52 protein-coding genes and 1 pseudogene (2 of these 53 cut by a window edge) are annotated in these 57,671 nt (G+C 57.9%); 19 read left to right on the top strand and 34 right to left on the bottom strand.

Going from position 1 to position 57,671, the window contains the following annotated elements:
- Positions 1 to 1,631: the 5' portion of a DEAD/DEAH box helicase gene (locus tag HB376_RS05545; protein ID WP_213762434.1), read on the bottom strand. Its footprint begins 736 nt before the window's first position; only the first 1,631 of its 2,367 coding nucleotides appear in the window; it begins with the start codon at positions 1,629 to 1,631; its stop codon lies beyond the left edge, outside the window.
- Positions 1,632 to 2,971: 1,340 nt separating this feature from the next.
- Here HB376_RS05545 and HB376_RS05540 point away from each other — a divergent pair.
- Positions 2,972 to 3,805 carry a DUF932 domain-containing protein gene (locus HB376_RS05540; protein ID WP_213762433.1) on the top strand — a complete coding sequence of 278 codons (834 nt, stop codon included), beginning with the start codon at positions 2,972 to 2,974 and terminating at the stop codon, positions 3,803 to 3,805.
- 135 nt (positions 3,806 to 3,940) lie between these two features.
- Complete coding sequence (locus HB376_RS05535) at positions 3,941 to 6,184, top strand: ParB/RepB/Spo0J family partition protein (protein WP_213762432.1); 2,244 nt, start codon at positions 3,941 to 3,943, stop codon at positions 6,182 to 6,184.
- A 47-nt stretch (positions 6,185 to 6,231) separates the two neighbouring features.
- On the opposite strand, the gene HB376_RS05530 is transcribed toward HB376_RS05535, so the two are convergent.
- The 3 genes from HB376_RS05530 to HB376_RS05520 are packed head-to-tail and all read right to left on the bottom strand — an operon-like array spanning position 6,232 to position 8,222.
- The gene (locus HB376_RS05530; RefSeq protein WP_213762431.1) at positions 6,232 to 6,966 is read right to left on the bottom strand and encodes a hypothetical protein; all 735 of its coding nucleotides are present in this window, start codon (positions 6,964 to 6,966) and stop codon (positions 6,232 to 6,234) included.
- Positions 6,956 to 7,663 (bottom strand): P-loop NTPase, encoded by a 708-nt coding sequence (locus HB376_RS05525; protein ID WP_213762641.1) that lies wholly within the window; start codon positions 7,661 to 7,663, stop codon positions 6,956 to 6,958. The genes HB376_RS05530 and HB376_RS05525 overlap by 11 nt, the downstream gene beginning before the upstream one ends.
- Before the next feature lie 10 nt (positions 7,664 to 7,673).
- Positions 7,674 to 8,222, bottom strand: a complete 549-nt coding sequence (locus tag HB376_RS05520) for a hypothetical protein (protein WP_346730445.1) — start codon at positions 8,220 to 8,222, stop codon at positions 7,674 to 7,676.
- 1,181 nt (positions 8,223 to 9,403) lie between these two features.
- Here HB376_RS05520 and HB376_RS05515 point away from each other — a divergent pair.
- Positions 9,404 to 10,633, top strand: a complete 1,230-nt coding sequence (locus HB376_RS05515) for a hypothetical protein (protein WP_213762430.1) — start codon at positions 9,404 to 9,406, stop codon at positions 10,631 to 10,633.
- Between the two features lie 840 nt (positions 10,634 to 11,473).
- Here the strand turns inward: HB376_RS05515 and HB376_RS05510 are convergent.
- Entirely contained in the window at positions 11,474 to 13,162 is a 1,689-nt protein-coding gene (locus HB376_RS05510) for a recombinase family protein (RefSeq protein ID WP_213762429.1), read from the bottom strand.
- Between the two features lie 143 nt (positions 13,163 to 13,305).
- Positions 13,306 to 13,635, bottom strand: a complete 330-nt coding sequence (locus tag HB376_RS05505) for a hypothetical protein (RefSeq protein ID WP_213762428.1) — start codon at positions 13,633 to 13,635, stop codon at positions 13,306 to 13,308.
- A gap of 104 nt (positions 13,636 to 13,739) precedes the next feature.
- Here HB376_RS05505 and HB376_RS05500 point away from each other — a divergent pair, with 104 nt between their 5' ends.
- The 4 genes from HB376_RS05500 (at position 13,740) to HB376_RS05485 (ending at position 19,256) form a co-directional block, all read left to right on the top strand.
- Positions 13,740 to 14,240, top strand: coding sequence for a reverse transcriptase domain-containing protein (locus HB376_RS05500; RefSeq protein ID WP_213762427.1), 501 nt, complete (start codon positions 13,740 to 13,742; stop codon positions 14,238 to 14,240).
- 229 nt (positions 14,241 to 14,469) lie between these two features.
- The gene (locus tag HB376_RS05495; RefSeq protein ID WP_213762426.1) at positions 14,470 to 15,255 is read left to right on the top strand and encodes a hypothetical protein; all 786 of its coding nucleotides are present in this window, start codon (positions 14,470 to 14,472) and stop codon (positions 15,253 to 15,255) included.
- Positions 15,255 to 18,569 (top strand): NERD domain-containing protein, encoded by a 3,315-nt coding sequence (locus HB376_RS05490; RefSeq protein WP_213762425.1) that lies wholly within the window; start codon positions 15,255 to 15,257, stop codon positions 18,567 to 18,569. The genes HB376_RS05495 and HB376_RS05490 overlap by 1 nt, the downstream gene beginning before the upstream one ends.
- 144 nt (positions 18,570 to 18,713) lie before the next feature.
- Entirely contained in the window at positions 18,714 to 19,256 is a 543-nt protein-coding gene (locus tag HB376_RS05485) for a hypothetical protein (protein ID WP_213762424.1), read from the top strand.
- A 42-nt stretch (positions 19,257 to 19,298) separates the two neighbouring features.
- Here HB376_RS05485 and HB376_RS05480 read toward each other — a convergent pair whose 3' ends face one another.
- Positions 19,299 to 19,619 (bottom strand): helix-turn-helix transcriptional regulator, encoded by a 321-nt coding sequence (locus HB376_RS05480; protein WP_213762423.1) that lies wholly within the window; start codon positions 19,617 to 19,619, stop codon positions 19,299 to 19,301.
- Between the two features lie 207 nt (positions 19,620 to 19,826).
- On the opposite strand from HB376_RS05480, the gene HB376_RS05475 reads away from it, so the two are divergent.
- Positions 19,827 to 20,324, top strand: a complete 498-nt coding sequence (locus HB376_RS05475; protein ID WP_213762422.1) for a hypothetical protein — start codon at positions 19,827 to 19,829, stop codon at positions 20,322 to 20,324.
- A gap of 203 nt (positions 20,325 to 20,527) precedes the next feature.
- Positions 20,528 to 20,956 carry a hypothetical protein gene (locus tag HB376_RS05470; protein WP_213762421.1) on the top strand — a complete coding sequence of 143 codons (429 nt, stop codon included), beginning with the start codon at positions 20,528 to 20,530 and terminating at the stop codon, positions 20,954 to 20,956.
- Positions 20,957 to 21,103: 147 nt separating this feature from the next.
- On the opposite strand, the gene HB376_RS05465 is transcribed toward HB376_RS05470, so the two are convergent.
- The 22 genes from HB376_RS05465 to HB376_RS05365 all read right to left on the bottom strand — a co-directional run bounded on the left by HB376_RS05465 (position 21,104) and on the right by HB376_RS05365 (position 41,677).
- On the bottom strand, positions 21,104 to 22,120 hold the full coding sequence (locus tag HB376_RS05465) for a relaxase/mobilization nuclease domain-containing protein (protein ID WP_213762420.1): 1,017 nt from the start codon (positions 22,118 to 22,120) through the stop codon (positions 21,104 to 21,106).
- Between the two features lies 1 nt (position 22,121).
- A complete protein-coding gene (locus HB376_RS05460) occupies positions 22,122 to 22,586 on the bottom strand; it encodes a plasmid stabilization protein (protein ID WP_255631172.1) in 465 nt (154 codons plus the stop codon).
- 87 nt (positions 22,587 to 22,673) lie between these two features.
- A complete protein-coding gene (locus HB376_RS05455; protein WP_213762419.1) occupies positions 22,674 to 24,185 on the bottom strand; it encodes an LPD7 domain-containing protein in 1,512 nt (503 codons plus the stop codon).
- Positions 24,186 to 24,243: 58 nt separating this feature from the next.
- Positions 24,244 to 26,100, bottom strand: a complete 1,857-nt coding sequence (locus HB376_RS05450; protein ID WP_213762418.1) for a PriCT-2 domain-containing protein — start codon at positions 26,098 to 26,100, stop codon at positions 24,244 to 24,246.
- Positions 26,097 to 27,833 carry a type IV secretory system conjugative DNA transfer family protein gene (locus tag HB376_RS05445; RefSeq protein ID WP_213762417.1) on the bottom strand — a complete coding sequence of 579 codons (1,737 nt, stop codon included), beginning with the start codon at positions 27,831 to 27,833 and terminating at the stop codon, positions 26,097 to 26,099. The genes HB376_RS05450 and HB376_RS05445 overlap by 4 nt, the downstream gene beginning before the upstream one ends.
- Positions 27,830 to 28,231: a hypothetical protein gene (locus HB376_RS05440; protein ID WP_213762416.1), complete on the bottom strand. Its 402-nt coding sequence runs from the start codon at positions 28,229 to 28,231 to the stop codon at positions 27,830 to 27,832. The genes HB376_RS05445 and HB376_RS05440 overlap by 4 nt, the downstream gene beginning before the upstream one ends.
- A gap of 7 nt (positions 28,232 to 28,238) precedes the next feature.
- Positions 28,239 to 29,357 carry a P-type DNA transfer ATPase VirB11 gene (gene virB11, locus HB376_RS05435; RefSeq protein ID WP_213762415.1) on the bottom strand — a complete coding sequence of 373 codons (1,119 nt, stop codon included), beginning with the start codon at positions 29,355 to 29,357 and terminating at the stop codon, positions 28,239 to 28,241.
- Positions 29,354 to 30,619, bottom strand: coding sequence for a type IV secretion system protein VirB10 (gene virB10, locus HB376_RS05430; RefSeq protein WP_213762414.1), 1,266 nt, complete (start codon positions 30,617 to 30,619; stop codon positions 29,354 to 29,356). The genes virB11 and virB10 overlap by 4 nt, the downstream gene beginning before the upstream one ends.
- Positions 30,612 to 31,424 carry a TrbG/VirB9 family P-type conjugative transfer protein gene (locus tag HB376_RS05425; protein ID WP_255631194.1) on the bottom strand — a complete coding sequence of 271 codons (813 nt, stop codon included), beginning with the start codon at positions 31,422 to 31,424 and terminating at the stop codon, positions 30,612 to 30,614. Before HB376_RS05425 ends, virB10 begins: the two co-directional genes overlap by 8 nt.
- 14 nt (positions 31,425 to 31,438) lie before the next feature.
- Complete coding sequence (locus tag HB376_RS05420) at positions 31,439 to 32,143, bottom strand: type IV secretion system protein (protein ID WP_213762412.1); 705 nt, start codon at positions 32,141 to 32,143, stop codon at positions 31,439 to 31,441.
- 198 nt (positions 32,144 to 32,341) lie between these two features.
- Positions 32,342 to 33,037 carry a P-type DNA transfer protein VirB5 gene (virB5, locus tag HB376_RS05415; RefSeq protein ID WP_213762411.1) on the bottom strand — a complete coding sequence of 232 codons (696 nt, stop codon included), beginning with the start codon at positions 33,035 to 33,037 and terminating at the stop codon, positions 32,342 to 32,344.
- Positions 33,038 to 33,055: 18 nt separating this feature from the next.
- Positions 33,056 to 34,216: a type IV secretion system protein gene (locus HB376_RS05410; RefSeq protein ID WP_213762410.1), complete on the bottom strand. Its 1,161-nt coding sequence runs from the start codon at positions 34,214 to 34,216 to the stop codon at positions 33,056 to 33,058.
- Positions 34,213 to 36,651 (bottom strand): VirB4 family type IV secretion/conjugal transfer ATPase, encoded by a 2,439-nt coding sequence (locus tag HB376_RS05405; RefSeq protein ID WP_213762409.1) that lies wholly within the window; start codon positions 36,649 to 36,651, stop codon positions 34,213 to 34,215. The genes HB376_RS05410 and HB376_RS05405 overlap by 4 nt, the downstream gene beginning before the upstream one ends.
- A 1-nt stretch (position 36,652) precedes the next feature.
- Positions 36,653 to 36,973, bottom strand: a complete 321-nt coding sequence (locus HB376_RS05400; protein ID WP_213762408.1) for a VirB3 family type IV secretion system protein — start codon at positions 36,971 to 36,973, stop codon at positions 36,653 to 36,655.
- Between the two features lie 28 nt (positions 36,974 to 37,001).
- Entirely contained in the window at positions 37,002 to 37,343 is a 342-nt protein-coding gene (locus HB376_RS05395; RefSeq protein WP_213762407.1) for a TrbC/VirB2 family protein, read from the bottom strand.
- 50 nt (positions 37,344 to 37,393) lie between these two features.
- Positions 37,394 to 38,047, bottom strand: coding sequence for a lytic transglycosylase domain-containing protein (locus tag HB376_RS05390; RefSeq protein WP_213762406.1), 654 nt, complete (start codon positions 38,045 to 38,047; stop codon positions 37,394 to 37,396).
- Entirely contained in the window at positions 38,047 to 38,622 is a 576-nt protein-coding gene (locus HB376_RS05385) for a hypothetical protein (RefSeq protein ID WP_213762405.1), read from the bottom strand. Before HB376_RS05385 ends, HB376_RS05390 begins: the two co-directional genes overlap by 1 nt.
- Positions 38,623 to 38,965: 343 nt before the next feature.
- Positions 38,966 to 39,250, bottom strand: a complete 285-nt coding sequence (locus HB376_RS05380) for a hypothetical protein (RefSeq protein ID WP_213762404.1) — start codon at positions 39,248 to 39,250, stop codon at positions 38,966 to 38,968.
- Positions 39,243 to 39,476, bottom strand: coding sequence for an AlpA family phage regulatory protein (locus HB376_RS05375; RefSeq protein ID WP_213762403.1), 234 nt, complete (start codon positions 39,474 to 39,476; stop codon positions 39,243 to 39,245). The genes HB376_RS05380 and HB376_RS05375 overlap by 8 nt, the downstream gene beginning before the upstream one ends.
- A 116-nt stretch (positions 39,477 to 39,592) precedes the next feature.
- On the bottom strand, positions 39,593 to 40,129 hold the full coding sequence (locus HB376_RS05370) for a hypothetical protein (RefSeq protein ID WP_213762402.1): 537 nt from the start codon (positions 40,127 to 40,129) through the stop codon (positions 39,593 to 39,595).
- 170 nt (positions 40,130 to 40,299) lie between these two features.
- A complete protein-coding gene (locus HB376_RS41675; RefSeq protein WP_346730444.1) occupies positions 40,300 to 40,527 on the bottom strand; it encodes a hypothetical protein in 228 nt (75 codons plus the stop codon).
- Positions 40,528 to 40,744: 217 nt separating this feature from the next.
- The gene (locus tag HB376_RS05365) at positions 40,745 to 41,677 is read right to left on the bottom strand and encodes an HTH-type transcriptional regulator ArgP (protein ID WP_213762401.1); all 933 of its coding nucleotides are present in this window, start codon (positions 41,675 to 41,677) and stop codon (positions 40,745 to 40,747) included.
- Positions 41,678 to 41,969: 292 nt separating this feature from the next.
- Here HB376_RS05365 and HB376_RS05360 point away from each other — a divergent pair, with 292 nt between their 5' ends.
- Positions 41,970 to 42,167 (top strand): hypothetical protein, encoded by a 198-nt coding sequence (locus HB376_RS05360; RefSeq protein ID WP_213762400.1) that lies wholly within the window; start codon positions 41,970 to 41,972, stop codon positions 42,165 to 42,167.
- Between the two features lie 169 nt (positions 42,168 to 42,336).
- Here HB376_RS05360 and HB376_RS05355 read toward each other — a convergent pair whose 3' ends face one another.
- From HB376_RS05355 to HB376_RS05340, 4 genes are all read right to left on the bottom strand, one after another.
- On the bottom strand, positions 42,337 to 43,455 hold the full coding sequence (locus tag HB376_RS05355; RefSeq protein WP_213762399.1) for an FAD-dependent oxidoreductase: 1,119 nt from the start codon (positions 43,453 to 43,455) through the stop codon (positions 42,337 to 42,339).
- A gap of 307 nt (positions 43,456 to 43,762) precedes the next feature.
- Complete coding sequence (locus tag HB376_RS05350; protein WP_213762398.1) at positions 43,763 to 44,635, bottom strand: N-formylglutamate amidohydrolase; 873 nt, start codon at positions 44,633 to 44,635, stop codon at positions 43,763 to 43,765.
- A gap of 207 nt (positions 44,636 to 44,842) precedes the next feature.
- Positions 44,843 to 46,282: an FAD/NAD(P)-binding oxidoreductase gene (locus HB376_RS05345; protein WP_213762397.1), complete on the bottom strand. Its 1,440-nt coding sequence runs from the start codon at positions 46,280 to 46,282 to the stop codon at positions 44,843 to 44,845.
- Positions 46,275 to 46,664 (bottom strand): (2Fe-2S)-binding protein, encoded by a 390-nt coding sequence (locus tag HB376_RS05340; protein ID WP_213762396.1) that lies wholly within the window; start codon positions 46,662 to 46,664, stop codon positions 46,275 to 46,277. The genes HB376_RS05345 and HB376_RS05340 overlap by 8 nt, the downstream gene beginning before the upstream one ends.
- 385 nt (positions 46,665 to 47,049) lie before the next feature.
- Between HB376_RS05340 and HB376_RS05335 the strand changes: the two genes are divergently transcribed.
- From HB376_RS05335 to HB376_RS05325, 3 genes and pseudogenes are all read left to right on the top strand, one after another.
- On the top strand, positions 47,050 to 47,325 hold the full coding sequence (locus HB376_RS05335) for a hypothetical protein (RefSeq protein WP_213762395.1): 276 nt from the start codon (positions 47,050 to 47,052) through the stop codon (positions 47,323 to 47,325).
- A 318-nt stretch (positions 47,326 to 47,643) separates the two neighbouring features.
- Positions 47,644 to 48,783, top strand: a complete 1,140-nt coding sequence (locus tag HB376_RS05330) for a porin (protein WP_213762394.1) — start codon at positions 47,644 to 47,646, stop codon at positions 48,781 to 48,783.
- Between the two features lie 286 nt (positions 48,784 to 49,069).
- Positions 49,070 to 49,729 (top strand): annotated as a pseudogene (locus tag HB376_RS05325) (class II aldolase/adducin family protein); the annotation flags it as partial.
- A 497-nt stretch (positions 49,730 to 50,226) separates the two neighbouring features.
- Here the strand turns inward: HB376_RS05325 and HB376_RS05320 are convergent.
- On the bottom strand, positions 50,227 to 51,138 hold the full coding sequence (locus HB376_RS05320) for a LysR family transcriptional regulator (RefSeq protein WP_213762393.1): 912 nt from the start codon (positions 51,136 to 51,138) through the stop codon (positions 50,227 to 50,229).
- A gap of 204 nt (positions 51,139 to 51,342) precedes the next feature.
- On the opposite strand from HB376_RS05320, the gene HB376_RS05315 reads away from it, so the two are divergent.
- The 6 genes from HB376_RS05315 to HB376_RS05290 all read left to right on the top strand — a co-directional run.
- Positions 51,343 to 52,428, top strand: a complete 1,086-nt coding sequence (locus HB376_RS05315) for an ABC transporter ATP-binding protein (RefSeq protein WP_213762392.1) — start codon at positions 51,343 to 51,345, stop codon at positions 52,426 to 52,428.
- A 9-nt stretch (positions 52,429 to 52,437) separates the two neighbouring features.
- Positions 52,438 to 53,277 carry an ABC transporter permease gene (locus HB376_RS05310; protein ID WP_213762391.1) on the top strand — a complete coding sequence of 280 codons (840 nt, stop codon included), beginning with the start codon at positions 52,438 to 52,440 and terminating at the stop codon, positions 53,275 to 53,277.
- 1 nt (position 53,278) lies between these two features.
- On the top strand, positions 53,279 to 54,073 hold the full coding sequence (locus HB376_RS05305) for an ABC transporter permease (RefSeq protein WP_213762390.1): 795 nt from the start codon (positions 53,279 to 53,281) through the stop codon (positions 54,071 to 54,073).
- A 31-nt stretch (positions 54,074 to 54,104) separates the two neighbouring features.
- Complete coding sequence (locus HB376_RS05300) at positions 54,105 to 55,169, top strand: extracellular solute-binding protein (protein ID WP_213762389.1); 1,065 nt, start codon at positions 54,105 to 54,107, stop codon at positions 55,167 to 55,169.
- Positions 55,170 to 55,406: 237 nt separating this feature from the next.
- A complete protein-coding gene (locus HB376_RS05295; RefSeq protein ID WP_255631171.1) occupies positions 55,407 to 57,485 on the top strand; it encodes a hydantoinase/oxoprolinase family protein in 2,079 nt (692 codons plus the stop codon).
- Positions 57,486 to 57,509: 24 nt separating this feature from the next.
- Positions 57,510 to 57,671, top strand: partial view of a hydantoinase B/oxoprolinase family protein gene (locus HB376_RS05290; protein ID WP_213762388.1) — the 5' end (the start) only. 1,479 nt of this gene lie beyond the right edge of the window; only the first 162 of its 1,641 coding nucleotides appear in the window; its start codon is at positions 57,510 to 57,512; its stop codon lies beyond the right edge, outside the window.

Here is a 57,671-nt window from a genome sequence, read left to right as displayed (position 1 = left end):
CCGTTGACGTAGCTCGCCAGAGAGTTGCCCGCTTTACTGGGCGCCGGATTCGATGCGATAAAGGCTTGTGCGGCTGTTCTCCATTGAGGAACATATCGCTGCGTGTCACGCTGAAGATACATCCCTGCTTCTATGCAATCGGAAGGATCGAGGCACAGCAGCACCAACCCTAAAAGTCGCTGGACGTTTTCAATATCGCGAAGGTCCTGCCCACGGGGGTTAAACACACCGAGACCCGCCCCTTCAAGATGCCGACGAAGCTGAGCGGGCAAACGTTCGACAAGCCCCCCTTGATTATCGTCCTTATACTCGCGCACGCTCGATGCGAGGAAAACAGCGTCCCCAATCGCTCCGCCCTCTGCGCTTGCCCGCAAGGTAACATCAGTGTTTGGGATTGGCCTTCCCGCTCCTTGAAACACGTCCAGTAGCAGTTGAGACAGGTCAGTCGCCAAGTCCGTCATCGAGTCCCGAAACATCCCAAGTACCGGAATTCCGCGACTCGGGTTAAACGGTGCAATGGCCGGCTTGCCCACCACGCGCGCCGCTGCGAAGCGCGCGTCATGCTGGGCGAATTCATTGAACAGTTGAACAATTTCGGGGGTTGAACGGTGATTAGTAATCAGGTAGACAAGATGGCTGGTTGAACCAGGGATCGCAGTTGAATATCTAGATTGGAAATTGGTAAAAAGTTCGACTGTAGCGCCCCGAAACCTGTACAGCGCCTGGTCGTCATCACCGACAACTGAGAAAGCGCACGCCGACTGCCGGACAAGTTCGTAATAAATCGCTTCCTGCAGCGGATTAGTATCCTGGTACTCGTCCACGAGGAGCGCGCGAATCGGCGTTAACTCTGGATATAAGGTACCGGCCGTCAACCCCGCAAGAATGCGCTCAGCACATAGCGAGAAGTCGAACATTTGCTGGCTTTGGAGATGCTGCCGATAGCTGGCAAGCAAACTGGCTTGAGTTTGCTGCGCCGTCGTGCTTGAACTGTAAGCCCCAATATTCACCAGATCCTGAATCAACCGATTGTTGACTGAAATCGATAAATCCCCCGCCTGCGCCTGGTTTCGAGGAGTTTGCTGCTCGAAGTTGTATTGCGCCAGATACGGGTCCAGCGTCGCTTGATGGCCCGCCCGGTAGATAGGAGCGAACACTTTCCTGCGATACACAAAGTTAGCAGCGAACTCTTCCAGCATAACCGGTGTCGGCGATCCGACTTGCCGGGTATTGCCCAACCATAACTGGCAAAAGCTGTCGAGCGTACCGGCCTGGATGGCGTTGATGTCCAGACCGGCAAGCCAACTCTCTTGCTCCGCGTTCCCGGAAAGCGTAGCAGCTTCGTGGAAGTGACTGACGAGTTTGAGACCCCAACCGATCAGCCGGCTGGACAACTCAGCAGCCGCTTTGCGTGTGAAAGTCGTGATAACTACTGAGTCCGGAGACATTCCATCCACCAGCACGTGCCGCAATGCCCGAAGAACCAGTACAGTGGTTTTACCGGAACCCGGCCCTGCAACGATCATCAGCGCAGGCATTTGAGGGTGGCGGACGCATTCGAGTTGAGGATCGTTTAATTGCCGGGACAAAACTGACCGGACAGCATGCAAAAATTCGTCAATGGTAATCACCTATTTGCCCCCCGAGCCATTGCTTGTGTTCGCATTTTCTGGCTGCTGGCAACCGCTCCACCGGAGTTTTCCGTGAAGGGAAACGGCTTCAGATTCGGTCTTAATGTCATAGCCATTCTTCTAATTTGTCATCTTACCGCTTGAACCGCCGGGCGCTCTCAGTCACCGACGGATAAACCTACCCGCAAGATAGTCGATACCTACGGTATCCCTGTTATCGGCACCATGATCGGAAAACTTGAAGGGTGTCCGGAGCAATGATGTCTCGACCCAACCGAAACCCGGAGAATTATATATCTGTGCGTGGGCCGAACAACTATGAACCTGATGTATCGCACAAAAATCGTGATCTCTCACGCTGGATGCGGCCTTGCATAATACATCTGCTTCCAGCCTGTTGTTATGCATCGCCATCGATTTGCTGCAGGCCGGACAGCTGGAATAAATCGTCCGCTGTGTTTCTAGCTCCTAACGGTTTTTCACATCGAGATTCGTAAGAAAAAGGCCTCAGGGACTACGGCGCATGCAGAGGGCGATGATACCCAAGGCAGAGATGCATATTTCATCGACAGGTGTACGCGATGATTGACTTATCGCCGATTAACGATTCCTTGCGCAAAGACACACACGGCGAGATCCGCCGTTGCTCGTCATCGTCTTAGCTTCGATCATCCGATCCAACTGTCCCCACCGTCTATCACGCGGCGCTGTGATCCGCCCTCCCTAACCATCGGTATATCTATTCCCCTGTTCAAGATTCGTCCGTTCAAAGGTCCTGAACAAGCGGAGTTGCCTCGGTAGCGGAGAGCATTGCGATCTAAGTTCCAGCCGCGGTGCCCCCTTAGAGCGCCTCCCCTGCGCTGCGCTACGGGGACCGGGCTTTCGTGCAAGGCATCGAGCCGCGTACCGCGTCTCGCCCCTGCGGGCATCAATCCCTGGCGCACCCCGAAATGCCCAGTCAGATGGGGCCACAAAGCGGCCCCATCTCCGCGCTCGCCGCGCGGCGTTTCATTCCGGTCGAACACGATCCGCTTCGCAACCACCAGCCTCCACCGTTCCCGCCCTAACCCGCGACCGTAGCCAACTCCGTGCGTCTGTCAAGGCGTTCGGGGCCGTGTCCTGCGCTGCGCTCCGTCCCGCACCAACCCCTCTCTTCTTTCCTTGACATCCACCCGGCGCCGGCTCCTTCAGTCGCACGGGCGCGAACTCAGGAGACTGGCGGCAGCAAAGCCAACCCCGGCTTCGACCAGGATGAAACCAACCCCTACGCGGCGGGCGGAATCTTGGAGCCCGGTCAGCGCAACACCGTTCAACCCTTTGTTTTCGATGTGGAGATTGCCATGCAACTCGCTTCCTCTTTCCGTTACGACGCCCCGATGCTCCGCGCCGATTCACCGCTGTCGGATGACCAGATCCGTCGCGTCGCCCCCTCCATCTTTGCCGATGGCAAGCATCAAAGCCGCTCGGAGCGCTACACCTATATCCCCACCATCGATATGCTACGTGGCCTGCGCAACGAAGGCTTCCAGCCCTTCATGGTCTGCCAGACCCGCGTGCGCGATCAGGACAAGCGCGAATTCACAAAACATCTGATCCGCATGCGCCCCGCGAGTGAGATAAACGGTGACGACGTCAACGAAATCATCCTCCTCAATTCGCACGACGGCTCCAGCAGTTTTCACCTGCTCGGTGGCGTCTACCGATTTGTTTGCCAGAACGGCATGGTTGCGGGCGAAACCATTGGCGAGGTGCGTGTGCCCCACAAAGGCAATATCGTGCAGAACGTCATCAACGGCGCGTTCGACGTGGTCGACGGGTTCGACCTGATCCGCGAACAGAAGGACGGCATGCGCGCCGTGACGCTCACCCGCGACGAACAGCACGCCCTCGCCCGCTCCGCTCTCGCGCTGCGCTATGACCCGACTGACACGGAAGCGCCCGCCCCGATCACCGAAAGCCAGTTGCTCGCCCCGCGCCGCTTCGAGGACCGCCGCGACGATCTCTGGACCGTTTTTAATCGCATACAGGAATCGCTCACGAAAGGCGGCCTGCACGGGCGCTCGCGCAACGGACGCGCCATGTTCACCCGTCCCGTCACCGGTATCGACCAGAACGTGAAACTGAACCGCGCGCTGTGGATGCTCGCGGACGCAATGCGCCAGATAAAGGCGTAAGCACGGCACGGGCGGCAGCGCATTGCCGCCCGGATTCCGGTTCTTACCATCAGGACTCCTATCCGGGTCAAGCCCTGACGGTATCCCGCAGCACCCTGACCCGGTACTTTCATTTTCCATTTTATGGAGTCAATCATGCAAGCCCATGAAGTCGAAACGACCGTTATTACGGCGGACCCTACCGAAACCGCGCCGGTACTCGAAACCACTGTTGGCAACGAGCAGCCAGTCGTGACCGTGCCCTATTCCAGCCTGCATCCCTCGCCGCTCAATGCCCGTACGAAACCGCTCACGGGTATTCCAGCCCTTGCGGTCAGTATCCGCGCAAAGGGCCTGCTGCAGAACCTCGTCATCCACGAGATGAAGGGCTCGCGCGGCATGCAGCGCAAATACGGAGTCTGTGCCGGGCAGCGCCGCGAGGCGGCACTCGACCTGCTGTTCGAACAGAAAGACATCACCGCCGACTATCCGGTCCCCGTGCGCATCGTCAGCGAAGGTGAAGCCCTCGCCATTTCGCTGATCGAAAACAGCGAACGCGAAGGGCTCGACCCGTTCGACGTGCTGCGCGCCTACCGGATGCTGGCCGAGGAAGGCCGTAGCATCGACTACATCGCCGCTCTTTTCTCGGCCGCGCCGATCACGATCAGACGACGTATGAAGCTCGCCAGCGCCTCCCCGAAACTGCTCGCCCTGCTGCGCGAGGACGCCATCACGCTCGACCAGTTGTCGGCGCTCGCACTGACCGATGATCACGAGACGCAGGAACGGCTCTGGTTCGACGCGAATGAGTGGCAGCGCCAGCCCAATTATCTGCGGCAAGCCATCACGCGCACCGAGATCGACGCGAGCCGCAGTCGTCTCGTGCACTTCGTCGGCCTCGACACCTACGAGGCAGCAGGCGGATACGTTCGTCGTGATCTCTTCAGCGATGACGAAAACGCCGGATACATTGCCGACGCGGAACTGCTGCAACGCCTCGCCGCCGCGAAGCTCGACGCGGCCGCCGAAGAAGTCCGCGCCGAAGGTTGGGGCTGGACCGAACAGCGTGTCGAGCGCGACGTGTTCGAACTGAACCGCTACGGCAGGTTGCAACCGGTGCAACGCCCCCTTAGCGATGAGGAACAGCAAGCATTGGATGCACTCACCGTGCAGCAGGACGAACTGGCCGAAAAGTTCGAAGCACTGTCGGAGGACGACGAGAACGCCTACGAGGAAGGCGAACGCCTCGAAGCCGAAATCGACAGGGTGAACGCTGCCCTCATCACACTTGAAAGCAGCATGTTGACGTGGGACCCGCTGCAGATGGCCGAAGCGGGCGCATTCGTGATGGTCAGCCCGCAGGGCGAACTGGTCATTGAAAGGGGTCTGGTGCGCCGCGAGAACAGCGCGGCACTGGATGCGGTAGGCGCGACCGTGACCGGCACGCCGGACGCTGAACGCGCATCCGGCAAGACAGAGGAACCCGAAGCGAAGGAGAAGCCGGTTCACAGCGCAAAGCTCTGCCAGCGCCTCACCGCGCACCGTACCGCCGCTGTTCACGTGGAACTGATCGCGCAGCCGACCGTCGCCCTCGCCGCCATCCTGCAACACCTGATTCCGGAAGTCTTTCAGGAGGGATATGGGACGCGTTTCGCACCACATGCGCTGAAACTGTCCTGCACGAGCAACCGCGACAGTCTGCTCGGCGCGGCGGACGATCTGCACGCAAGCACTGCGTGGAGTCTCATCGAGGCGCAGCGCGAGCGCTGGGGACGCGAACTCCCTGCGCGGCGCGCCGACCTGCTGCCGTGGCTGATCGAACAGGACCCCGGCACGACTCTGCTCGACCTGCTCGCCTTCTGCACCGGCGCGCTGCTTGACGGTATTGCGGGCGACGAAAAGCCTCACGCCATCAATGCGCTCGCGAGCGCACTGACCCTTGACATGACTCGGTACTGGACGCCCACGCGCGCCTCGTATTTCGATCACATCAGCAAGGCGCGCATCGCAGAGGTCGTCGCCAGCGCCGTGTCGCCGAAGATTGCCGCCGACCTCGGCAAGATGAAGAAGTCCGACGCGGCTGCCGCCGCTGAACTACATCTCATGAAAGCCGCATGGGTCCCGGAAATCCTCACCGATCGCCAAATCCCTGCCGCACCCTCATGGCATATCCACGACGCTGCAGACAACACGGATGCCGGGAGCGGCGCAGGCGAGACGCAGGGTGGCGAGGATGGTGATGCCGACGCCGAACCAGATGCAGACGAGGGCGGTGAATACGTCAACAACACGCCTCACGATACAGGCGCGTCCCCCGACACTCGCAGCGAACCGCCGCCGTGGCCTTTCCCCACTGCTGCCAGCGTAAGCACCGCAAAAGCTGACCGGCACGTCACGTAAACCCAACACCTTGCCCTGCTAACAGGGCAACACAGACGGCAGCCCCTTCAAGGCCTGCCGTCTGCCTGCCGCATTTGCACCGTGCGACAATCCGCACCCGCCAGATCACACTCCCTCCACCAGTCCGCCAGCCCGCCGGAAACCAGCAGCAGGCAGAGGACGGCACCGCCCGCCAGCAACAGGCGACGCATCGAGCGTACAAACCGCTTTTCCATACGTGTGGCCATAACCTCCACGCGCGCCGTCGCTGCCTCAACCGCCTGCCCGAACGTGGACATCGCGACGTCCAGTCGCTCGCGTTGCTCACGAGCCGAAACCGCTGCGGCACCGATCAACCGGTTGCCCGCCGTGCGCGCGACCTGATTTGACATGCGCTCGATCAAGGCCATCATTGCCGTCTCATTGAGTTGCGCGAGTGTTGCACGGTGCCGCGCCTCATGCTCCTGTATCAGGTTTTCCGCCAACTGGATCGTTGCCTTGCATCGCTCCAGCGCATCCCGATGCTGCTGCATCAGCGCATCGGTCGCGCCACCGACTTCCCGGCGCGCGGCTTCGAGACTACCCTCGCTCGCCCACCGGATGCGCTCCGGCATGGCTTCATACAGGCGCGCGTAGTATTCAAGCACAGCGATAATCGACCATAACGCGTCATTGTCACGCAGGTTCAGCGCGCTCGATACCCGATGCATGCGGGCGAGACTGGCCGCATCAGGAACGTCTCCCGATACCTCGCGAAACAGGCGTACGAGTGGATCGACGGACCTCGACCGCCTATTGCTCATGGCCGGTCCCCTCGATGCTGATCACTTTCGAGAACATGTCATCGCACAGTTCCCGCCAGCGAAACAACTCCGCACGCTGTCCAATCTGCATGACTTCAGCCGCCTTGCGGATCGAGATGCGTTGACTGCGCAATTCGTCCGCGACCCGATCCGCCAGATCGGGGAAGTCGAGCGACCGACCTTTCGTTTCGATCGCTTTGCGAAGCTGCGATTCCTGATACAGCGTGAACTTGTCCGGCTCACCGAAGTAGCCATTGCGAACGACATGCGTCAAGGTATCCGAAAATGTCTGCCCGAAAATATGCAGTAATTCAAGGCTGTCGCGCTGGCGGTTGATTACCCATAGCACAACCAGTTGCCGCTCCAGTTCAGCCAGCGTCCGGGCCAACGTCCCGCCGTACCGTGTCACTCCGGTCTGATTTCGTGCGGCAGTATTGACGATCACCGCCGCACCTCGGTGCGCATCGCAGAAGTTGACGAATCCAATCCAGCCGTCTGCATCGTCGAGATCATAGGCGGCGCACTTGATTTCGTCCCTGAGCGCTTTCATGACATCGGGATTCGACGTATCAGTTTCCAGGAGCACCGCATGAGTACCCTGTCGCTGCAAAAAGTCCGCAAGGGCAAGCGTCACCATGCTTTTTCCAACGCCGCCCTTGCTGCCACCGACCAGATAAATGGGATGCACCGTATCCATCATCGACCTCCTAGAGGTTTTCGATATCAGGTCGGATCTCAAACGAGAACGCGTCCTGAATCTCCATCGATCCCGACTGGTTGACACCCCTTCCCCTTTGTTGTCGTGCGACGTCATGGGCGTTGTCCACGCGTTTGCCCTTCTGCTTTGCAGCTTGCTTCGGACGGGACGATTGGTCGGCCTCGCGCGGTACCTTCGGATTGGCCGTTCTGGATACTGCGTCAGAAGGTTCAGGGCGATACAGCGCGTACTTGACTGCGCCGATGCTCACATCGAGCCCCTTGCGCCCGGCCTCCTGAACAATTTCCTCGAGCGTATAGCCTTTCGCTTGGGTGGCAGTGATATGCGCCCGAATCTCTTTCATCGCATCGCTGACCGTGACGCGTTGTTCATGCCGGGGCTTCGCTGGTAATGCCTCAAGGGCATGAACAAACTCATCCCACTGCGCCCGTGTGTAGCCTTTTGCACCCGGCACGATTCGCTCCATTGCATCGCTTTCGGGACCATCATGCGAATCGCGAAAGCGCTCGTCAAGCCCCTTCCGGCGGTAGAACCGCACGAGCGGAATCGATTGGAATACGCAGGAAACCTATGGAACAGAAGAATATTTTTGGCACCCCACCTGAGCCGTCAGCATTCAAGAGGGCATATCGCAGACTAGGGCCATTGGGCTGACAAACTGATGCGCAGCGCTGTATGGCTATACGCGCTACACCTGCCGACCAGCATCCCGACAGTGAGCAATTTCCTGCGGCGCGCCCGCAAAGCTCAATCGACCATACCGGCGGATTTGACCGGATAGCTTTGCGGACTTCTTGCGCGCACATCGCCGACCGGTGAACGTGCGCTAGCCGACGCAGCGCGGGAACCCGTCGGAATGAGGCTATACGCCGATGCGACCAACAGGATAGGCATGTACAAATTGGCGCGCATGACCTCGGAGACTTCGCGATCCCAGCCGACTTACCGACGTTGTCTACTCCGCCGACCCGGTAGACGCTATAGTCCAAATCTCCCCAGCACCCTGACAGACTTTTGGTAGAGAGACAACGGAATCCGGCAGTCAACCTCGCAGAAAATGCTGAAGTTCGCAACCGAAATACGATATTGAGAAAGTGATGGCAGGATTGGCTCTCGCCGGTTGTGGGCGCCGGTGGCACACATGCCTTGGTGCGGCGTCTATCTCGAGCCTAGAAGGAGCCGAAAACGAAGAATTCCTGAGACGGGCCGTGTCCGGGCGTTCGCCCACGGACGTCCTTTTCTCGTCTCCTGATATAAGCACAATCGCTCAGCAAGGCAGCCAATTGGATAAAGGACACCGCACCGGCTGCAGGCCGGCGGTTCAGGCAAGATGCGCGAAGCACCGTGCAGGTCACTCATTTAAGAAGTCGGGCGCCTCGCCACGGCCGAGACCGTGAAAGAAGCATTCCGGAGTTCATGAGGCGATGTCAGCCGGACATCGCTGGAGCAAAGGTCCATCGTCCATTGCTTTGGATTTTCCCTCCGGAAAATCGCAAACAGTCCCCATCGATAGGCTTTACCAGACGCGTCATCGGGTGCACCATATGTTATGTTTTAATGTACCGCTGACGCTGTTCTGGATAGCGGCGTACAGGCGAACGGTTTCGGAGCTGGGGGATTGAACTTTCCGACCGGCGAGCGTTACCGCAGATATCTGTGCGCCCGAAAGGTCGGGGCGCCTCTCATTAGGCGTTCTGTTTAAACCAAGGCAGCAAAAGCATGCGACTGTCCCAAACGGAAGAGGGCTCGGCCTGGATTAGCCAGTTCGCCATCCCCGATCAGCCTGATGCAATCCTCTTGCTAGACGCTATCCGCTGGGTTTCCTCGGCGGAGTTCACGTCGTCGCTACGTGCCAGTATCGAGGCGGAGGCTGCCAAAATCGACGGCCCGATCGCACTCTTTATCGAGCGCGAGCTACGTAATCCGGGTGGACATCTCCAACGATTTTATAAGGAAAGCCCTACGAAGCCGAAGCGCGCTCATGGTGCCGCCCTTCAGCCGGTGGAGAGCATTCGAGCGTATGCCCATGAAGTGGGCAGCGAAGGCATCATTGCGACGCTCGCGACGTCGGTGGCTCGCGCAAATCCGTCCAGATTTCTTCTTCATCCGACGGCTGAGGACATTCGCAAATGCAAGATCCGCGCTTTCTTCATTCTCACGGACACCATAGGAACGGGAACCCAGGCGACTAATTTCCTTTCGTCGCTCTGGCGTGTCGCATCGGTGAAGAGCTGGTTTTCGTCGCGGTTGGTCTCGTGCCATGTCATTGCGTTTGCGTCGACGACGGTCGGCGAGAAGCATTTAATGTCTCATCCGATGAAGCCCAAGGTGATCTGGTCACTGAGTTGCCCGACGATTGAGAACAGCTTCGGGGAAGTGGACGCACAACGACTTGTGAGCTTATGTGCAAAGTACAACCCGGTGCGTGCTGCCCAGGCGTTCGGTTTCGGAGGAGAAGGCGTTCTGATTGCGTACCCGCACGGCGTACCAAACAATGCTCCGGCGATCCTTTACAAGGTAAGCGCAACGTGGAAACCGATCTTCTCAGGACGGGCGATAGGTGACGTGGCCGACGCTCTCACAACTGGTTTTCATGAAGTGGAAGCCGGTGCCCAATTGATCAGAATGGGGCAGTCACGTCTTGCGGCTGCAGGCTGGCTTGATCGGCTGGACGCGGACGCTAGAAGGCTGGTGCTGGTCCTTGCTTCCCTTTCGCGCTCCCCACGAAGTGAAAACGCGGTATCCACCCGCACAGGACTCCAGCGGGCGGAGGTGCGCCGGCTGCTGAACTCGGCGATTCACTACGGATGGATCACCGAGCAGCATCGTCTCACGGATGATGGAATGAAACAGCTACAGCGTCTGCGCGCACAGACAACGCCACAGGAAATACTACACACGCCGAACGACTTGCCGTACTATCCACAATCGCTGAGGGCGTCGGATTAGCCATCTAGAGATGGCATGGCAACATGCCCGGCGACTGCCCTTCGGGGCGGCCACGGGACACATATTTTGTGCTCCTTCGAGGCAGCAGGCGCAAACGTGTAAGCATCGTCGCGATCCGCTACGCTGTGTACCACTGCGCTCGTCTTGCTGCGAACCGCGACGATCCTCACCCTTCGGGTGTCAAAGTAGATGGCTATCTGGCGCGCTCAGCACTATCGACAAAACGGCCTTCGGGAGGGCATAGATCCTCTGCTATTGCGCCGTGCGATACAGTATGGAGATGCGATTACGAGTTCAAACCGTAATCTCACTCCGATTTTCACGCTGCGTCATCTTGCGTTTCTATGCGGGGTGAGCTACCCGGCATTGCGTGCTTACGCGGGTCGAAAAAATGACGAGGCGATTCACCCTTATCGACTCTTCCGGATCAAGAAACGGAGCAGACCCGGTGAACCCTCCCGGCTGCGGACGATCTGCGTTCCGGCGCCTAACCTGCGTACGGCACAACGGTTCATTCACGAAAACATTTTGTCTCATTTGCTGGTACATCCGGCCAGCATCGCGTATTCGCAGAACACTCGCCGCGTTGAGGAGATCGGCATTCACTGTGGGTGTCGGTGGCTCATCAAACTGGATGTCCAAAACTTTTTTGAGGCCATCTCGGAGCGTGCGGTATATCGTGTCTTTAGGGACGCAGGCTATCCAGCCCTCGTCTCGTTTGAAATGGCAAGACTGTGCACGAGAATCGTGCCTGTGAACCGAGACGAAGGCCCCTTCGTTCAGACGCCTACGCGCGTGTCCCGGTACTCCATCGAGGCCTATTGGAACTGGCGTCAAGGTTCATTGCCGCAAGGGGCTCCCTCCTCGCCATGGACGCAAAAGATAACTTTGGTCGGCATGAGGGCTTTGCGAGGATCCGAGGGGCCGGGACGGTCCACCGCTTCCGCCGGCTGATCGTGCAGCGGTGGGAATCGAATGGCGAATGGTGATGCTGTCGTCGGCCACCACAACCTCTTTGATGAGCAGTCTCGTGATGCGCTGACGGTCCTGAATATTGAGCGTCTCGGCATGGCTGCGCAAACGCTCCAGGAATGCCGTTAGCGTTTCCGCCAGCCGTAGATAGGCGGTCTGGTCGACCAACTGGGCACTGAGCGAGCGAAGCTCGTCCTGCAGACGCTGCTCACGTTGTCGCATCGCAGGCATGCGCCGCCGCAACTCGTTCAGAGAAAGCAAGTCCTCCTGGTAGGCTGTGAGCAATCGGTCCATACGCTTTTGGACTTGTGCCAGATCCTGCGTGACGTTGTCCTGCTGACGCTTGGTTGGACTCGAATTGCGCGCCGTCTCAAGGCGCCGGTTCAATTCGGTCTGGATCAGCGCGGGATCTTCCAACAGACGCACAATTTCCGACCATACGATGCGCTCCAGCAGATCCAGTCGGATGGGACGCTGCTCACATTTGGCGTGGCCGTCGTAGCGCCAGGCGTCAGTACCCAGGCAGCGGTAGTAGGAGATCTTACGTGCGCTACTGCGTGTCGAGGTCCGGTATAGGGCGTAGCCGCACTCGCGGCAATGCACAAGCCCTTGGAGAATACTGGGTTCGATCGTCCGACGTGACGCGTGCTTCTTGTTGCTTTCCAGGCGCTCCTGCGCCAGGGCGAACGTATCTGGATCGACCAACGCGGGAACCGGAATCTGAATCCATTGATCGGGCGGTAGTTCATGGTTCGCACTGTTGCGCGCGGGCAAGCCACCGCGCTGGCGTAATGTCCGGTTGTTGGTGCGTTCTCGCACAGCCTGTTGGGTCTTCCCGAAGCAGGCCATGCCACGATAGGCAGGATTGCGAAGGATGGCCCAAACCGTGGAGCGTTCCCAGCGTGCTGCACCCTTCTTGGTGGGTATCGCCAACTCGTTCAACCGGCGCGTTACGGCACCGATGCTCAGCCCCGTCACCGTGTATAACTCGTAGATCTGGCGGACCACCTGCGCCTCGGCGTCGATCACCGCGTAACCCGCTGCCTGCTCGTCGCTCTTGCGTTCGTAGCGGTAACCGTAGGGTGCGCCACTTAACACGCTGATCTCGCCTTGCCTTGCACGGTGCAGCTTTCCTCGCCGCGAGCGCTCGAGGATCTGAGCACGTTCGTACTCAGCGATCATGCCTTGGAATTGCAACAGCAACTGATCTTCCGGCGTTCCCGAATGTGGCGCCTTGATGAATATCACCTCCACGTGATGGCGGGTCAACTCCTCAATGAGCAGAACCTGGTAGGCATATTTGCGACTCAGACGATCGGGCGCGAGCGCCAACACCGCTTGAATCTCGCCACCAGCCGCCAGATCGCGCACCCGCTCCAGTCCTGGCCTCACCAGGCTTGCGCCGCTGTAGCCCTCGTCCTGGAAGACCCACTCATCCGGCACGCTGTAGCCTTCGCTTCGGGCAAACTCCACCAATGCCGCCGTCTGACTGGCGATGGTCTTCTCTTCCCTCTGTTGATCGGACGATACCCGGGCGTAGATCGCGGCAACCTTCATCAGTCTCTCCACTCAGTCCAGTTTGCTCGCCTGTGCGGCGTACACGATCCGGCACCAGGATGTCATAGACCTGCTCCAGCTTCTTTGCCAGCAGGCGGTCGAACGCATATTCCAAGTCAACGTGATGGTTGCGTGGGCGGCGATTAGCCACGCCCGCCTGCCTTCGCTAGTAAAGCGCCGACGGCACGCGTGAGCGTTTCGCCCATCGTCAAGTCATTGGCGTGCGCGTACGCTCGCAACGTGACGGCAACGTCTGCAGGAACTTTGAGCGTGATCGCGATGGTGGGCTCGGCCACGGCCACCGGAGACGACGTGTGCCGCGCCTCTTGCAAATAACGGTAAGCCTGGCGCCGCGAAATCCTGTACTGCTCGGCCATGGCTTCGGCTGCCTCGTTGAGGCGGCGACCATCGGCAAGCAGATGAAAGGCGGCATTCAAACGCTGAGCCCTTTCGGAGAGAGTCGAGCGCGACATATGACATTTTTATATTACTTCTTGTGACGCAAATCAAGGACTGAATCGGAACGGCACAGCGGAATCAGCCGCTCAAACTCAAAGTTATCTTTTGCGTCCATGGCGTGCTGAGCCCTCTGCTCGCCAATCTCTGTTCGTTTCGACTCGATACGATGGTTGCTGATATCGCGACCGAATACGGCATGGTCTATACGCGTTACGCCGACGATATCGCCTTGTCGACGACCAATCCCCATTTCTCGAGATCGGACGTCCGGAAGATAATCCAGCGGGTGTATTCAGCAATGAGGCAATGTGACCTGTCGCCGAACACGGCCAAGACAGTGATTGCCCCTCCCGGAACCCGGAAGGTCGTACTGGGACTGTACGTTGATCAAAGCACCCCACGGTTGACGTGCGAATTCCGTTCACGACTCGAGCAACATTTGCATTTTTGCCTGCATCCCGACGTAGGCCCTGTCGCTCATGCGCGCAGGAAAGGCTTCTCCGCGGTGCTCGGGTTCAAGAACCACCTCAGAGGACTCATTGCCTACGCGACGCAGGTCGAGCCAGGGTTTGGCGCGCGGAAACTCATTGACTTCCAGAAGGTTGCGTGGCCGTTCTGATGCAGTGTCACGACGAAAGCGTTTAGCGCTAGAACCATTCGGTCCTGTTGCGCGTTCGGCGGAAGCTTTGTGACCAACGGTAGATAAATCTGCGTTCTCGATCCGACGGACGCGAGGGCGACTTCACTCGCAGCGAGCAGTTGCGGGCTCGAAATTACGTAATGAGGCCGTCTGCTCGGAATGTGCCTGGAGCGGTATGCTATTACGTTGAACCTTGGAGCATAATCGCATGGACTCGTTCTCACAACGTCAAGGCCTCGTGCGTCCGGACGCAGAAATCACGATCAGGAATGATGCACCACCACAAGTGCGTGATGCGCTGATCCAAATCGCATATCGATGCGGCCTGCGGCCAAGCGACATACGGGAACGCCTGTGTCAGGTCCTTTACCGCTCGCCTGACAGCAACAATTGGTCGGAGTTTCCCAATATCGATGACGAGGTCAGCGATCTGATCGGCGATTGCGAATGGTTTGAGGTCTATGACTTGATCGAAATGCTCGCGGTAGAAGGTGAACGCCGGGGGCAAAGCTACGCAGATGGAATGAACAGGTTTTTTCGAGCCGCAGGCGTTGGTTGGCAGCTTGTCGACAAACGTGTCGAGACCCGGGGCACCGAAGTTTTTGAAGCTGCGGTCCGTCAAGGTCAGGCGGAATTGCATCGGCGAGGTAGGAAAACCGCCGCGACCGAACTGCACGAGGCACTGACTGATCTCTCCAGGCGACCGCAGGCCGAAACAACCGGAGCGATTCAGCACGCCATGGCGGCTCTCGAATGTGTAGCGCGCGACGTTACCGGAAGTAAAGACACACTGGGACAACTCATCCAGCGGAATCCAGGGCTATTTCCGGCGCCTGTCGATCAGATCGTCGAGAAAGCGTGGGGATACACCTCGAACTACGGCCGCCACTTGACCGAGGGGAGGCCTCCTCAGTTCGAGGAGGCGGAAATGATGGTGGGTCTCAGTGGCGTGCTTTGTCGCTATCTCGCGCGTACGGTGCCAGAGAATTCGTGATGAACCCTGCTTCCAGACCAAACGGTCACCTTCGCATCTATATTGGTGCTCCGGTCGAGCACTCGTCCGAGCTTGACGCACTTCGCATAGCCTACGCCGCTGCAGCCCGGTCTGACGGTTGGGCCTATATATTCGCCAACTTCAATGTCCGCGGTCGTCAGGTCGACCTTGCCATCTTTACTGAGACGACGACACTCGTTATCGAAGCAAAAAGTTATGGGCAACCGGTACAGGGTGGGATGAACGGGCCGTGGACTCAACTTGGGCCCTTCGGCACGAGGCAAACTGGGAACGCCTACGAACAGGCCCTCGGGGCAAAGAACCGTCTGCGCGACGCGCTTCAGGACATCTCGAACGTTGAGGGGTATCCAAATGGTCTGGTCGCCGTCATGCCGGCCATCCCGAATGGCTCGGAGGTGACCTCGGGCGATTTCAAGGTTACGGTTGGTGGCGCGGAACAAATCGCGCAGATGCTGACACAGCGCTCCGGAGCCATCCTAACAATTCAACAGTGCGAGGCACTTGCCAGGCGCTTGCATCTGGAAGGTATCTCCACCGTTGATGGTGCCTTGGACCAAAGGATTCTGTCGTCTGAACGTTTGTGCGCCGCTTACCTGACATCCTTTGCGGGCTTTTACGGTTCACAGGCCACCAAACTCATCGCCGACCAGTATGATTCCGAACCGGTTGCTATTGCACTCGCAGATGTTCAATGCATGGTTGCAAGCACGAGTGATTGTGTATTGATCTCGGGCCCCTCCGGATGCGGAAAGACCTTGCTTGCCGTCTCATGTGCAATGTTCTGCATTGAACACAACTGCCTGCCGGTATTCGTTTCGGCAATGAACTTCGATGGCCGGCTTCAGGGCTTGCTCGACCATGAGGTCTCACTGCTCGACACTCGCTCGACGAGTAGCATCGTTAGCGCGTGCAAGCGTCTTGGAAAACGTATTGTCCTTTTCCTGGACGGCTACAACGACTGTCGTGACGATCTCAAGATTGCCTTAACTCGAAGCCTCAGGGCTTTTTCGTTGCGCTTCGGTGCAGGTCTTGTCATCAGCACGCAGCATGACCCGTCCTGCGCGGACCTGCTATCGCTAAAGAGGATTGTCGTCCGACGCCCATCCGATGAACTCAAGCTAGTTCTCGCCAGGATCGGGGACCCGGGCCATCACGCTGCCAATTGCACAGCCCTGCTTCGCGTCGCACGTTCAGGCCTCGAGGCGACACTCATTGGGGAGGCCGGTTGGTTACTGCCGGCAGGTGCGAGCATATTTGCCCTTTTCGACACCTATGCGCGCAGCAAACTCGGGCGCGCTGCCCGAGACGGTATTCGGCTGCTGACTGCGCTTGCCAGCGTCCTTACCGAAAGAACGTGTTTCAGTATCTCCATTCGGGAGTTCGACAGACTTGCTGACTCGATGTCGATCGACGGCGAGGCTCGAGACATTCTGTTTCGTGTGGAACTTCTCTATTTGCGTGGCGACAGGGTGAGCTTCTCGCACGAGCTCTTCCATGCCGCATTCGCAGCCGAATCTGCAATTCGAAACTCTGGGGCCAATGCCTCGCAGATTGAGTTGGCCATCAGATCTCCCCGTTTTCAGTCATCTCGTTCATTCATCGTTGGCGGCCTCGAGGACGAACGCATAGTCGGGGACGTGCTTGAGAAAACAGTGGACGCCTATCTCTTGGCGGATTGTCGTCGTGGCGAATGCGGCTCCGCTGCACATTCAATTGTGAAAGAACGGATAGAGGCCACCTTGGACGCAATGGTTGCTGAGGCGCAAACAATCCGGTTCGAATTGGTCGGCGAAGGATGGGATGGCGTAGCTATTGCAGAGAGCTCAATCCAGAAAAATGCCAAGGATTACACCCGTTACTTTGAGGCTATTGGCGATGGTCTGATGGACGGGCAATACATAGATGTCGTCTTGGCTGCATGTAGCTATATGGACCAAGCCATATCAACCGCTTCGAAAGAATTTTCGACTGCAGCCAAGGACAGGAATATTCCTCTTCGCCACGCGATGTTCTCGCAGGCGTACGTTATGGACCGAACCGCCGCAATATCGCAATTGATTTCGTTCATTCACAGCGGCTTCCTGTTGCGGCGCAGTCAGCCAGGCCAGGACTTCGGTCCGGCGATCAGAAAAGCATGGTCAGACGCGAAAACGCCTGGCCAGTTCTATCTTCTGATCGGGCTGACGAGATCGACAGAATACGTCGCCGAGGTTGTTCCTTACGTGCGAACCTTGCTTCAGAAGATACGGTCATGTCCCTACCATCTCCAACTCGATTTGCTCAATATTGTGCTGTACGTTCGTGACGCGGAGGAGCCATATCGGACGGAGATGATTGAAGCCCTTGACGCGTCTCTCGACAAACTCGGGGTGATGATGAACTCGATGATCTTTGAGGCGCTTCAGGCGCTTGGAGGGTTGCAAGAGGAAGAGCACAATCACGCCGAGGTTGTTCGCCGTGAGATCGAAGAAACCCTGAACACCGAGGGAGAGGATGCAGACAGAACGGCATGGGGAGTGTTCTCCTGCCAGTTCGATCACCCCTTCGATTCGGCATACTGGGATGAAATACAGCAACTCGATGATGTACGGAAGAAGGTCCTCCTTACGAAGGCTTGTCGTGGCGCGACTCGCCCGTATCTTTCCTTTCTTGGAATCCTTATTCGACAGTTAAGTGAATTGAATGATCCCGCCACGGCATCAGCGATTGCACCATGGACAATGCTTCCCGAAAAAAAAGCTTTTATGCCACAGGATGCGATCGAGGTCTTTGTTACCGCACACGAATGTTTGGGCGATCTAGGCGTTGATCTTCCCCACATGAGAGGGGAAGTGGCGACGGATGTGGAGCGTGCCTTGCTTGCTTGCGGCGAACTTCTTTATTGGTCATCTCGAACGCACGTCAAGGATCCTCAGACTTCCAGCCATACTTACAATGCGAGGTCCATCCTTCTTGATCACTCCAAGTGCGCAAGCGCCGGTGCCCTCGATCTTGTTATGTCAGTGCGCCGTTGGGGTCGCAACACACGCTGCTCCATCATAGATACATATCCCGATTTGGCCTTACAGGTCTGCCGCGAGGGTCTCAAGAAGCTACAGGCTCAGGTCTCATACTACGACCTTGGAATGCGCAGTAACCCAATCGGCATTGGTATCTTCTGCATTCAGGTGCTGGGAGAAGCAGGAGACAGTGACGATTTGCCAGCTCTCCGAGGACTTTGCGATGATCCCGACTACGGTGTGAGCGCGTTAGACGCTATTAAGAAGATAGAGGCACGGGTAAACTTCAGGTAGTTACAACAAGAAATTGAAATGCAGGACCGCCGCTTTCCATGAAGAATCGTTGTACCGCGGGCGGTGCGAAGACAGATCGAGCCAGCCCGGGCCATCACGCCTCGTATTCCGATCCTCAACTTGCTTCAACATGGGATTGATGAAATGGCCTTCAAATCCGTCGACAGCATTCTGCAGCCGGATCCACGCTTTGCCGATCTGTGTATTGTCGAACATGGTCTTATTCGTCCCGTTGGTCTCGCAGATCATCATTCGGCACTCGTGGGCATCACCCTGACCGACCTTGCGCCAGATGAGGTTCAGGTAGCGTTCGATCGTGCGCGCAACACGATCATTTATGCCTTCTTCGACTACGACCTCTTTGTCGTCGGCGAGGTACAAGCTTTTGGCGCCTTCGAGTTGGCCCTGAAATATCGGCTCAATGGTCGTGGCAATACTTCTCGCGGCACTCTGCGAAAGCATGTCGATCGCGCCAGGAAAGCCGGGATCCTCCCCTTGCCCACTCTAGGTACCAACGTATCAATCGATCCAATTGGGGGCCTAATTTCACTGCGTAATGACTTATCTCACGGCACTTCGGATATCCACTCGCCCGGAATGGCACTACAGGTGGTCGAAGCCTGTGCCTTCTGGATCAACTACGTTTATTCGCCACAACCGGAACAGCCAGTAGCAAGCCCAGATTAGTCCTTGAATGTGTGCGGATCGCCTGAGCAACAGACCCATGGCTCAGCCAGCGATCAGGCTCTCGGCATAAGACAGAAGATCACCTTGCCTTCGCTTCGGCAGTCGGCCAAACAGAAGAATCAGACGAGCCAGATCAGCGTCATCCGCATAGAAAAATGCCACAGGCACCCTGAGCACCACCGCAAGACGGTTCGCAAATCCGTAATCCGCCTTGTGAATGCCAAGCTCATAGCGGTTGATACGCGTACTGGCAACAAAAGCGTCCAGGCCCGCCTCAATTCCAAGCTGCTTCTGCGACAGCCCAGCCTCAAGACGAGCCTCTTTCAATCGCGCTCCAAAAACGGACGAATGCGCCGCAGACATTCAATGATAGCTCGTTGCAAACGAAGCTACGAATATCGTTGCAAAACGTCGCGCTAGATACTACGATTTTCGTAGCATAAAAAGATACCGGAGAACTGGTTTCAAAACGCGCCGTCGGCGGGCATCGACCTTTTTCACAAGCAAAGTAGCAAATTCAGGGTTTGGTTTTCTCACCTCGCAGCAATCAACGAGTACAGGACGGAAAGAATGTCGGATGAACTTCCACGGTCCGGTCGCTGGGCTAACTTGAGCAGGCACGAATACGAGCAGTTGCTTACGCTCAACGAACAGATCGAACAGGCAGAACAATGGATATATCGGCGTAGTCGTGACATGGTGACGGCGTACAGTCTTGCGACTGCACAAGCACGCCACGCTGACAACGGGAACCTGGATGAAGATGTAAATCTGATCGCTACTGTGCTGTTTCTGGTGCAGGAGGATCACCCAGCCTTTCTCCCCGAGCGCGACAACATCCTTGCTCGAATCGACATCCCTATCTTGCCTGCAATCAGTACCGACGAAAACTCTCCTTATCTAGACCTGAGCATCGCATCTGACTCGGCTCAACGCCGCAGCGACTGGAACCCGCTCTTGCTGAACCTATACGAACGGGTTCTGCAGCGGGACAGGGCCAAACTGTTGAGCATCGGGGCACTGTGCATCGATGTCGCGCTCATCGAACAGCAATTGCGCTCCTGGTGAGCGTTGGCCCTGCGTTGAATATGCAGTGACTGTCGTCGTGATGTGCCGGGTCCGCCATCCAACGGTACCGTCCTTAGCCGCTTAGACAGGGACTCGTTGCAATCGCCAGACGACCGACTATATTTGAGAGAGGACAGTGGGTTGTGCTTTGCCCACAGATCCGGCGCCTACACCGCGTATCTCGCATCGAAGGAGAACGTAGCATGAGCATCCTGAATCTCGCTATCAGCTTAGGTATCCTATTCGGCGTTGCCAAGGGAATCCAGCTATTCACCCGCCATTGCCGACGTCGGTTCGGTCGCAGCTTCTTCACGGCCCACAGGTTCTGGCTAGCGGCGATCGCTATCAACTTCCTGTGGTGGGGATACTATTTCTGGGTAACCGCCCCACTGCGCCACACGCCGTCATCTGGAGGACTCATCCTCATGGCAATAGGCATTGCCGTTGTTGCGTGGCTGATATACGAGAATGTCCGGGATACCGATCTCCTGCACGGTATCGGAGGCTCGTCTCTCCAACTCGTGCTGTTTTTCCCCGTGGCGCTCTACGGTATTCCGCTTCTCGTGATCGCAATGCTCTTCCTGCTCTTTGCGACGTACAAGGGCGCACCCGCATGGTTTGTCGATCCATAACGACATGGACATTAAGACATCCGACGTTGACCATCACCCCATAGGCCCGGTCAGCGGCACAAAAATCTGATCCCTCAGTTCTCTGCCCGCAAGACACCGCTTGCCGCCAGTCAGAGGCCGACGGGCATGGCCATCATCGGCCCCGCATCAGCGATCGACCTCCGGACCGGGATCGTCCGGCCGATTGTCACGCTCTGGCGACATGCGCGCCGGTCTTGGCGGTTCCTGTTGCTGCCGACGGTTGATGACCGTCGGCGCATCCCGTTGCACCGGCATGGCCTGCACGAAATCCGCAATGCCGACCGCCATCTCACGATCCAGTCTCGCCGGTGACGCTGCCATCCCCTGTGCTATTTCCCGCCACGCGGCGAACACGCCATCATGAGACTGCCATCCTACCTGTCGCTGTTCCGCACTTGCGACGGGCCGCCAGTACATCGGCGCGTCGCCTCGAGCCAGCATATGCGCGACGCCCTGTTTCGGGTAACGCTGCGTGACACCACGCGTTCTTCGGGGTGTCGCATTCGCCTCAACGCCATGCGCACGTAGCTGCTCAGCAAATCGCTCACGCCAGCGCCGCAGATCCTGCTTGCGCGGATTGAGCCGTCGACCATCTGGGCCGCGCACCTGCACGCTGAGGTGGACATGGGGATGGGCCTCGTCATCATGGGCTGCAAACACATACGCGCGACCATCACCGAACTCGAGTGCCGCAAAATCGCGCGCAGCATCGCGCACAGCCTGCCGGTTCGTGCCCGGCGGCATGGAAAGCAAGACATTGAATACCTCACGACGATGACTTGTCTCCGGTATTCCCCACCCGCCGAGTTGCCAGGTTCGTGCGAGATCGCGGACAGCCTCGACACCGGCAATTCGGTCCCCGTTCTGGTCTTCCAGTTCGACCTGTCCATTGCGCGAGATGTAACGTAGATGCCGGCGCACCGCACCCATACCCTGGGCGCTGGGCGCCTTATTGGTGATCTTGACCATCACCTCCGGTGTTCGCCTGAGCGTCCGGGCCAACTGATCGCGCATGCGCTTGGCTTCATCAGGCATGCTCGCACTTGGGAGCCGCTGGGCACGAGCATGCTTGAACGGCTCCTGAAACAGGCGGTCTCCCCAGTTCAAAAGCATCGCATCGATGTAGACCTTCGGGTAAGCCATGTCACCGGCTCCATCGATCGAGGTTCGCGCGAATCACAGTCGCTACGGCACGCAGATGCACGTCGATCTGGTTCCTGATTGCTCCAATATCGCTGCCCGCATTGGGCGCCATACTCACCGCAATCCCCTCTCGCGCGAGCTGCCCCAGCCACCGGCTGATCACGGCAAGCTGCTGGTTCGAATCCGACAGCAGCTGCATCTCGTGCACGCCAAGCTGAGGTTCCCGCATCAGCTGCGCCCGGATCAGCGCTACGATCCAGCGGTTGCTGGTCAGGCCCGAAGCCTCCGCACGTTGCTCCACCACTTCCAACTCTGCGTGCGTTATCCTGATCTCGATTCGTATGCGAGGCTCGTTGATCGCGATCCAATGAACTTCTGATTCGGCCTGCAGGTCGTCAGCGTCAGCACCCAGGGCCGCCGCAATCAGTTGCCGCACGCCCTCGCCAGGCGTCAGGCCGCGGCTCATACACCAGCGATTCCAGTCTGATCGCATTCCCCCGAGTTCGACACACAGGCGCTCGCGCATACGAGAATGCACACGCATGGCTCCCCCTTAGCGTGCAGGCGAGGGGTCGGCCGGCGCGCGCTCAATCTCGCGCCCGATCTCGTGTATAGGCGCACGCCCGGCGGCCGGCCGTGCCCGGCGATCTCGTGCCGACGGCGCTTTTGGATCGAAGACTCTCGGTCGCGGCACCGGAATACCCTCCCGGCCGAACGCATCCATCAGCTCTTCCGCGCGCTGCTGCACGCGCGCAATCGAACGCGCGCTGAACCCCTGCTCTCGCATGGCCCCGACCAATACAGCCAGGTGTAGAACCTTGTCCTCATCGGATACCGTCGAAGGTCGATGCTCCTGACGGTCCTCGCGCGCTGGCGCGTTGGCAGGAGCCGTCGCTGTACCGGATGAACGTTCGGAGCGTCCCGCAGATTCGGCAGTCGATCTTTCACGCTGTACCACATCGACCTGCCAGGTATTCCGGTAAACGTCCTTCTCTTCTTCACCCACCGCCATGCCGTGGTCATCAAGAATCGGCACCTTGACCGTGACGAGCCGGCGACCCAGGTTTTCCAGCGTAACGTGCTGCCCAGGTTCGGCGCGCGAAGCAAGCACTGCGCGTTCAAGATCCACGCCCCAGACGACACGATCGGTGCCCCTCGCGTCGCGGAAAAGGACATAGTACGAGTCGCTTCGTGCAGGGTTGTGCAGGTACGGCGCATGACCATGCTCGCGCAGCTCGCCAGCATACTTCCGTGGGGTATCGGGCTCGTCACTTACTACCTGTGGTTCAGACCGGTAGGATCGTGCCTGATCTCCGGAGATCGGAGACACCGGGCGAGCAGTGCCACCCGCGGTGCCAGGTATTTCCGTCCGGAAGTCGGACGCCTTCGCCGGTGTACGGTTGTCGTCCGCGGGCACTTGCGTTCCGGTCGTGGACATCGACGCGTCCGCCTCAATCCGGTTGCTCAGGTGTGCCTGCCGGGCATCCGCAAGACGCGCGAGATCAGCGGCTTTCGGCTCATAGCCACTCACCTCGATACCGAGCAACGTCCCTTGCAGCCACACTTCGCTGCGAAATGCCTCATGCCCGGATACGCGAATGCGCTGCCACGATTTGGCCGACGCCATGTCAACCATCGATTCCACCACGTCCGGGCGGTTATGCGCGGTGACAAGGTATGGTCCCAGATCCTCAAACGCGAGCTGATACGGTGCGTCCTTGAGGAAATACTGATTGCCCGCACGCAGGTAGCGCTTGCGAATACGCTCGGGCGGTTGGTCGCTCGGCGTGCGGGCTGTATCGCCAACTCCCAACGACGCGTCTGGGGCTGGACGCGTACCAGGCTGCCGGGTGCCGGCGCTGTCGCGAATCGCCTGATTACGCAGGCCGGCGCGCGCTGCGTCGAACTCGCGCCGGCGCCGCGCCGACACGGCATCCATCGCGGCCGCGTCCAAGTTGCGAGCGCGACCATCGTCACCGGACTGCTCCGCAAAGCCCATCCGTCCAGGAAGAAACTGCTCGATCACGTTAATGACCGGGTCCGAAAATACGGTTGTTTCAGTCATGGTCGAACCTCTTACAGATCAGATACGACTCGCCGTAGCCGACGACACATGAGACAGTTCAACGGTCCGGCCCAAGAGGGCCCTGCGACGCGGCCCGCTCCTTCGACTGCTCCAGCGCTGCTGCGCGCGCCTCACGCACGCGTGCCCATGACCGCGCCTGCAGCTGATCCAGCATGCCCTCGAGGTTTGGACTGAAATTCAGCTCGCGTGCAGACTTCTTCAACGAGCCGACCGTGCGCTCCAGCAGGTCACGCGCGCGATCCCACGGATAGACTTTCGGCCGGTCCCCGTCGTATCCGATCTGCAACTCCGATCCATTTAGACGGGCGTTCTCATCCATCCACCGGAGCCGGTCCGATGCAAATTCCATCCGCCCCTTCGGATGGAAGACGACACTGCGCGTTGCGACCTCCTGAATCAGATAGTGCTCGGTGTTGAACACCTCTCCGCGGTACGGGCCGCCGTTCTCGCGTGGTGTGCCCATGCGCAAGGGTGTGCCGAAGCGGTGTTCGGCCAGCGCCCGGACTTCGTTGGGCACATCCGTCAGAGCGAGCAGCGGCTCGCCAACGGGCGGGCGTGTCGATATCGGACGCGTTGCCCCGACTGCGGGAGCGTCGGCATCCGGCGGCGGTGCGGAAGGCCCGGCCACCGGATGCTCCGCTGGCGCAGGTGCACCCGTCGGCACGTGAGATTCTGGCGGATCGGCCTGCTTCGGGGCACCGCGCTTCGATGACTGGCGGCGCGAGCCGCTCTCTGTTTCGTTCACCAATGTTTCTTTCACACGGCTCATCATTTCCTCCTTCAGTTCGTCCACCATTGCGTCGGTTGCCATAACCACAGTCGGCTCCAGGCCCTCGACTGTCCGTTCAAAGTTTCTGAATGCAATTTCCCGCAAGCGATCGCCGACCCGCGCTAGCCCCGACAGCACCGCCATGTCGTTGCAATCCGTCGGGACCTTGTCGTCGGTCCGTGCGCCGGCTGCGAATACCGGCAGCGCCAGACGCGCGAGCGACTCTTCTACCGCCTGTCGGGCCTTGGCTTCACCCGGCCCAAGATCCCCAAGGACAACCAGATCAGCGTCGGGATATCGATCACGCACAATTCCAGCGACCTGAGGCAGGGTCCCACTCGACAGGGCTGCGAGCGCCACCCATCCGGTCGCGCGATGCGCAGACAGCACAGTCGCCATACCTTCGCCGATCACGATGGGTGCGGTGGGTTCGCTATCGATCGCGACAGGCCCGCCGATCCAGTACCCACCTCTCTTCACGCCGCCAGCCAGCGATGATTTACAGCCGTGTTCATCGATCAGCTCGAGCGTCGAGATCGCTTCGCCGATCCAGCACGGCACCAGAAGCACCCGTCCCATGAGCGGCTGCTCTTCGCTCGCTGGAACGTAACCCAGCAATACATGCAGTTCGGGGGCTTCCAGCTCGCGCAGTGACCGCGTCGACTCTAGCTGCTTGCGAACGAGATACGGGTGTTCCGGGCCTACCGGTCGTGCCCATTGCCAGATTTCCTGTGCCTCGCGAGCCACCTCTGCGTGCCGGGCCTGCTGCCGGGCCTCATCGCGTGCCCTCCATTCGAGCACGTCGGGATGTGGCGCGAGCGCTGTTGCCATCCGGTCGGGATAGTGGGTACGCTTCAGGTCGAAACCGTGCTGGCGCGCGAGCCAGAAAAGCGAGGCGAGCGTCTTGCCGCCGGACTCCCTTGCCGAACGCCAGGTGGTGCGCGCCGAACGTTCGTTGTAGTTGCCGGCCGTGCCACTCCACTCGTCCCAGATCTCGAAACCGGCATCGCCGAAGCCGTGCTTGAGCGCGAATGCCATGTCGACCCACTTGTCGTAATCATCCGCAGGAATGACGGCCAGTGCGGCTCGCACACGCGCGGTTTCATTCACATAGGCCGTGCTCATGGCCGGCCTCCCTGGATCGATACAACGTTCGATTTGGCGACCAGCACAGGTCCACGCTTCGCACGCGCGGATTTAGCCGGCACCAGTTCCGCTACATCAAGGTCCGCCACGGACAGCCGACGTGTCGCCCGCGCAACGCGCTCGGCCGGTACCCCCAGCAGCATGAAATGCCGCTCGACATAGGCTGTAACCTCGTCCTCGCTCAGGTCGGAATGCCTTTGCGGCAGATCGCGCGGGTCCCATGCCTGCAGCACTTCCAGGTACTCCGCCGGAAGATGGACGAGACCCGCACCATCCGGATCGATCTCGTCTGGCTGCACCTCGCGCAGCCGTCGCTCGGCCTGGGCACTGAAGCGCGCCAGATTCATCGCAGGCACCGATGGTGCGGCCGACACGCGGGAAGCAAACACAGGATCGCGCCAGTAGCAGATCCTGTTGGCGAGTATTGGCTTGGTGTTCTCCAGCACGATGATTTCCTTGTCGCGGCCGAGTTCTTTTAGTTCTTGCGGTAGCAGCAGCGGCCGACGCTGCTCGGACACACTCTCGCTCGCCCCACCCCGGCCACCGAAGATCCCGCTCGAGCGGCTGACGCTACGCGACTGGTCGGTGAAGGTACCGAGCATCTCCGAGTAGTCGTTCGCATCCTTCTGTTCGCGCGGTGCATAGAGAATCTGCATTGCGTGGTTCGTGAGGAACGTGCGCGCGTCGGCCCGGCCGTAGACCGATTCGAACTGCGCAATCGACTGGACGATTGACAGCAGGCGCAGGTTATAGCCCGCCATGTAGGCGACCGCGCGCGCGATGATGTGGATCTTGTCGATCGCTGTCATCTCGTCGAGCAGCAGCAGGCACTGGAACCGGAGCGTGGGGTCCGCCTCGGGCAACTGCTTCGTGTTGAGATTGACGAGTTGCGAGAACACCAGGTTCACGAGCAGCGCTGCCTCGGAAAGGTGGTCCGGTGTGATCCCGATATAGACCGACATGCGGCGGCGGCGCACGTCGCGCAGGTCGAAGTCGTTGGCGCTCGTCGCCGCATCGACGATCGGATTGGCCCAGATCGTGAGCGGCGCATGGAATGTCGCGAGAATACTTGCGAGCACCTTGTCGTCGTTTGAAAGGAAGCGGTTCAGGGCGTCGACGCACGGCCCGGTCAGCAGATCCCGATGCTGGACGAGCGCACGCTGCAGGTACGCCTTGACCGGCGTGCCGTTACCGGACGACTGCCGCAGCACCTCGCCCATCGTGACGGGATAGTCAGGGATGGTTGCCCCTTTGCCTGCCCGTCTCGCATCTCGCCATTCGCACAGCAGCAATACGATGCCGAGAAACAGATTGCGCGCCTGGTCCTTCCAGAAGTCATCATGCCCACCCGGCGGATACAGGGCATAACCTATCGCGAGAATGTCACCCACACGGAAGAGCCCCTCCGAGATCGCCGACAGCGGGTTGTACCGATGCGTGCGACCGTCTTCCGCGAACGGGTCGAACAGGTACACGTCCTGCCCGTGTGCGCGTCTGAATCCAGCGGTCAACGCATAGTTTTCGCGCTTGATGTCGAGCACCACGACGGAATCGGGGTAGCTCAACAGGTTCGGGATCACGATACCGACGCCCTTACCCGAGCGCGCAGGCGCGGCGAGCAGCACGAACTGCTGCCCAGCGAAGCGCAGATAACGGCCTCGCCACACGCCTACGACGATGGCTGGGGTGTCTATGTTCATCTGCGCGGTCATAGCAACCCCGCCGCGCGGATTTCCGCTTCGCTGGCAAACCGGGCACTGCCGTAGAGGCGCCGCCGCCCGGAACTCGTCACCAGCGAATACAGCCCCATCGCAGGGCCACCCACCGCGACGAGTACGCCCAACAGCGCAGCACCTGCCAGACGCCGGCCACCGTTCAGCATCCGGCCGTCATGCCAGGCGAGCAGCGCATCGGGCCAGCCCCACAGTCCTGCGTGAAGTGGATTCACCCGTAGGCTGGCATACAGGAAGAAGGACGCGAGCCACAGCGACGCCAGCAGGGCTCCGGCGAGAAGCGCCAGCGCAACGATCGTGATCGCAGCCGCGCGAACGTGAGGCGCCACGGCATTGGCAGCTTCGGGATCAGTCAGGGATAGACGGTTCGTGTCCATACTGGCCTCACGCGAACGCCGTGCGCACCTTGCGCACCGGATCGAACCAGACTTCCGTCATGCTCCAGCGCTTAGCCGTCTGTTCACCCGCTTCGTTGTAGAGGGCATGCGCTTCCATGTGCGCCACCACATCGATGGTCAGAAAGAGCAGGCGCTTCAATGCAGCATCGTCATACGCCGCAGCTTCGGGATGCTCTTTCGCCATCAGCGCAAAGCGCTCGATCGCGACCGCGGCGCTCGACGCGTGATAGCTCGTGATCGAACCCGAGTGGCCCGTCGTCAGGAGTTTCAGGAAATCGTAGGCTTCGGCGCCACGCAACTCAGCGAGCAGAACCCGGTCGGGTCGCATGCGCATCGTGCTCGCGATCAGGTCCGCCGGTGTCACGCGCGCCTGGCCGTGACCGCCCTTGCTGTACAGCAGATGGACGCAGTTCTCGATGTGCCGGATAAAAAGCTCGCGTACATCCTCGATCGTCACGATTCGCTCAGTAGCCGGGATCGCCCGGCACAGGGTCTTCATGAAACTGGTCTTGCCGGACCCCGTATTGCCGACGATCGCGATGTTGAGCCGCCCTGTCACGGCGAGCTCAAAGAACGCGCCCCAATCTCGCGCTTCCAGACAGTGGACCAGCTTGCGATCACCAGGGCGCAGCATCGGCAATGCCGCGTCGAGCCCATCCGGGCGATGCCAGACCGTATCGTCGAACAGCCCCTCATCCCGGTACGCGTCGAGCGTTTTCTCGCGTGCGGACGGGCGGCGGATCGTGATCGAGACTGTGCGCGGCGGCACGACAGGCGGCACCACGATCTGGATGCGAGCATCACCCGGTAGCAATGCGGAAAGGACGGGATGTTGCGCCGAGACTTCCTGGTTCGTGAGCGTCGCGACGGCCACCGCGAACGACATCAGGCGCTCGTAATCGAGATCGGTGTAGTCGTAGCCATGCCACCCGCGATGCGATTCGGTCAGCACGCGCTGTGGCCGGTTGATGACCAGTTCGGTCACGTCGGTGTGTTCCAGTAATCGCGCGAACGGCCGCATGAGCTCCCGCACGGATGCATCGTCGGGAAGCCGAGCCAGCACCGCGTCTCTCGACTGATCCTGCATGTCAGTACGGGCGATCATCGCGCACCCTCCGGTTGCAGCGCATAGACCGATTCGAAATCGAGATCCCGCGCCACAACGATCGTGAATTCGGCGCCCTGATTTTGTGTCAGCGTCGGCGGGATGTTGATCGTGCTGTCGAGCACCCGCGTGGCCATGTCGTTGCCCTGCTGCTGCGTGTTCTCGTAGACGACAGAGCCATTGCTGTTTCCACCACGCGTCGCCAGATAGCCGATGGCGTCCTGGGTCACGCCGAGCAGCATTGCCGCCCCGAAACGCGCGCCCCAGTGGTTGTCCACATAGCCGTCAATCCCCATGCGACCCAGTGCATCGGCTGCCGGCGAATCTATCTCGACGGTCACGCCAAGCGGCGTCTCGATACGTGCAGCCAGAATGAAGGTCCGTTTCTGCCCCGGCGAAAGGTTCGACCGATACTGGCTGTTGATCTGCGAGCCCCGTTCGATCAGCACCACCCGTCCGTCGTCGGAATAGACATTCTTCGTCACGGTGCAGGTAGACAACCCCGCCTCGGTTGAATCGAACGCAGTGTCGCCTCCGCAGTCAATCTTGGCTCCCTGCGCAAGGACCAGGCTGCGGTTGCCGAGCGTGCCCGCCCGGACCCGCGGCGTGGCAGTTGGCGTCAGCGCCTGGGCGAGTGTTCCCGCCCCACCCTGTCCGGCTGCACTGACCGTCCGGCCGGACACGACTGCCGCCACAGAGGAGGCTGCCCCCGCGACACCATCCGGAATACCTTCTGTCCCCAGCGCGCCGGGTTCGATCGAGACACCTCCTACCTGGCCACCCGCTCCGGACGTGTTACCCGTCGCAAGCAGCGGCGCATCGTAGTAGCTGCGCGCAGATATTGGATGCGCAACCGCTGCAGGCGATCGGACCACGGCCGGCACTTGCCCCGGTTCTGACGTCGGGACAGGTGCACTCGCCGCGGGCGATGCGGATGCCGCACTCGCTGCGACCGGACCATCCCTGAACACCCGGCCCGGTACCGGCGTCTGCGCCACCGCGTCCCGACGCGCTTTGGCTTCTGCATCATGACGGGCTAGGAACGCATGGATCGTCCAGACCGCACCGCCGCCCGCCAGGACGATGACGACGAGCGGTGTCAGCCACCAGGCCCGCGGGCGCGTCCTGCGGTACTGTCCGAGAGCCGGCATGCCACGATCTGTGAACACATCGGACGTGCCAGCAGAATTGCGGTCGTGCCCTGCCTGGGTACGGTCATTGGGAACGTCCGGCTCGATTGTGTTGCGGGTATCGTCATTCATCGCCGCGACTCCTCGGGACACGCTTCACACCTATGGCCGTCGTACCGTCATGGGGTGGTACGCCGTCCATGTCGTACGCGTCGTTCCATATACCAACGACCTCGTCGCCAAGACGCAGTACGAAGCGCTTCGCCACCTCGTGCACCACGATCGTGTCGTCCTCCATGTGCCGGTCGACGACGCTTTCGGTGCCGTCATCCGCCACCCGGAAGATCGCGGGAATGCGCCGGTTGTTCGGAATGCGAATGTACGTGAACCGCCCGTCATCCCACGCCGCCGTCGGCGCGATATCGTCCGAGTGCGACATGACCTGCATCGAATACCGCGTGTTGCGCACCACGGGCGGCTGGCCCAGGCGCTGGGCGACAATTTCCGCATCCGTTTCGGCGTGCGCCTGTGCTTTCACCTCATCCGGGTACACGAACGTGACGCGATACATCTCGTCGCCGTTGCCAAACTTCGCCTTCAGGGGCAGCACGACGAGATCGAAGCTATAGCAGCGTTTGTCGGTCCGGATTTCGAGGTTCGAATCGTGGGCGGCAAATTGCGGCTTCAGGTACACGTCATGGTCGCCCCTGTTCGCTACCACTTGCCAGCCGTCGCGATCGCCGGGCGCTACGACCTGGATCTGCTCGTGCGGATCGAGCGCGATATGGGTGGCAAAGCCACGCTGAGCCTGGATACGTACGACAGCATCGGATGCATACACGATCTGTCGGACGCGCGAATCCTCGGACCAGCCAGGCAGGTCATAGGCGCGAACAACAGGGCTCACCATCATTAGCCCGACGAGCCAGGGAACCATGAGAGAAAGCGGTTTCATGGTGTGCCTCCCACAGCCGTGGGCGAGGCCGGTGGCGTGTATTCGGAATCGCGGCTATAGGCCGTTACCTTGAAGCCGAACGGGTTTGCAACGGCAACGCTTTCGCGAGTAAAGACTGGCGGCCGGTAGGTGTACGCGAGCGTGATCACGAAGCGTTGTGGGGGCTCCGCGTTCGCGAGGCCGTTTTTGAACGTCGTGCGTTCGATATGCACGACAGCATGGCCCGGTTCGTCGGGCGGCAGCGTGGTTGAGATAATCCGCACGCGCCGCTCGGTATTCGGGCCGAGCTGCCGGTCCAGCGCGTCCGGGCCGCTATAGACACCGAGATAGTCGCGCGCCACCACGTCATCGCTCATGGCGAGCACGCTGTCGTAATCCATCTGCAGCAGACCCCAGTCGTAACGCTCACGGGCACGCACATACGCCTCGGCCCAGTGCTTGTCCTGGATCTCCTTCGTATGGACGTGACCCGCGTCTAGCACGTCGATCACCTGCGATTCGCCCGTCAGGCGATCGACCTCGATCGGCAGCGGCACCACCCGGTAGAAAGGCACCATGACGGCAAGTGCCATGACACTCAGCACCGCCACCCCGAGCGCGCCGTAGGCGACGTGCCAGGCGCGCCGCACGGACCGCTCCTGCAGGTGTGTGAGCGACGCCTCAATGTCGAGTACCCGCCCGTAGTCGTCGGGGGTGTTCATCGCCCACCTCCTTCGGCCGGCGTGTCAGGGAACGCCGACGGAGCAGACGCGGCCGGAACTGGTGGTACCCGATTGACGGGCACGCGACGTGATCCGTCCGGCAGCACGGGTTTTGGTGGGCCTGACGCGCACCCACTGATTAGGATAGCGAAACACATAGAAAGTACACCAAGCGGGAATTTGCACATGATCGCCCCCTCAGTTTCCGAACGAGGCCGATACCATCTGGTCCTGCAACCGAGCAGTGTTCCCCGCCCGGCTCAGCACCAGTTCGCTCTGCTGTTCGGCGACGAGCCTGTCTTCCGTCTCTGCCAGCATCCGGAACAGCTGCAGCTTGGTCATCTCGTTACCAACCGTCGTCGTTTCGCTCTGGATACGCGCCTGGAGTTCCGCCACGCCTTTCGGATCCTGCGTGACGTCGATCTGCTGCATCAGGCTCTGGATCTGGTTCAGCTCCTGCAACTCGGTCTGGTACGCCTGCAGACCGAACGCCTTGTCCTGGAATGGCTTGTTCAGCGCACGCTGGCACACCTTCTGGTCAATGCCAGTCTGGTCCTCGCAGTTATATATCTCACTCGCCGAGCGCAAGGCCTGGGCGCTGCCCGTAAGTCCGGCGTAGCCCCCGCTCTGGACGGCCGTATACACGCCCTGCCAGTTCGACGGCAGGGAATTCGGGATCACCGGATTGTTCAGCAGCGCACCGAAGCCGCGCGTACCGACCGTGGACTGATAGATCTCGATCTCCTGCTGGACCTGCTGCTCAAGCTGGGCCACCGTCGCAATCGCCTGAGCCACGTTCTGTGCGTCGAATACCGGGATGCCCTGGGCGTGACCAACGCAGGAAAGCGTTGCCCACACGACTGCCGCACCGGCTACCTTGAATCGTCCTGTCATGATCGTCACCTCACACACTCAACTGCCCTGTCCCAGATTGGCGCGTGCGGCCCGCTGGTACGCGGGTAACGCGCCGTTCCCTGAAGCTGTTCCACCGCCCCCCGAACCCGTCCGGTCGCGAATCTTGCCACCGGAGCCCGGACCATTTCCGCCACGGGTTAGCGCCTGTCCAATCGCTGTAGCAATGCGGCGCGATGCGACGCCCGCCACGAATGCGCCGAACCCGGACAGGGTGGCGCCACCCGAGAGGCCCGACGCCACGGACGGTAACTGCCAGCCGACCATCGCCAGGAAAATAGCGGTTGCAAACATGCCAAGTGCCGCGCCCCACGCTGCCGACGCTTCCAGTGCCGCCTGCCCCGCAGCAACGAGCGCAGCCGCATTGGCTCCGGGCGGCGATGTCGTCACCTGGAACGGCGCAAGCTCGGCCGAGAATGCCGTCAGGGCCACGCCAAGGAAGGCGGCAACGAGCACCTGCAGCAGCGCGTAGTTCGCGACCTTCGCGGTCCACGCCTCGAAGAATCGGGCAGTGGGTGCGAACGCGGCGCAGGCAATGAAAATCGGCCCGATACCGAGCACAAGATCAAGCAGCATGCGCCCCATCACGACCTCAAATGCAAGCACGATCAGGAAAATCGAACCACCAATCGCTGCGACGAACCCGCACGCCGTATCGCCAATCGCAGCGGCAATCCCGCTGGGGCTGAGCCCCTCGTGCGTGGCCTTCTCCGAGTAGGCGTCCAGTACGAGATCGATTTGCTGGTCATAACAGTCGAGCGTCTGGTAGATACTGGTCGCGCTCGCCGCCGTCACACTGCTGCCGCTCACCGACCCGCAACCGGGATTGCCGCCACCCCTCGTATTGGCCGCGTTCTGGATGGTCTGGGCGAGACCCGAGGTAGCGCCGCTCACCGCCGCCACGACCTGCTGCTGGTAGATGCCGCTGCCGAGGGCAAATGCGAGAATCGCGGCAACCTTGAGCCCACGCCATGCGAAAGCCGGTACCGCCTCGTGTGCCTCGCCACGCACGATGGCCAGACCATAGGCAATGATCCAGATCGTGACCGCGGTGGTCACGATGGGAACGAGTGCGCCGGAGAGCGCCGACGACACATTCGTGACGTAGGTCGACATGCCGTTCTCGAGCGTGCCGCCGATCGCGCTAAAAAGGCCGCTCATCGCACGCCTCCCTTCTGCGCCGCGCGGCGCTTCGCTAGTTGGGCGTGGAAGACTGGCAACCACACGTCGGGATTGTCCCCGACCTGCGCGCGGATCGTATCGAGCAGCTCCACGTTATCGGTCGTACCGGACAGCACGTCGAGCACGTCGCCCAGCCCCGCGAGATCGAGCCGGCCGATCGCCGAACGATGCCCCTGCTTGACGAGAAACATGCGGCTGTTCTCGCCAAGATTGCGCACGATATTGAACTCGGCCTCGGTGAGCTTGAACCCGTGTACGTAGTCGTCGTAGTCGGCCCTTGGGTTCGGCAGAAAGAAGAAGGTCGCGCTCTGCTCGATCAATGCACGCGCGATATCACTGCGCAGCACGTCGGCCGGAGACTGTGTGTCGAAAATCCCCAGGCCGTTCTGCTTGCGAATCGTCTTCTGCTTGTTCTTCGCGAAATCCGTGAAGACGGGGTCACCCAGCCGCTTCCAGAACTCCGTCATCACATAGATGAAGCGCCGGCCGTCGATCACGCGTTCCGTCAAGTGCAGCAGGTACATCGTGACGGGCGTCGACACTTCAGAGTCATCGAGCAGTTCGGTATCGTCGAAGCCGAAGAGGTTCGAGCGCGTGAGATCCACGCGATCGGTCGGATTGTCGAGCACCCAGCCAAGCCGGCCGCCTGCGCACCATTTAGCGAGTCGCGCGTGCAGGCTGTTCTCGCCGACGTTCGGCAGTAGCTGCCGGACCATCGACAGACGCCGCAGCGATTTATCCATTCGGGCGACTTCCCGCACCGCGCGCGAGATGTCGAGCTCGTCCCTCGCGGACAGCCGTGTACCTATATCGACAAGCTTGCGCACGAGCCGCTCCCAGAAGTCGAGCACGGATTCATTGGGCGTCATCTGAAATGGATTGAGCCCCGTTGGCTCGCCACGGCGAAACACCGTATAGATGCCGCCCATCGCCCGGATGGCGATCTCGGTACCGCGGTCCTTGTCGTACAACACGGCGGTCAGACCGAACTTCGTCGCCATCGCGAGCAGGAACAGCTCAAGCACCGTCTTGCCCGCACCGGCCTGACCGATAATCTGGGTGTTGGCAAGAGCCTTCTCGTCGCCCGAATCCTGCTTCTCCGGCGTGACGTGGAAATTGAGGTACAGCGGCTGGCCGCTCGGCGTCTTGACGATAGTGATCGCCTCGCCCCACGGGTTGCCGTCGCGCTTGCCCGTCGCGAAGTTGTGCAGGCTGGACAGGCCACAGAAATTGCGGGACGTGAGCTTGGCCTCGCGCGGCCGGTAGCGCCAGTTACCTGGCAACTGGGCGAACCACGCGGCGTCGGCCACGAGATCGATCAGTGCCGTCTGGAACCCCGCGTCGGCGAGCTGTGTGCGAGCCTTCGCAACATGCTTGGACACATCCTCTGGCGTATCAGCCAGCACCGCGAGCGAATAGTGAAACTCGCCCAGCACAAAATCACCGTTGATCAGGTCATTGAGCGCCTGATCCATCGCGTTGACCTGCGAGACCGCCACATCCTCGCCGGCAATGAGCTGGTTGCGCTGCCGCTCAAGCGCTTCCTTCGCGCTGGGCTTGTCGAGAATTGTGAAGCTCTGCGTTTCGATATATTCGAAGTCGCCGTACAGCAGGCCGTTGAGCATGCCCGGCTCGGTTTCCTCGGGATAGTCCTTCAGGTCAAGCAGCGCGGCATGCCGCGTGGCAGCCGGCATGCGGATTTCGACTTTCTCGACGCCGACGAACAGGCGTGAGGTCGGCAACGCTTCGCGAATAAGTCCAAACGGAACCGGCTCCGGCTCCCAGACGCCGTTGACGAGATAGCCGAGCAGTTCCAGCGCCGACGAATACCGGCGAGACCGCTTCGTGTACGGGTTCGGTTTGCGATAAACCCCGAGCGCGACCGGATCGTAGGGTTTCAGGCTCGACTCGAGCTGAGCGGCGAGTTCGTCCATGACCTTGAGTGCGTCCTGCTGGTCGCGCCTGATGTCGTCTCGCGTGCGACGCGCGGCGCGGCTGAAAATACGGCCAATTTTCGTACGGTTGGGCCGGTAGACGAGCGTCAGGTAGAGCTCGTTGGCCATCATCCGGTAACCGGCGAAGCTGGCGTAATAGCGTGTGGCGAGCTCCTGGCAGAAGCGGTTGCCATAAGGTGTGGCGAAGTGGTCCGAGACACGCCGGCGCAGACGATGCGACCAGAGTGCCACATGGCCGCCAGGCAAAGCACGTACCAGTTGATTGAACCCGTCGTGACGCACAAGGATGTCGGCCGGATCAGCGGCTTCAAACGCGATGCCCGCCAGTTTCCAGATCCGCAAGTAGTCGCCTTCGCGCGTCCTGATCACGTGGTCTGTGACGTGCGTCGAGTAAGGGATGGTGTCGGCGAGTGCAACCTCCCGATTCGCAACCCGGACGTATTTCGGATCGGCCGGCATCTCACGCCCTCCTCTTGAGGCGAACGGGCACATAGGCGTGAATCCCCCAGAAGCGACGGTTGCCCTGGCGGAAAGCCATGCGCAGGCGCAGCGCATATTGCGCGAGGCGTTGGTCGTCGCGTCGGGTGATGACGCGCATCGCAACGAACACCGGAATCATCAGGAACAGCAGCCCGACACCCGTCGGTGGACTCGCGAGCAGTGCCCAGATGGCCGGGATCAGCATGCCACCACCAACGATCAGGAACGGAACCAGCGGTACGCCCCAGAGCATCGCGGGCCGCGTGCAACCCTTGAAGACGGGATCCCTAAGTGAGTTCATAAGCGGATTCATGGTTCGTCGCTCCCGATCAGCTCGTCGGAATCAGCATGCCGGCGATCACCGTCGCGCAGCCGACAAAGAGACCACCGATGAACACGTTCGCAATGTCGCCGAAGCGAGCGTGCTGGAACATCATCCGGAAGCCCGCCCAGATGATGGAGATCGAGCAGATGACGCCGCCCACGCCGAGCAGCGTCGTCTGGATCGTGGTCAGCAATGTGTTGACCTGAGAGAGCTGTGCCCAGGCCGGAGAAGTGACCAGCAGTGTGATGCACATGGCAGTGGTTCGCCGTGCTGCCCGACGGCTGGCAAGGACTACGCTCGGGGTGCCCGAATGACGCTCCATACTGATATGTATTCCTAAATTCATGACAAACTCCTTTCCACTTGAGATGGTTCTGCTATCGTCTGGCCGCCGGACTAGAACACCACGGCGCTACGGTCTGAATCGCCGTCGGGTCTACCTGGTGATATCTCCGCCGGCTCCGATACCGGATGCCGGCCCTGTCGAGATCGTGTCGCCTGGGTTGGCACGTCGGAACTGGCCGGACCGACGGGAATTGGGGCAATGGACGGCACGACGACAGGTGCCGATGGCGGCACCTGGATTCCGGCGCCACTGATCACGCGCTGCACATAGCCCGTGCGATAGCCCGTCGAGAAATTGCCGCTTGCATAGCAGGACAGGCTCGCGCGCAGGGCCGACTGTGCATCGCGCCGGGCATCCGCCTGCGCGCGTCGCGCTAGTTCGAAACAGCCCTGCAGGATCGCGGCGCCCGCAGCTAGGTTGCGGCATGGCTCGAATGCACTCTGCTCGTTCAGCCCATATGCGAGCCAGTTGGCGCGATTCACCTGCGCGAGCCCGACGCTGAAACTCCGGCCACCGGCGGCAAGCGCATGCGCCGTGGCCACTGCCTCGGCTTGGCTCGCCGGCTGACGCACCAACCGGCCGTGCACAACGCCGATCGCATACGGATTAAATCCGGATTCCGTCCGCACAATCGCCGCCAACGTAACCAGTGAGACTTGAGGCGCACATTGCGCCGCGAGCGCAATGAAATCGAGCGGCAGCATCACTGACCTCCACCGCTGAAGCTGTTTTGCTGCCCGATCTGCTGCAGGAACAGCGCGGCAGACTGCGACGGGTCGTACGGCACCTGTGTACTGCCCGCACCGTAGAATTCGGTGATCGTCGGCCCAGGTCCCGCTACGTCCCACCAGACGTGGGTATAGAGTTGATTGTTGATATCGACGTTAATTGCCCCGGTGGCGCGGCACAGCAGTTCGCTCTGCTCGTGACCGCCCCAATACAGGAGGTCTTCCCGGCAGTAACCGCCGCTTGCAAAAGTGTTGGTCGCGAATGTTCCCTGCGAGCCGCCTGCGCCGAAACCACAGGTCGGAAAGGGATCGCCGTGACGCAGCGCACGCCACAGCTTCTCGATCGGCGGCACGCACCCGCTGTATTGCTCGGGACCGCTCGGATTTGAAAGGCAGAGCAAAACCTGGCAACCCCAGTCGTCCGCATGGGCCAGACAGGGCGCGAGGATCGATGTCTCGGCGAACAATGCGAGCGCGACGCACCACCGGTGCAGGACACTGCGCATCGTTCGCAACCGACGCCCCTCCACGACCAACTGAAACCGTTTCATGATCCGCTTCCTTTTATCCATGCCGCACCGGCGTACAGGAACGGAAGCGGGGAAAAAGGAACCCGCGGCGCCGGGAGGCTCACCGCGGGCTCAAGGGGGACCAAATACTGGAAAGCAACAACGCCTGCAAACGCAGGCACACGTCATGACACAAGCACCATGTACACACGCATCCATTGGTACGTCGGGGCCGCTCACGCGCACTCGGTCGTGCCGCTCGCGCATTGGCACGTTGACCGGAACAGATTGTTGAATTACGAACGAAGCCTCACCGCCGGCGCGCGAGATTGATTCGCGCCCGCCATCTGCTCCGTTTTTCAGCCTATTGCCATACTGTGCTGCCTCATGGTCTCTCCATCAGCAGACCCGCCAACGCCCGCTTCGCCGACGCCAGTTCAAGTTCATACCGGCACCACGGATACCGTGGAATCCTGAGCCGCCGGCAAACCACCTCACGTCCGGCACGCCACAGGTACACCGTGCGTAATAAATCCCGCTGACGCGTGGCAAGCCGCTGCCACGCCTGTTCTATGCGAACGGCGTCCACCGGATCATACGGACCGCGACCCGCACTCGCCCAGTTATCCAGGCGGGCGTCGATAGAGCGCGGCGTCGAACGCTCATGCATCGCGGGCCTCATCATCAGACGGGGGCGCGCGATACCCAGCGGGATTCTCAAGAAACAGCTCGATATCAGACGCACGCCATCCGACAGCCCGCTCACCCAGACGGATCGGGCGCGGAAACGTTCCCTCCTGCATCCGCTGGTAGATCGTCGAGCGCTTCAGGCCAACTTGCTGCTCGACCTGACCGCGCCGCAATATCGCGCCCGTTCCTCGCAATTGACCCGACATGGCCACCCTCCCGCTGTTCTGCCCGAATGAGTTGCTGCACAGGTCCCATTCAAGCAGCGGTAGCGCCTGACGGGCAATTCCGTCATATCGTCGGAATGTCCCGTCAGAGAGTGCGTTCAGCGATGGCGCCCGTCCTTCTCGTTGACCGAATCCGGCCTCAGTGCGGCTGCAAAGGTCTGGGCACTGCGCGACGCTTCGCCATTCGCCTGCCCTTTGAGGCCGAGCTTCTCGTCAATGGCGCGCGCGACAGTGGAAGATTTGGGGGGACGTTCGGGATCCCACTGCGACCAATGCTCTCGCATCACATCGAAGAGCGCCTCGAGCGTCCCGGTCAGATGAGGAAGACGAACAATTACGCCGTTCTGCAGTTCAGGCTCTGCACGGGATTGTCCGGGCTGGGTATTGGGGGCAGGCACGGGCGACCGCTCCAGCTTGCGCTCGAGATGTCCCGCCCAGACGTGATGCATGACTACCGTTCTGGCGATAGCAAGTTCCAACAATTCGATACGGCGGTCACGCCCTCTCAAGCGAGCCGCCAGTCGCGCAATTGCAGCCCGCGACGCTTCGGCCTGCTGGCGCCAGTATTCAAGGCTGAACTGGACAGTATCTTCCTGCCGGGCTGAATCAGAATGATTGTCGGTCGATTCGGGCATATCCTCTCCAGTTCTGCGCAAAACCGCTTGATCCCGGAGTAGATACCCCCCGGTCACGACGCGACTGGATCAGATACTCCGACACCCCCCGGAAATGATTGTTAAATGTCCTTTATGTTTTCTTTAATCTAATGAATACATCAGCATGGATCAAGGCTGCTGTGCCAACGCTACGAAAATTTCCCGCGATATAGAAAAATTAACCGCTTCGGACAATACCCCCGAGAGCGTGCCTGCATAGGCCGCGTCCAAGGCAAATCACGAGATGCGGTCGCGATTTCTCTTAGAAAGGTCATCGCTTCGCCGGCGGGATCAAAGGGAACGGGAATATAGTCGTGGCGATAGTCTGCAACCGTATTGCACGGAATGCTAGCCGCTGCCAGTTTGCGGCTGATCATGGCAATAAACCCGACTGCATCGAGACTCGAATGAACCGGTAAGGTACCTGATGCGCTGGCCGGGCATCGGAGCGATACCGGAAGCAACTGCCTTACGTTTTCGGGCTTCCACTGTCGCTCCTGGTCGCACTAGCATCTCGGTCGCGCACCAACGCCTTCTCTCGTGAGTCGAATCAACTGCCTGCGTCGCATCGGCCAAACTCTCCCCCCCGAACACTCAGTCCTCGACCGCTCTCTCGTCCCGCTTATCGAGCGACGCTGGCGGCAATTGAGTCAACGCCTGGCGCGCGTGCCGAATGACCATTTCGCTGATCGCGCTTGCATTAGGTGGCGCCTTCTCCCAATGGTGCCAATACAGATCGACGCAAGCTCTGCTATGTGGTGCGAGGGCGACCAAATCACCGGAATCAAGAAGCGGCTGAACCTGCATGGACGGCACAAGACCATAGCCCACCCCAGCCCGCACCGCCATCAGCAAGGCCACCGGAGACGGGAAATAATGCACGGCATAGCCGCTTATGGGGAATCCGAGCAAGCGATCAAGGAATGCCGCATGTATACCTTCCTTGCGATTAAGCAGCACAGCCGGTGCAGCTAGGATATCGTGCAGATTAAGTCCCTGGGGAAAATGCGCTTCACAAAATGAGGGGGTGGCCACGCACTCGTACTCCATAGCGCCAATGGCCTCCGCCACAAATCCAGTCGGCGCGCTGCTTGCCGTGGAAACACAGCCAATCGCCTCGCCGCGTATCAACACCGCCAGAGTGAAATCCTGATCATCCACTATGAGTTCCAGCGCAAAATTTTCCTTGGCAATAGTACAGGCAACGGGTTCAAACCATGTCGCTAGCGAGTCTGCGTTGACCCCGACCGCAATCTTCGTTCGTCCATAGAAACCAGGCTTGATTTGTTGGAGTGTGTCCGCTTCCATTAGTTTGAGGACTTGGATGTGCCGGAGAAGCGCTTCGCCCGCAGGCGTCGGTACGTTCCCGTCGCGCACGATCAACGACGTCCCAAAGGCTTCCTCCAACGCAATGATTCGTTGCGATATTGCACCGCGAGTAACATTCAACGCTTTAGCGGCGATGCCGAAGTTCCGCAACTCCACCACTACAGAGAACGTTTCCAGGTGCTGTCGATCGAAGATCACGGTCTCAACGCGTCTCGCTTAGGTCCAACGTCGAACGCCTGCGGCGTATAGGACGATCGCCGGCCTGAGCCCATTGCAACTGTGCTGCTCCGGACAATCGTCCTGTCCGGCAAAAGTACGATCGCGTAACCCAAGAAGCCGATTGGGGCGACAACACCCCACTTCGTATATCGCGTTCGATTGTAACGATGTCCCGATCGAACGGACTGCTAAATGGAACCGCAGAGATTGACAATAACATTGTAGAGAACACGCTGCCTGTAGTTAGTGTGATCCGTAAGAATTCCTATTCATGGGCGTCGACGGCGGCGGCCGCGCTGCCGCCGTCTACCCCTTATTGGCCGTGCAAGCTCATCCACATTGTGCAGGCTACCCGATCAGTCGTATCGACGAATTGTCGCCCTCCGACGGGGTTGCGCAGATTCCGACTAACGACCGCGTCGAACAGCGCACCATTCGTCCGTCGCAGTCAACAACGGTGTTTGCATGACGCTTACGTTCGTAACGCAGGTCCGCCAGATGACGTCGGCAGTGTACTCGGGCACGTCGAATTCTTGTCAGCTATACATCCCTCGCTCGAAGACCAACCTGCCTGTTTGTCATTCCAAAAGCCACGACATTGCGTCGTAGATCGAATTTCAGCGGACAAAGCGGCTGAATCAATCTACTAATTTTGGTTCAAATCGATTTATGGAGAAGGCGTCAAGAGCGACGTCCGTCTTGCCTTCGATGACTATTTCAGACAGCACTTCTCCAACGCCGGGCGCAAGAAGGAAGCCACCCCCAGAAAAGCCAAAAGCGTGTAGGAGCCGCGGTACGGTAGGGCTGCAACCAATGACCGGATTTGAGTCAGACGTTGCTCCCTCCACGCCGCTCCATGTACGAATCAGAAGGGCGTTGGACAAACCTGGAATCATCGATATTGCGATCTCCATCGACGTAAGCACCGAGTCGACCGACGCGTGAGCGTATTCACCGTCGCCGTAAGCTCTTCCGCCGCCTATGACACAGTTTCCGCGCGTCACTTGCCGGGCGTAAAAGCCACCTCCATAAATCCCCACATTCATGGGGATGAGTGCCGGCAGTGGTTCGGTCACCCACATGCTCGGATAGATTGTCTTCGTGGGAACATCATCGCCCAAGCGACTGGCCAACTGGCCTCCCCATGCACCGGCCGCGTTAATCAGCCAGTCCGAAGTGACCCAGCCACTGTCCGTCCCTATCCTGAACAGTCTACCGTCGTGCTCGACTTCAGTTATCGGGGTGTTCTCCAGAATCTTTGCCCCAGCAGTCTTCGCCGCTCGGGCGAAGGCCGGGGAAATCAGCCGTGGATTTGCGTGACCGTCGATTGCACACAGCGACCCACCTACCGCAGCCTCGCCCAGCCAAGGATAGCGCTGCCTCAAGGTTCTGCCAGCTAAAACTTCCAGTTGAAGGCCATGCTGCGCAACAGTCTTGGCATATAACTCGAGTGCTGCGAGGTCCGCTTCACTGCGCGCCAAGCGCAGATGACCGGATACTACAAACTCGCCGTCAATCCCGATGTATTCAGGAAGTGAATTCCAGATCTTGCGGGCCCGCAGCGCTAGCGGCAATTGTTCGACCGGACGGCCCTGGCACCTCACTCCGCCATAGTTAACCCCGCTCGCTTGCGCCCCGCAGAAACGCCTTTCAAACAGGCATACCCGAAGACCACGCCGGGCCAAAGCCAACGCAGCCGATGAACCGACGAGTCCGCCACCTGCTATGACGACGTCATAGTGTTCAACATCGCTCACACGAGTTCCTCTCTAATATTGTCTGGTGCTTCGCCCTTCAGATGCTAATTGGCAAATCCCATCGGTCGTACTGATGTCAGAGAGCTCTAGGTTCCCGCAATGATCGTCAGCATGGGCCGTGAACAGGGACACCCTATCGCGGTCACAGGATGAGTCGATGTGACCTACGATCTAATCAAATGCACAATTGCTTTTGAAGTAACCTAACGACGGTGGTGAGTCTTTCGCGGCTGACCGAGTTCAACTGTGTTGAGGTAAACCCAGCCCTCTTGAGGATGATCACTGCGGCAAGAGAGTGCCGTCGGCGTTATTTCGTCGACCGATCCTGAGCATAGGTCACGATCTTCCTAGCAAGACCGGCCATTTCATCAGCAATCCGCGACGCTTCGACCCGTCGGATTTCCAGGGATTTCTCATCCATGTACAGATCGCGAACAATTTCGATCTGCAAGCTATGTTTGCCGCGATCTGGCGAACTATGTCTACGTATTGCCTCAGCTCCAGCAAAATACCGGTTAACGGAAACTGTGTAGCCAAGTGCTTTAAGATGTTCAGAAACGAGTTCGACAAGCTCCGGATTGCAAGTCGTGCCGCGACGATCGCCAAGATCAAAATCTGTACGTCGATGAGCGAGTGTGCCCTTCGAAGCAGGATGCATTGCCTTCATGCTGTGGCAACTAAGGTGATAAGCCACGCCTATTTTTTTATGGGCTGTATCCAGCAACCGCCCCAGTTCCGCATGATATGGGAGGTACAGTTCGTTTAGGCGACGCTGTACTTCGGCAACAGGAAGCGTTGCCGGGTTCAATTCGATATCGCCAATTTTTCTCGGTATCAAGCCACTTCCTGCCTGCGCCTTCTCGGATGGAAGCAGAGTCGTCGGCCATTGTCCCTCGATCTGAGCAGGGTCGATATCTGCATCGTTCCTGTTTGGATCAATGACGGCGTTTGGAAAGCAGGCGTAGAGCCAGGTCGCACCACCCTCTACGACTTTGCTATAGAGTTCTTCGACGTACAGGGATGCGGAGTTCCGGATGCCGGCGACGGTCGAAGGGCTCGCAAACCACCCCGGAAGTTCCCGCCCGCTGCGTGGGATATCAAATACAACCGGATCAACGTCGCCGTGCGACGTTCGCGCATATACGCCGGGCGCGGATACAACGTAGCGTGTTTTAGGCATATACATCTCCGTCTTCTACACGTGGAAAAGAATTACGGGTAACTGGGAAAACTAACTATCAATCTCAAGAATCGAAGTATTTATTGTGTACTGTTGAAAATTACCTTGACCTACACTTTTTTCAGCGATCGCAACTTCCGGTATCCACCTAGAAGGTAGATTTGTTGACCCAACACGTATGGGAATTCTTATTGTTGTTCTCCATTCTTACTCGCCTCGCAATGTTGACGTACTAACCGTACGGTACCCAATGATTAGCGCCGGGGAGATTGCTATTGGTTTGACGGGAGCCTGACCTCTAATCCGTCCCACTGCCGAAAGCGGTTTGCCAATGGCGTGACTCAGAACGTGCGCAGCCGCCTCGCCACACATCCGACCTTGGCAGCGTCCCATACAGACACGTGTGAGCGCTTTGAGACGATTCACCTCGGAGATGCCATCAGTCGTCACACAGGTTCGCAACTCCCCGACGGTCACTTCCTCACATCGGCATATGACCATTGAATCAGGCCAGTCTGCCGAAGGATTCGACGGAGGAGGGAAAGCAGCTTCGATACCGGATCGGAAAATTGCCGCGCGTCGAAGTTTCCGGTCCAGGACGAGATCAAGTTTGTCTGAATTGAAATCTGGCAGTGCAACTCCGATGTCGTCGAGCAATGCAAGCGCTGCGCGTCGACCAGCCAGCTCCGCAGCGTCAGCGCCCCCAATCGAGGCACCGTCACCGGCGAGATAGAGACCGGATACCGAACTTCTCCCGCTAGCATCCCGCTCCGGTAACCAGGCTTTTTTTGCCTCATCAAAAAAGAATCGGCATCCGGCGAGATCGGCAAGCTGAGTTTCCGGTCGTAAGCCGAAGCTCAAGCCTACTCCGTCACATGCAATGGTTCTGATCTCGGCGGACGTCTTGCCAGTATTCCGTCTCCATCGAATTGCTTCTACCGCACAATTCCCCAAAATTTCCACCACCGTCGCGCTATGCTCGACGCGAACACCATGAGCCATCAGCCAACCGACGTAATAGACTCCTTTAGCAAATGTATGCGGATCCCACAGAAGACGAGGTGTTGCAGCAGCCTGTTGAGCCAAAGAATTGCAGTCTAAAACTGCGGCGACTTTGGCGCCCGCCTTGACGTACTGATACGCGACCAGATAGAGCAATGGTCCGGTACCGGCCAAAACAACCCTCTGTCCTATCACGCATCCCTGCGATTTCAGCGACACCTGCGCAGCACCGAGCGTATACACACCAGCCAGCGTCCAGCCCGGCGCTGGTAAAACCCGGTCTGTAGCTCCACTGGCGATGATCAGATGCGAGAATGGAACCGTTGAACTTTGCGCCTTAGAGATAACGTGCAGCCTTTGCTGCTCAAATCCCCAAGCGACGGTCTCGGGCATGTAGTCGACATTTGGAAGAATCGAATCCATTGTTGCATGGAGCGATTCGGCCTTTCTGAATTCAAATCCATAGAGGCTGCGTGGCGTACGTCGGAAACCGGAATTGGGCGGCGGCTGACGATATATCTGCCCTCCACACCTTATATTTTCGTCGATCATAACCGGGCGAATGCCAGCCGAGACAAGCATTTCGGCTGCCCGAATCCCTGCGGGGCCGGCCCCTATGACCACCACGCTCGGCTTCTCACTCATTTTTCGTTTCCTCGGTTACAGGCACCAAACCTGTAACCAATCGCATGGCATCCTCGATCAGGGTGGAACAGCCACGAACTTTTTTCCCGTTTTCGCACATTACCCAGCAGTCCTGACATGCACCAATAAGGCAGAATCCGGCTCGGAACGTGTCGCTGAAGTCGGCTCGTCTCAAATGCCGCTGCTGGGTAAGGATCGCTGTCACAACAGTGTCTCCCACGAGTGCGGAAACTCTCACTCCGTCGATAAAAAAATTAACCGGGCTTCGCGTTTCTTCCGCAACGCGAACTAGCTGACCTTCCCGCTCCCGAGCTCTAGCGAAAGTGATTTCTGATGGCTTCAGTGACGGTTCATTTTTTCGATGTACTGTACGTAATGGCATCTAATACGACCTTTTAAAAACTTAACGCGAGCGTAATAAGATATCGAATGTTTACCATTATTAAATTGTTCGAAACCTCATTAACTTGCCGCTGCAGCGCATCTGCGGAACCGCTGTTCTTTCGACGCTACGAGTGCAAATATTGGCCATCGAGGATGTGTTAAAGGATTTTGGATAACATATCTGCATTCCTTCCAATTCTACGCACGGTCTCGAAAAAAACATCATTCCCATACGTGATGGCCTTCATGCAAAACGTCAATGTGAGATCGATTTTTGTCAACCATATGCTAGGTGTCACATAAGTTCAGCCCTCGGACCCGCCTTCACTTGGAGGCTGATCTCATGGACATAGGAAAACCCTATTATAATTTGGAGCTCTTGAATGGCTATTTTTCGACGAAAAGTTGATCTGCCTGCATTGGGTGCATTGTTGTTCGCCACTGATGCCTTTTCGCAATCCCCAGTGACGCGCTATGGTCTCGTCGATGACGGTGTTCGATGCGCGAACAATCATGGGGGCCGCTTCGAAGCCAACACGCAAAACGGCGCACTCGGAGGCAGTGATTGGGGGCTGCTCGGAGCCGAAGATATTGGCTCCGTCCTAAAGGACATTTTCAGGTTAGGAACTTTCTCCGATCGTGTTCCTGACGTGGCGTAATCAAAGTTATGCCGTAAGAAACAACGTATCCGGATTCACCAACATGCCCGCACTCCCGAGTTTCCTGTCGGGCTACTCCCTGGAGAATGTGAGCCTGCATTAGTGGGCGGTTCTGCCAGTTCTTCGGGAATCTATGGTCGATCGGAGGCGAGGCGTATTCGGGCGAAATTCGAATGCGCAGTCTCATTGATTTTTTTGATTCGTGTAATAAATAGTTAGGTAAGCGAGATAAATAATATTTAATTTCATATATATTATGTTACAACATAATTATGTTTAAATTATTATTTAGTTATACTAATGTATTGGGAGATTAAGATGAAAAAAATGATGTTGACCTTGGCTCTTGGTGCTGTGGCCGGTGCGGCTAACGCACAGAGTTCCGTAACTCTGTACGGAATCGTAGATGACGGCATTCAATACAGTACCAATCAAGGCGGGCATTCCGAGATCAACATGCAGTCGGGAGCCCTCGGTGCCAGCAATTGGGGGCTAACTGGTGCAGAAGACATTGGTGATGGAGTCAAGGTTGTGTTCAGAGTGGAAAACGGTTTTACTACGAATAACGGAGCATTTTCTTCTTCCGGTTATGAGTTCAATCGTCAGGCATACGTCGGGCTCGACGGGCCATACGGAGTGGTAAAGTTAGGGCGGCAATATGACCTATCGTATCTCGACGGGGTTGGGCCGCTGGCGGCGCCTATCCGTGTGGCTGGTGGCCTGGGTGACAGCCCTGCCGATATGGATAACCTCTTTGGAGATTTCAATATCCAGAATGCGGTCAAGTACATCACGCCGGATCTCGGCGGGGCACACTTCGGAGCGCTTTACGGTTTCGGCAATACAGCGGGCGCGGTGAGCCAGAAACAGGTTCTTAACTTCATTAGCACGTATGCGAGAGGACCGGTCTCTCTTGCGGCCGGCTATATGAAGGTTAACAGGCCTGCTACCGCCGTCTGGGGGGGCAGCGCAGACGCGGTCGCAAATAGCGCTTTTTCTGATCCACTAACGAACCCGATTAACAGTGGCTACGCATCCGCGAGATCCTTGCAGATTGTCGATCTCGGTGCGTCGTACTCGTTCAATCCGCTAGTGTTGGGCGCTGTGCTTACCCAGACGAGCTACCAGAATGTCGTCCGGACGTCGAGCACCCCGTTTTCCGGCACAGCAATCTTCAGGACCGCTGAAGTAAACGCTTCAGCTTTTATAACCCCTGCGTTGTACGGCGGGGTTGCGACAAGCTATACCTACAGTGATACGGCGCACTATGTGCAAGTTGACGCAGGCCTGAAGTACTCGCTTTCAAAAGCGACGCGCCTTTATCTGATCGGGGCGTGGCAGCATGCGGCTGGAACCAACTCGCTCGGGAAGTCGGCCGTTGCTGACCTAAACGGATTTGTGGCTTCGACGACGAATAATCAACTCGCGTTTCGCGTCGGTATTCGACATAGCTTCTGAGATTGAGTTTGAGTACAGGGTATCGGCGATCCGGTTGTCCAGAGATTTACTGGCAGTCGGATCGAATATGAATTGACTGCATCGTGTAGTCAGGAGATCTATGAGCAAAGTGGAATGGGCTACAAGGCTTGAGTTGGCCGCATGTTACAGATTGATTGCGTTCTATGGAATGATCTGTCTAGTGTATACCCACATCACGGCAAGGTTTCCGGGGCCAGTTGAGTACGCCCTGACCATTCCGTACGGAATGCTTTACGAAGAAATTGCAGCGTAGAGCCTTGTAAAAGTTGATCTCGAAGGGAATGTCATCGATACAGGGAGTATCGAGTATGGAATTAACCGCGGCGGTTATGTAATTCACAGCGCAGTTCATACTGCTCGTCACGATGTCAAATGCGTGATTCACACGCATACACGTCCCGGTATAGCTGTCTCCGCTACGAAATGCGGGCTACTACCCTTGCCACAGACCGCGATACGATTTGCTGAGATTGCTTACCACGACTACGAAAGCGTTGCGCTCAGGTTCGATGAGCGCACTCGACCGATAGCCGACCTGGGAAAGCTGGATTCGATGATCCTTCGTAATCATGCTCTACTCATGGCCGGCGCGACCGTCGCTCAGGCGTTCGATCTGATTTACTGGCTTGAGATGGCGTGCAAGATTCGAATTGACGCCGTTACATCGGGGGTTGAGTTGATGATGCCGCCGCAGGCTATCGTGGATGAGACGTATCGCCTGTATCGTCTGGAAGTAGGGAGATCATTCGGTGAGATGGAGTGGCCGGCGATGTTGCGTTTTTTGGATAGTAGAGACTCTTCGTTCAGGGACTGGAAATTAACTATGATGCGGGTCGGTAACGCGGTTATTTTTCACCGGGTCAGCGGTGATATATGGAACATTTTTAAAATAGTTTTACGAAATGGGCACCACAGTACGTCATAAAGTAGATCCTGTCCGCGGCAACCAGTGGGTTTAAATATTTTCCATGTTCGCACCGGAAATTTCGTTCCGGTTCTGGTCGGACGCAGGCGAGTCCAATGAGATTGAATATCTCATCGCTTTTCGTCCACCAGAGAGATTGGACGAATTACTTCTCAGATTAAAAGCCGTTTTCGCGGTATCGGCATCAGCGCATTGCAGTCTCTGAGCAATCAAGAGGTGTTGCTTCTTGTCCCCATGCGACTCATGCGGGCACAAGATTTCGATCGTTTTGCTAGACGTTTTCTCGTCCTATGAAAGCGCACGTATTGGACCGCTGCGCTCTTTATTTAGAGGCAAGATACGCCTGTTATCCCGCCAGTGACAGCCTTTGAAAGCGCTTATAGTACTGCAAATGGGTTCGACTTTCACCTTTTGCGAATCAACCTATATAGTACATACATGACTCTTCCTATCGGACTACTTTTTCGCACGAATAGACTCTACACGTGCCGCGGTAATTACTTGTTGAGCGCAAGGGCAGGAATCGCACTCTCAACAATCATCCTTCTAAGCCACGCATGCGAAGCGAGCGGGTCGTTCCGAGAATGCCATAGCATTTGAACCGGTTGAGGTCGTATTTCGACGGGCGGGGGGAGCAGTGCAATTGCATCCTTATAGGGCGTGTCGCTGATTGTGGCTGGCGGCAAGATGCAGATGAGATCGGTATCCTTGAGAATTGCCGGTACCACCGTGAACTGGTTGACAGTTAGCACGATCTTTCTCGCATGGCCTAATTCGGACAGTTGTCTATCAATCATGGTCGTGCCACCAGCAAGGCTTATGCATAAATGTCTGGCATCCAAGAATCGCTCGATCGTAAGCGTTTCCCGGGCGAGTGGATGGTCCTTCCGCATCGCGCAGACGTAGTTCAGTTTGTGGAGCGCAGCGAATCGGGATGCCGGGCTTATAAACGGGAAAACGCCCGCGGCAACGTCAATCTCTCCATGTTCCAGAAGTGCATTGACGTTTTCTAAGTGATGCGGCCGTATATGAAGACTTATGTTAGGTGCTGCCCGCTCAACGACAGCGATCAAGGGCCTGATAATTTGCGAAACGAGGTAGTCGGACATAGCCAGCCTGAAGGACAGGTTTGCGGTCGCCGGGTCAAATTCGTCGGGGTCCAGCACCATGTGCATTTGCCGTAGCGACTCGGTAATCGTTGGCCAGATCATTTCGGCTTTGGCGGTTGGCGTGACCCCGTGAGGGGATTTCAGAAACAGCTCGTCGTGAAGAACATGCCGGAGGCGCGCGAGGGCATTGCTCACAGCCGGTTGGGTCATATGAAGCAGCCCTGCTGCCTTTGTAACATTGCGCTCCGCCATCACGACATCGAATACACGCAGGAGATTGAGATCCATCTTCGGAAGCATATAATTCTCTTATATGGAAATATGTAGCAAAAACTTTCTCATATGCCGAAAATACACCGACATTTGCTGACACGCTAGCAAGGCAAAATTGTACTCGCTATTGATTTTAGTGATGACCAGCATAATTCTGGTCTATTTCGTTTGGATGCAGAAGCACGCTAGATTCGCTGGGCATACTTGTGGTTTAGAAATTGGGAGTGGACCTTGGAAGACGCAGTGGTTAAGTTCGTTGCAATTTTTAAACAGTATGGAAACTTCCATATTTTGAAAGGCGTTGACCTCGAAATTCGACGAGGGGAATTCCTGACCTTGCTCGGTCCGAGCGGCTGTGGCAAGACCACTCTACTGAGATTGCTCGCTGGATTCGAAGACCTCACTTCTGGAGATATTCTGATCGAGGGGCGCTCCATAAGAGGCGTTCGGCCCCATCAGCGCCCCGTAGGCATGGTCTTCCAGAATCTCGCATTATTTCCCCATTTGACCGTCGAAGGGAACGTTTCGTATGGCCTCCTCGGCAAGAAACTGACCAAGCAGCAGATGAAAGCGGAAGTGGAAGGAGTGCTTTCGCTGGTCGGGTTAAGTGGCTTCAATACGCGAAAAATCGGTCAGCTAAGCGGAGGTCAGAGGCAGCGTGTCGCTTTGGCACGATCGCTGGTTGTCAAGCCTAAAGTTCTTCTGCTTGACGAGCCATTCAGCGCATTGGACGTCAAGCTCCGGCTGCAGCTTCAGGGCGAACTCAAATCGATACAACAGCGGGTTGGTACGACGTTCGTGTTTGTCACTCACGACCAGGACGAGGCATTGGCGATGTCCGATCGGATTGTCGTGATGAATAAGGGCTGTGTCGAACAGATAGGAACACCCGAAGAAATCTACCACCGTCCCTCAACTGAGTTTGTTGCGCGTTTCGTCGGCGAGGCGAACCTCTTTACCGCGGAGTCGGGCGAAGACGACAGGGGAGATCCAATGATTACTGTGCCAAAGTTGGCTCTCACCGTGCCGTTCAACCCGCCTGCTGAAAACGCGTGGCCACGCGGTTGCTTCTGCATTCGACCCGAAGCCATTTCACTCACTCAACATCATATTGCTGGTGCCGTTCCCGCTGAGGTCCTGAATCGTCGGTATTCGGGCTCGTCTATGCGGCTTGATCTGACCGTGCATGGAACCCTGCTTATCTGCCGCGTTCCCAGCAATCATCCACTTGGGCCACAGCTTCAGGTCGGTTCAAAGTGCTTCGCCTCGGTCGATAGCTCTCAGATCGTCTTTCTTCCAGATAGTGCGCAGTGCTGAGGAGCGAACATGAGTTCAAGTACATCCGTTCGTCGAATGGCTAGCCTAGGGGCCTGTGCGCTTCCGGCAGGGCTAGTGATGATTTTCCTGTCTGCTTCCATCGTTTGTTTGTTGCAGGTAGTTTTCAAGAACGGCCTCCACGGTGTGCTGGCTATTCTGCATCGCCCAGACTACGTGGAAGTAGTTGTCCGAACTCAGGTGATATCGGTAGCTGTAGTAGCGATTTGCGTATTGCTTGGCTATCCGCTTGCAGCTTATATCGCATCTACCACGTTGCCGCGCAATCGCCTTCTTTTGTTCGTCGTACTCCCTTGGCTGGTCAGTATCGTCGTCAGATGTCTAGGATGGGTCACGTTGCTAGGGCCGGCGGGTCTGATAAACAGTTCGCTGTCCCTTTTGGGGGTAAAGCGCGTATCCCTTATGTTCAATAATGTTGGGGTAATCATCGCGAGCGTCCACGTTCTCATGCCGTTTGTCGTCCTGTCGATCTTAGGCGCGTTGCTCCAGATTCCTAAGTCGCTGTTCGAGGCTTCGAATAGTCTGGGGTCTGATAGGTTCGCGACGTTCGTCCGTGTGACGCTACCTTTGACGAGCCCGGGACTGATATCCGGGGCAATGATTGTCTATTTGTCGTGCTGCGGTTCCGTGATTGCTCCACTCATGCTTGGCGGGTTAGGGCAAAACATGGTCGGTACGCAAATCTACACCGACATATTCACATTTTTCGATTTTGAAAAAGCAGGTTCGCTGGCATTGATTCTTGTGGCATCAAGCCTGATCGTGATCTTGCCGATGTTGATTCTTGAACGGAATATTACGCGGCGAATTTCGGTCGGAAAGGAGACGTAAATTGCGACGTTTAACTGTATTGGGCGTAGTCGCGTGGGCGGCCATCGCATTTCTCGCTTTGCCGTTGATCGTCGTGATTGCATCGTCGTTCACGGCCAACGGTGACCTCTCATTCCCTATCGGCGGATTTAGCCTCGAGGCCTACACGCGCCTGCTGTCAGATGAGCAATGGCTCAATTCGATCAGAAACAGTTGTGTTATTGCTGCGGCGGGGGCTGTTGTAAGCACCACGATCGGCTTTTCTATGGCAATAGTGAACGTGCGCAATTCTTATCGTGGTAGGACCCTTGTCGAGGGTGTCATTCTCGCCCCGCTAGTTCTCCCGCATGCGGCTCTAGCCATCGCTTTATTCAGTCTCGAGAGAAGCATCGGGATCATTGGATCATTCTTCGGGATCTTAGCTGCACATATTGTCATCACGTTACCGTTCGCATATCGCCCATTGATCACCGCGTTCAAGCGGTTCGATCAAACGTATGCGGAAGCGGGCAGCATTCTTGGCGCCCCTCCCGGCCGGGTGTTCCGCACGGTAATCATGCCAATACTGAAACCGGCCATCGTAATCTCGCTCCTTTTCACGTTCATCATTTCGTTTGATGAGGCAACTGTAACGTTGTTTCTAAAAGGTCCGAATACTACTACCTTGCCCGTGATGATCTTTGGGGAAATGCAGGAAGGTACCGGCCTGGTGGTTCCGGCAGTATCCACCTTACTGATCACCGTGACGATCGGTCTTGTGATGGCCATAGAAAAGATGGTGGGGCTCGATGTTTTCGTAACGAGCGAAGCCGGTTAACAGTTGTTCTTGGGAATGAGGGGACTTTAAGATGAATCGGCGCGATAGCTTGAAAATCCTGTGTTCGGCGGCGGCCGGAAGCCTTCTGGCCGCAAAACTCAATAACTCGTATGCAGACTCAAAAGAGCTTCTGTTTTGCAGCTACGGTGAAACGACTACATCAAGTTGGAAACAGGCTGCCGCGGCTCCGTTCAAACGCCTAACAGGCATCAACGTAGAGTTCGCCGAAATTCCAAATCCGTCGGCCGCGCTCATCGGAAGTGCCGGAAGTGGCACCTACGACCTTGCTCTCACGACGTTCATTGATATTCCGAATCTGCGGCGTAACGGCGCGATTGAGGAATTCGACGCTGCAGTGTTCCCCGAAGCACAGAAGCTTCCTCCGCGTTATCAATTGATCGGAGAAAACGGAAAGGTCTCGGGAGCGGCTGCGTTCCAGATGTGGTACGGAATTACCTATAACAAGCGTCTGGCAAAATCCGACGATTTCAAATCCTGGTCGAATCTCGCTAATCCAAAATGGAAGGGGCGATTAGCTCTAAACCGACCCCAATGGGGTGCCGCCTATGATCTCTCCATCCTTTCTAAAGCCACGGGAGGCGACGAAAGGAATGTAGACAAAGCGGTTGAACTCTACAAGCGGATTGCAAGCAATGCGGTTACCGCCTATACGTCGATCACACACATGATGCGATTGCTGTCGCGCGGGGAGATTGCGGCGGGGCCGTTCTATTCCCAAGAGACATTTCGCATGATCAGGACCGGAAACGCTGACATCTCCATGGTCATTCCCGACGAAGGTGCGCTCGCGCTACCGTACGCAATAGTGATTCCCAAAGGCTCGAAGAACATCGAGCAAGCGAAGCAGTTCTTAAGATTTGTGTTTTCTCAACAGGCAGCGTTAGGACTAGCCAATAATGATCCTGTTCTTCCGATCGATCCGTCAGTAAAACTGCCGGACGCCGTGGTTCAGCGGATCGGAGCTTCTGCTCAGCAGATTGAGGCGAAGCTTTATCAGCCGGATTGGAGCATCGTTGAGGCCGACTGGAAGCGACGGACAGCAATCTGTGAACAGGTCTTCGCAAACAGGGCCTGACAAACGCGGCAGTTCTCTCGCGCTTCGAGAATAAAAGACAAGCCGCAGGGACCTATTGACTCGGTAGCGCTTGTGTTCGAGATGCCGCATCGAAAAAGCGGCTACTCCCATGTTTCTTGTCAATGAGACACATACAATTTTTTTATGTCTTTCAAACCTGTATTACGTATAGTCTATTCAGGTGTGTAACAGAAATTAAAGCGTCATTTAGCTAACTGAATAATTTTGGAGTACGAAATGCAACAGATGGACGGTGTCGGAGGCGAACCCTCCACATTCCGTGTCAGTTTTGACGTTGGTGGCACGTTCACGGACTTTACGTTGTTGAATGAACAGGACGGAAGTATTCAGTATTTCAAGGTCGCATCGACGCCGTCGGATCCTTCGATAGCAATTCAAGCGGGACTGGATGCATTGCTCAAGGAACACAAAGTCTCTCCAAATGCAGTCAAGTATGTCGGCCACGGAACTACTGTCGCGACAAACATGGTGATCGAGAGACGTGGCGCAGATTCAGCGTTGCTCGTGACGCGCGGGTTTCGTGATGTCCTGGAGATCGGTCGGCAGACTCGTCCGGATCTTTACGATTATGGACACGTAAAGCCTCTGCCACTGATCCCGCGTTCGCGTCGTTTTGAAGTGACCGAGCGTGTAATGGCGACAGGTGAGGTATGGTCACCATTAGACGAAAGTGAAGTGAGAGAAATTGCCGTCAAGCTTCGCGAGCAGAACATTAAGGCTGTCGCCATCTGCTTCCTGCACAGCTATAAGAACAGCCGGCATGAACTGAGGGCCAAAGAAATTCTTGAAGGGGAGCTCCAGGATGCCTTCATCTCTTGTTCTTCAGAAATCTTGCCAGAATTCCGGGAATTCGAGCGGATGTCAACGACTGCATTAAATGCATATCTCGGACCGCGGATGTCTCAGTATATGGGGAGGTTAGTTGGGGCGGTTCGGGAGATGGGCATCGCGGTCAATCCTAGTACCGTTCATTCCAACGGTGGGCTCATGTCGGTAGAGTCTGTTCAGACAGCTCCCGTTCGAACCTGCGTATCCGGTCCCGCAGCGGGTGTGATTGGTGCGGCAGAGATCGGACGTGTTTCTGGTAACCATAACCTAATCACATTTGATGTCGGTGGGACAAGCACGGACGTCTCACTAATCAAGAACCTGGCTCCTCTTTACACGTCATCCCGGCTAGTCGCGGACTATCCGGTCAAGACGCAGATGATAGATGTCCACGTAATTGGCGCTGGCGGTGGAAGTATTGCGATCGTAGACGAGGCAGGCGCCTTGAAGGTTGGCCCAACAAGCGCCGGAGCTGTCCCAGGGCCAATCGCGTATGGACGGGGCGGAAAACTAGTAACCATCACCGATGCACATGTCACCTTGGGCCGTCTAAGCCCCGTTTCGATTCTCAATGGAAAGATGCCGATTTACGCCGACGCTGCCCGCGAAGCGGTTTGGGAACAGGTAGCTAAGCCGCTAGGGCTGAATGTTGAAGAAGCAGCACTTGGAATTTTGTTGATTGCGAATGCGAATATGGCTCGAGCAGTACGTGCGGTTTCGACCGAGCGTGGCTTGAGCGTGGAAGAGTTTGCGCTGTGTGCGTTCGGTGGTGCGGGAGGATTGCATGCTGCCGAACTCGCTGCTGACTGCGGTATGCGCAAAGTTCTTGTACCGCAAGAACCAGGAACGATGTGTGCGCGAGGCATTCTGCTCTCGAACATTGCAATGGACTTCGTGCGCTCAGTGATGGCGCTGGCGAGCGATGAAGGTTGGAGGGCCGTGGCTTCCACTTTCAACGACCTTTGCAAGGAGGGAGACCAATGGCTCAGTGATGAAGGAGTAACGTCTGAACGGCGAAAAATGTCTGTTGCGATTGACGCACGCTATCGCGGTCAGAACTTTGAGATTTCGGTGCGGTTCGCGTCACTCGAAATTCCGAGGTTGGAAAACTTCGTAGAGCTTTTCGAGCAGGCGCACTTAGCCGAATACGGTTATACGGCGTCGGACCATCCGATCGAAATCGTCAATTGTCGTTTATTGGCTGTCGGGATCGTTCCGCGGGCGCCCATTCAAACTGTCGAGGGTGGTGAAACGGTCGAAGGAGCTCTGAAAGAAAAGCGCGCCGTGTACTTCGGCTCCGTGGGTTGGGTTGATACGTGCGTTTTCAATCGACAATCGCTCCCGTATGCAATCCGTATTGATGGCCCCGCCATTGTTGAGGAAATGAGTTCTACCACCGTGGTACTCCCTGGTCAGGCTTTTGAAATGGATGAGTACGGAAACTTGTCGATCCTCTTAGCGCTTTAACCTGATTTATTTCGAGAAACAGACATGAATGCCCTCAGAAAGCTTGACGCGATCGCGATGGAAGTTTTTAGCAACAGGCTCTTATCAATTACGGAAGAAATGGGGAACACGCTGATCCGCTCCGCGTTCTCCAGTAACATCAAAGAGCGCAAGGATTGCTCGGTTGCGCTATTCGATGGTAGCGGA

Source organism: Caballeronia sp. dw_19 (assembly GCF_018449515.1).
GTDB lineage: Bacteria > Pseudomonadota > Gammaproteobacteria > Burkholderiales > Burkholderiaceae > Caballeronia.
This window is presented reverse-complemented; position numbering and strand designations above follow the sequence as displayed.

Bases quoted from the DNA above. Each gene is read 5' to 3' on its own strand.
- HB376_RS05495 (WP_213762426.1), top strand. From the start codon at position 14,470: ATGGACTCGTTCTCACAACGTCAAGGCCTCGTGCGTCCGGACGCAGAA.
- HB376_RS41675 (WP_346730444.1), bottom strand. From the start codon at position 40,527: ATGATCAGCCGCAAACTGGCAGCGGCTAGCATTCCGTGCAATACGGTT.
- HB376_RS05350 (WP_213762398.1), bottom strand. From the start codon at position 44,635: ATGCCTAAAACACGCTACGTTGTATCCGCGCCCGGCGTATATGCGCGA.
- HB376_RS05465 (WP_213762420.1), bottom strand. From the start codon at position 22,120: ATGGCTTACCCGAAGGTCTACATCGATGCGATGCTTTTGAACTGGGGA.
- HB376_RS05385 (WP_213762405.1), bottom strand. From the start codon at position 38,622: ATGAAACGGTTTCAGTTGGTCGTGGAGGGGCGTCGGTTGCGAACGATG.
- HB376_RS05460 (WP_255631172.1), bottom strand. From the start codon at position 22,586: ATGAGCCGCGGCCTGACGCCTGGCGAGGGCGTGCGGCAACTGATTGCG.
- HB376_RS05405 (WP_213762409.1), bottom strand. From the start codon at position 36,651: ATGCCGGCCGATCCGAAATACGTCCGGGTTGCGAATCGGGAGGTTGCA.
- HB376_RS05485 (WP_213762424.1), top strand. From the start codon at position 18,714: ATGGCCTTCAAATCCGTCGACAGCATTCTGCAGCCGGATCCACGCTTT.
- HB376_RS05455 (WP_213762419.1), bottom strand. From the start codon at position 24,185: ATGACTGAAACAACCGTATTTTCGGACCCGGTCATTAACGTGATCGAG.
- virB11 (WP_213762415.1), bottom strand. From the start codon at position 29,357: ATGATCGCCCGTACTGACATGCAGGATCAGTCGAGAGACGCGGTGCTG.
- HB376_RS05375 (WP_213762403.1), bottom strand. From the start codon at position 39,476: ATGTCGGGTCAATTGCGAGGAACGGGCGCGATATTGCGGCGCGGTCAG.
- HB376_RS05535 (WP_213762432.1), top strand. From the start codon at position 3,941: ATGCAAGCCCATGAAGTCGAAACGACCGTTATTACGGCGGACCCTACC.
- HB376_RS05410 (WP_213762410.1), bottom strand. From the start codon at position 34,216: ATGAGCGGCCTTTTTAGCGCGATCGGCGGCACGCTCGAGAACGGCATG.
- HB376_RS05475 (WP_213762422.1), top strand. From the start codon at position 19,827: ATGTCGGATGAACTTCCACGGTCCGGTCGCTGGGCTAACTTGAGCAGG.
- HB376_RS05360 (WP_213762400.1), top strand. From the start codon at position 41,970: ATGGGCGTCGACGGCGGCGGCCGCGCTGCCGCCGTCTACCCCTTATTG.
- HB376_RS05380 (WP_213762404.1), bottom strand. From the start codon at position 39,250: ATGCATGAGCGTTCGACGCCGCGCTCTATCGACGCCCGCCTGGATAAC.
- HB376_RS05340 (WP_213762396.1), bottom strand. From the start codon at position 46,664: ATGCCATTACGTACAGTACATCGAAAAAATGAACCGTCACTGAAGCCA.
- HB376_RS05320 (WP_213762393.1), bottom strand. From the start codon at position 51,138: ATGCTTCCGAAGATGGATCTCAATCTCCTGCGTGTATTCGATGTCGTG.
- HB376_RS05470 (WP_213762421.1), top strand. From the start codon at position 20,528: ATGAGCATCCTGAATCTCGCTATCAGCTTAGGTATCCTATTCGGCGTT.
- HB376_RS05505 (WP_213762428.1), bottom strand. From the start codon at position 13,635: ATGTCGCGCTCGACTCTCTCCGAAAGGGCTCAGCGTTTGAATGCCGCC.
- HB376_RS05540 (WP_213762433.1), top strand. From the start codon at position 2,972: ATGCAACTCGCTTCCTCTTTCCGTTACGACGCCCCGATGCTCCGCGCC.
- HB376_RS05300 (WP_213762389.1), top strand. From the start codon at position 54,105: ATGAATCGGCGCGATAGCTTGAAAATCCTGTGTTCGGCGGCGGCCGGA.
- HB376_RS05395 (WP_213762407.1), bottom strand. From the start codon at position 37,343: ATGAATTTAGGAATACATATCAGTATGGAGCGTCATTCGGGCACCCCG.
- HB376_RS05510 (WP_213762429.1), bottom strand. From the start codon at position 13,162: ATGAAGGTTGCCGCGATCTACGCCCGGGTATCGTCCGATCAACAGAGG.
- HB376_RS05330 (WP_213762394.1), top strand. From the start codon at position 47,644: ATGAAAAAAATGATGTTGACCTTGGCTCTTGGTGCTGTGGCCGGTGCG.
- HB376_RS05450 (WP_213762418.1), bottom strand. From the start codon at position 26,100: ATGAGCACGGCCTATGTGAATGAAACCGCGCGTGTGCGAGCCGCACTG.
- HB376_RS05480 (WP_213762423.1), bottom strand. From the start codon at position 19,619: ATGTCTGCGGCGCATTCGTCCGTTTTTGGAGCGCGATTGAAAGAGGCT.
- HB376_RS05370 (WP_213762402.1), bottom strand. From the start codon at position 40,129: ATGCCCGAATCGACCGACAATCATTCTGATTCAGCCCGGCAGGAAGAT.
- HB376_RS05345 (WP_213762397.1), bottom strand. From the start codon at position 46,282: ATGAGTGAGAAGCCGAGCGTGGTGGTCATAGGGGCCGGCCCCGCAGGG.
- HB376_RS05390 (WP_213762406.1), bottom strand. From the start codon at position 38,047: ATGCTGCCGCTCGATTTCATTGCGCTCGCGGCGCAATGTGCGCCTCAA.
- virB5 (WP_213762411.1), bottom strand. From the start codon at position 33,037: ATGACAGGACGATTCAAGGTAGCCGGTGCGGCAGTCGTGTGGGCAACG.
- HB376_RS05400 (WP_213762408.1), bottom strand. From the start codon at position 36,973: ATGAACTCACTTAGGGATCCCGTCTTCAAGGGTTGCACGCGGCCCGCG.
- HB376_RS05490 (WP_213762425.1), top strand. From the start codon at position 15,255: ATGAACCCTGCTTCCAGACCAAACGGTCACCTTCGCATCTATATTGGT.
- HB376_RS05295 (WP_255631171.1), top strand. From the start codon at position 55,407: ATGCAACAGATGGACGGTGTCGGAGGCGAACCCTCCACATTCCGTGTC.
- HB376_RS05445 (WP_213762417.1), bottom strand. From the start codon at position 27,833: ATGACCGCGCAGATGAACATAGACACCCCAGCCATCGTCGTAGGCGTG.
- HB376_RS05335 (WP_213762395.1), top strand. From the start codon at position 47,050: ATGGCTATTTTTCGACGAAAAGTTGATCTGCCTGCATTGGGTGCATTG.
- HB376_RS05440 (WP_213762416.1), bottom strand. From the start codon at position 28,231: ATGGACACGAACCGTCTATCCCTGACTGATCCCGAAGCTGCCAATGCC.
- HB376_RS05525 (WP_213762641.1), bottom strand. From the start codon at position 7,663: ATGGATACGGTGCATCCCATTTATCTGGTCGGTGGCAGCAAGGGCGGC.
- HB376_RS05530 (WP_213762431.1), bottom strand. From the start codon at position 6,966: ATGAGCAATAGGCGGTCGAGGTCCGTCGATCCACTCGTACGCCTGTTT.
- HB376_RS05515 (WP_213762430.1), top strand. From the start codon at position 9,404: ATGCGACTGTCCCAAACGGAAGAGGGCTCGGCCTGGATTAGCCAGTTC.
- HB376_RS05420 (WP_213762412.1), bottom strand. From the start codon at position 32,143: ATGAACACCCCCGACGACTACGGGCGGGTACTCGACATTGAGGCGTCG.
- virB10 (WP_213762414.1), bottom strand. From the start codon at position 30,619: ATGAATGACGATACCCGCAACACAATCGAGCCGGACGTTCCCAATGAC.
- HB376_RS05310 (WP_213762391.1), top strand. From the start codon at position 52,438: ATGAGTTCAAGTACATCCGTTCGTCGAATGGCTAGCCTAGGGGCCTGT.
- HB376_RS05425 (WP_255631194.1), bottom strand. From the start codon at position 31,424: ATGGTTCCCTGGCTCGTCGGGCTAATGATGGTGAGCCCTGTTGTTCGC.